The organism is Vibrio parahaemolyticus, assembly GCF_900460535.1.
Taxonomy (GTDB): Bacteria; Pseudomonadota; Gammaproteobacteria; order Enterobacterales; family Vibrionaceae; genus Vibrio; species Vibrio parahaemolyticus.
Map to the genome: position 1 here is coordinate 1,727,735 of NZ_UHIL01000002.1, position 57,671 is coordinate 1,785,405.

At 46.1% G+C, this 57,671-nt stretch carries 49 protein-coding genes and 1 pseudogene (2 of these 50 running past the window's edge); 24 read left to right on the forward strand and 26 right to left on the reverse strand.

Annotated features, from left to right (window positions below; translation table 11 throughout):
- From modC to DYB02_RS24920, 4 genes are all read right to left on the reverse strand, one after another.
- On the reverse strand, positions 1–1,007 hold the 5' portion of the coding sequence (gene modC, locus DYB02_RS24905) for a molybdenum ABC transporter ATP-binding protein ModC (protein ID WP_029806095.1). Its footprint begins 100 nt before the window's first position; 1,007 of the gene's 1,107 nt are visible here — the first part of the coding sequence; its start codon is at positions 1,005–1,007; the stop codon falls past the left edge of the window.
- Positions 1,004–1,693, reverse strand: coding sequence for a molybdate ABC transporter permease subunit (gene modB, locus DYB02_RS24910; RefSeq protein ID WP_005460972.1), 690 nt, complete (start codon positions 1,691–1,693; stop codon positions 1,004–1,006). The genes modC and modB overlap by 4 nt, the downstream gene beginning before the upstream one ends.
- A 27-nt stretch (positions 1,694–1,720) precedes the next feature.
- Complete coding sequence (gene modA / locus DYB02_RS24915) at positions 1,721–2,476, reverse strand: molybdate ABC transporter substrate-binding protein (protein WP_029806097.1); 756 nt, start codon at positions 2,474–2,476, stop codon at positions 1,721–1,723.
- Between the two features lie 125 nt (positions 2,477–2,601).
- Positions 2,602–4,053, reverse strand: a complete 1,452-nt coding sequence (locus DYB02_RS24920; protein ID WP_029806098.1) for a cobyric acid synthase — start codon at positions 4,051–4,053, stop codon at positions 2,602–2,604.
- 161 nt (positions 4,054–4,214) lie between these two features.
- Here DYB02_RS24920 and DYB02_RS24925 point away from each other — a divergent pair, with 161 nt between their 5' ends.
- A complete protein-coding gene (locus tag DYB02_RS24925; protein ID WP_021450878.1) occupies positions 4,215–4,586 on the forward strand; it encodes a YgiW/YdeI family stress tolerance OB fold protein in 372 nt (123 codons plus the stop codon).
- Between the two features lie 155 nt (positions 4,587–4,741).
- A complete protein-coding gene (locus DYB02_RS24930; RefSeq protein WP_005460944.1) occupies positions 4,742–5,278 on the forward strand; it encodes a hypothetical protein in 537 nt (178 codons plus the stop codon).
- Between the two features lie 77 nt (positions 5,279–5,355).
- Here the strand turns inward: DYB02_RS24930 and DYB02_RS24935 are convergent, their stop codons facing one another.
- From DYB02_RS24935 to DYB02_RS24945, 3 genes are all read right to left on the reverse strand, one after another.
- Positions 5,356–6,039: a putative ATP-dependent zinc protease gene (locus DYB02_RS24935; RefSeq protein ID WP_005460890.1), complete on the reverse strand. Its 684-nt coding sequence runs from the start codon at positions 6,037–6,039 to the stop codon at positions 5,356–5,358.
- An 11-nt stretch (positions 6,040–6,050) separates the two neighbouring features.
- Positions 6,051–7,238 (reverse strand): amino acid aminotransferase, encoded by a 1,188-nt coding sequence (locus tag DYB02_RS24940; protein WP_029804787.1) that lies wholly within the window; start codon positions 7,236–7,238, stop codon positions 6,051–6,053.
- 155 nt (positions 7,239–7,393) lie between these two features.
- On the reverse strand, positions 7,394–8,251 hold the full coding sequence (locus DYB02_RS24945) for an AraC family transcriptional regulator (RefSeq protein ID WP_005479361.1): 858 nt from the start codon (positions 8,249–8,251) through the stop codon (positions 7,394–7,396).
- Positions 8,252–8,409: 158 nt separating this feature from the next.
- Between DYB02_RS24945 and DYB02_RS24955 the strand changes: the two genes are divergently transcribed.
- On the forward strand, positions 8,410–9,795 hold the full coding sequence (locus DYB02_RS24955; protein WP_005460916.1) for an MATE family efflux transporter: 1,386 nt from the start codon (positions 8,410–8,412) through the stop codon (positions 9,793–9,795).
- Between the two features lie 84 nt (positions 9,796–9,879).
- On the opposite strand, the gene nrdG is transcribed toward DYB02_RS24955, so the two are convergent.
- Both nrdG and nrdD read right to left on the reverse strand, forming a co-directional pair.
- Positions 9,880–10,350: an anaerobic ribonucleoside-triphosphate reductase-activating protein gene (gene nrdG, locus DYB02_RS24960; RefSeq protein WP_005394529.1), complete on the reverse strand. Its 471-nt coding sequence runs from the start codon at positions 10,348–10,350 to the stop codon at positions 9,880–9,882.
- A gap of 84 nt (positions 10,351–10,434) precedes the next feature.
- Entirely contained in the window at positions 10,435–12,555 is a 2,121-nt protein-coding gene (gene nrdD, locus DYB02_RS24965) for an anaerobic ribonucleoside-triphosphate reductase (protein ID WP_020842161.1), read from the reverse strand.
- A gap of 309 nt (positions 12,556–12,864) precedes the next feature.
- Between nrdD and DYB02_RS24970 the strand changes: the two genes are divergently transcribed.
- On the forward strand, positions 12,865–13,731 hold the full coding sequence (locus DYB02_RS24970) for an endonuclease/exonuclease/phosphatase family protein (protein ID WP_005460945.1): 867 nt from the start codon (positions 12,865–12,867) through the stop codon (positions 13,729–13,731).
- An 88-nt stretch (positions 13,732–13,819) separates the two neighbouring features.
- Here DYB02_RS24970 and DYB02_RS24975 read toward each other — a convergent pair whose 3' ends face one another.
- From DYB02_RS24975 to DYB02_RS24995, 5 genes are read right to left on the reverse strand one after another with little or no spacing between them, the layout of a single operon-like run.
- Positions 13,820–14,875 carry an efflux RND transporter periplasmic adaptor subunit gene (locus DYB02_RS24975; protein ID WP_029804788.1) on the reverse strand — a complete coding sequence of 352 codons (1,056 nt, stop codon included), beginning with the start codon at positions 14,873–14,875 and terminating at the stop codon, positions 13,820–13,822.
- Positions 14,872–18,180 (reverse strand): efflux RND transporter permease subunit, encoded by a 3,309-nt coding sequence (locus DYB02_RS24980; RefSeq protein ID WP_029804789.1) that lies wholly within the window; start codon positions 18,178–18,180, stop codon positions 14,872–14,874. Before DYB02_RS24980 ends, DYB02_RS24975 begins: the two co-directional genes overlap by 4 nt.
- Before the next feature lie 28 nt (positions 18,181–18,208).
- Positions 18,209–18,667, reverse strand: coding sequence for a YeeE/YedE family protein (locus DYB02_RS24985; RefSeq protein ID WP_005460965.1), 459 nt, complete (start codon positions 18,665–18,667; stop codon positions 18,209–18,211).
- A 10-nt stretch (positions 18,668–18,677) separates the two neighbouring features.
- The gene (locus DYB02_RS24990) at positions 18,678–19,097 is read right to left on the reverse strand and encodes a YeeE/YedE family protein (RefSeq protein WP_005394547.1); all 420 of its coding nucleotides are present in this window, start codon (positions 19,095–19,097) and stop codon (positions 18,678–18,680) included.
- Positions 19,098–19,125: 28 nt separating this feature from the next.
- Positions 19,126–19,434 carry an ArsR/SmtB family transcription factor gene (locus DYB02_RS24995; protein WP_005460911.1) on the reverse strand — a complete coding sequence of 103 codons (309 nt, stop codon included), beginning with the start codon at positions 19,432–19,434 and terminating at the stop codon, positions 19,126–19,128.
- Between the two features lie 178 nt (positions 19,435–19,612).
- On the opposite strand from DYB02_RS24995, the gene DYB02_RS25000 reads away from it, so the two are divergent.
- On the forward strand, positions 19,613–19,798 hold the full coding sequence (locus tag DYB02_RS25000; protein WP_005460908.1) for a YgaP family membrane protein: 186 nt from the start codon (positions 19,613–19,615) through the stop codon (positions 19,796–19,798).
- 71 nt (positions 19,799–19,869) lie between these two features.
- The gene (locus tag DYB02_RS25005; RefSeq protein WP_025535331.1) at positions 19,870–21,573 is read left to right on the forward strand and encodes an FAD-dependent oxidoreductase; all 1,704 of its coding nucleotides are present in this window, start codon (positions 19,870–19,872) and stop codon (positions 21,571–21,573) included.
- A 107-nt stretch (positions 21,574–21,680) separates the two neighbouring features.
- Here DYB02_RS25005 and DYB02_RS25010 read toward each other — a convergent pair whose 3' ends face one another.
- Positions 21,681–24,005, reverse strand: a complete 2,325-nt coding sequence (locus DYB02_RS25010) for an FdhF/YdeP family oxidoreductase (RefSeq protein WP_029862553.1) — start codon at positions 24,003–24,005, stop codon at positions 21,681–21,683.
- A 667-nt stretch (positions 24,006–24,672) separates the two neighbouring features.
- On the opposite strand from DYB02_RS25010, the gene DYB02_RS25020 reads away from it, so the two are divergent.
- The 10 genes and pseudogenes from DYB02_RS25020 to DYB02_RS25065 all read left to right on the forward strand — a co-directional run bounded on the left by DYB02_RS25020 (position 24,673) and on the right by DYB02_RS25065 (position 38,143).
- Entirely contained in the window at positions 24,673–25,557 is an 885-nt protein-coding gene (locus DYB02_RS25020) for a LysR family global transcriptional regulator AcsS (RefSeq protein WP_005460961.1), read from the forward strand.
- A 53-nt stretch (positions 25,558–25,610) separates the two neighbouring features.
- Positions 25,611–26,441: a formate dehydrogenase accessory sulfurtransferase FdhD gene (gene fdhD, locus DYB02_RS25025; protein WP_017447522.1), complete on the forward strand. Its 831-nt coding sequence runs from the start codon at positions 25,611–25,613 to the stop codon at positions 26,439–26,441.
- A 406-nt stretch (positions 26,442–26,847) separates the two neighbouring features.
- Complete coding sequence (gene uhpT / locus DYB02_RS25030) at positions 26,848–28,242, forward strand: hexose-6-phosphate:phosphate antiporter UhpT (protein ID WP_005479317.1); 1,395 nt, start codon at positions 26,848–26,850, stop codon at positions 28,240–28,242.
- Between the two features lie 139 nt (positions 28,243–28,381).
- Positions 28,382–28,990, forward strand: coding sequence for a response regulator transcription factor UhpA (gene uhpA, locus DYB02_RS25035; protein WP_005394558.1), 609 nt, complete (start codon positions 28,382–28,384; stop codon positions 28,988–28,990).
- Positions 28,990–30,492 (forward strand): signal transduction histidine-protein kinase/phosphatase UhpB, encoded by a 1,503-nt coding sequence (gene uhpB / locus DYB02_RS25040; RefSeq protein ID WP_021487059.1) that lies wholly within the window; start codon positions 28,990–28,992, stop codon positions 30,490–30,492. Before uhpA ends, uhpB begins: the two co-directional genes overlap by 1 nt.
- A 6-nt stretch (positions 30,493–30,498) precedes the next feature.
- The gene (locus tag DYB02_RS25045) at positions 30,499–31,839 is read left to right on the forward strand and encodes an MFS transporter (protein ID WP_005394568.1); all 1,341 of its coding nucleotides are present in this window, start codon (positions 30,499–30,501) and stop codon (positions 31,837–31,839) included.
- A gap of 124 nt (positions 31,840–31,963) precedes the next feature.
- Positions 31,964–33,182, forward strand: a pseudogene (gene manA / locus DYB02_RS25050) (mannose-6-phosphate isomerase, class I).
- Positions 33,183–33,536: 354 nt separating this feature from the next.
- Complete coding sequence (locus DYB02_RS25055) at positions 33,537–34,799, forward strand: hydroxymethylglutaryl-CoA reductase (RefSeq protein ID WP_025541189.1); 1,263 nt, start codon at positions 33,537–33,539, stop codon at positions 34,797–34,799.
- A gap of 446 nt (positions 34,800–35,245) precedes the next feature.
- On the forward strand, positions 35,246–36,808 hold the full coding sequence (locus tag DYB02_RS25060) for a DUF1800 domain-containing protein (protein ID WP_029805405.1): 1,563 nt from the start codon (positions 35,246–35,248) through the stop codon (positions 36,806–36,808).
- A gap of 9 nt (positions 36,809–36,817) precedes the next feature.
- On the forward strand, positions 36,818–38,143 hold the full coding sequence (locus tag DYB02_RS25065; RefSeq protein ID WP_029805408.1) for a DUF1501 domain-containing protein: 1,326 nt from the start codon (positions 36,818–36,820) through the stop codon (positions 38,141–38,143).
- Positions 38,144–38,231: 88 nt separating this feature from the next.
- On the opposite strand, the gene DYB02_RS25070 is transcribed toward DYB02_RS25065, so the two are convergent.
- Positions 38,232–39,326, reverse strand: a complete 1,095-nt coding sequence (locus DYB02_RS25070; protein ID WP_005498926.1) for a ketoacyl-ACP synthase III — start codon at positions 39,324–39,326, stop codon at positions 38,232–38,234.
- A gap of 166 nt (positions 39,327–39,492) precedes the next feature.
- Here DYB02_RS25070 and trxC point away from each other — a divergent pair, with 166 nt between their 5' ends.
- Both trxC and DYB02_RS25080 read left to right on the forward strand, forming a co-directional pair.
- Complete coding sequence (gene trxC / locus DYB02_RS25075) at positions 39,493–39,927, forward strand: thioredoxin TrxC (protein WP_005486290.1); 435 nt, start codon at positions 39,493–39,495, stop codon at positions 39,925–39,927.
- A gap of 176 nt (positions 39,928–40,103) precedes the next feature.
- Positions 40,104–41,264 carry an MFS transporter gene (locus DYB02_RS25080; protein WP_025501570.1) on the forward strand — a complete coding sequence of 387 codons (1,161 nt, stop codon included), beginning with the start codon at positions 40,104–40,106 and terminating at the stop codon, positions 41,262–41,264.
- Between the two features lie 53 nt (positions 41,265–41,317).
- On the opposite strand, the gene DYB02_RS25085 is transcribed toward DYB02_RS25080, so the two are convergent.
- On the reverse strand, positions 41,318–42,211 hold the full coding sequence (locus DYB02_RS25085; RefSeq protein ID WP_025505802.1) for a helix-turn-helix transcriptional regulator: 894 nt from the start codon (positions 42,209–42,211) through the stop codon (positions 41,318–41,320).
- Positions 42,212–42,301: 90 nt separating this feature from the next.
- Between DYB02_RS25085 and DYB02_RS25090 the strand changes: the two genes are divergently transcribed.
- Positions 42,302–43,648: an MATE family efflux transporter gene (locus DYB02_RS25090; RefSeq protein WP_021454656.1), complete on the forward strand. Its 1,347-nt coding sequence runs from the start codon at positions 42,302–42,304 to the stop codon at positions 43,646–43,648.
- Here DYB02_RS25090 and DYB02_RS25095 read toward each other — a convergent pair.
- Both DYB02_RS25095 and DYB02_RS25100 read right to left on the reverse strand, forming a co-directional pair.
- Positions 43,635–44,030, reverse strand: a complete 396-nt coding sequence (locus DYB02_RS25095) for a nitrous oxide-stimulated promoter family protein (RefSeq protein WP_021486960.1) — start codon at positions 44,028–44,030, stop codon at positions 43,635–43,637. The genes DYB02_RS25090 and DYB02_RS25095 overlap by 14 nt on opposite strands.
- Positions 44,031–44,044: 14 nt before the next feature.
- The gene (locus DYB02_RS25100) at positions 44,045–44,554 is read right to left on the reverse strand and encodes a GNAT family N-acetyltransferase (RefSeq protein ID WP_020837905.1); all 510 of its coding nucleotides are present in this window, start codon (positions 44,552–44,554) and stop codon (positions 44,045–44,047) included.
- 72 nt (positions 44,555–44,626) lie between these two features.
- Between DYB02_RS25100 and DYB02_RS25105 the strand changes: the two genes are divergently transcribed.
- Complete coding sequence (locus DYB02_RS25105; protein ID WP_005480281.1) at positions 44,627–44,809, forward strand: DUF2986 domain-containing protein; 183 nt, start codon at positions 44,627–44,629, stop codon at positions 44,807–44,809.
- Positions 44,810–44,861: 52 nt separating this feature from the next.
- On the opposite strand, the gene DYB02_RS25110 is transcribed toward DYB02_RS25105, so the two are convergent.
- Both DYB02_RS25110 and DYB02_RS25115 read right to left on the reverse strand, forming a co-directional pair.
- Complete coding sequence (locus DYB02_RS25110; protein WP_025522174.1) at positions 44,862–47,039, reverse strand: TonB-dependent receptor; 2,178 nt, start codon at positions 47,037–47,039, stop codon at positions 44,862–44,864.
- Between the two features lie 90 nt (positions 47,040–47,129).
- Positions 47,130–47,867 carry a siderophore ferric iron reductase gene (locus DYB02_RS25115; RefSeq protein ID WP_029805828.1) on the reverse strand — a complete coding sequence of 246 codons (738 nt, stop codon included), beginning with the start codon at positions 47,865–47,867 and terminating at the stop codon, positions 47,130–47,132.
- Positions 47,868–48,285: 418 nt separating this feature from the next.
- Between DYB02_RS25115 and DYB02_RS25125 the strand changes: the two genes are divergently transcribed.
- A complete protein-coding gene (locus DYB02_RS25125; RefSeq protein ID WP_005460955.1) occupies positions 48,286–49,617 on the forward strand; it encodes an anaerobic C4-dicarboxylate transporter in 1,332 nt (443 codons plus the stop codon).
- Positions 49,618–49,705: 88 nt separating this feature from the next.
- On the opposite strand, the gene DYB02_RS25130 is transcribed toward DYB02_RS25125, so the two are convergent.
- Positions 49,706–50,194, reverse strand: a complete 489-nt coding sequence (locus tag DYB02_RS25130; protein WP_021487131.1) for a LabA-like NYN domain-containing protein — start codon at positions 50,192–50,194, stop codon at positions 49,706–49,708.
- A 117-nt stretch (positions 50,195–50,311) separates the two neighbouring features.
- Here DYB02_RS25130 and DYB02_RS25135 point away from each other — a divergent pair, with 117 nt between their 5' ends.
- The gene (locus DYB02_RS25135) at positions 50,312–50,752 is read left to right on the forward strand and encodes a DUF4174 domain-containing protein (RefSeq protein WP_005480278.1); all 441 of its coding nucleotides are present in this window, start codon (positions 50,312–50,314) and stop codon (positions 50,750–50,752) included.
- Between the two features lie 44 nt (positions 50,753–50,796).
- Here the strand turns inward: DYB02_RS25135 and cobA are convergent, their stop codons facing one another.
- The 4 genes from cobA to nirB all read right to left on the reverse strand — a co-directional run bounded on the left by cobA (position 50,797) and on the right by nirB (position 55,680).
- Positions 50,797–51,555: a uroporphyrinogen-III C-methyltransferase gene (gene cobA / locus DYB02_RS25140; protein ID WP_029806887.1), complete on the reverse strand. Its 759-nt coding sequence runs from the start codon at positions 51,553–51,555 to the stop codon at positions 50,797–50,799.
- A 172-nt stretch (positions 51,556–51,727) separates the two neighbouring features.
- On the reverse strand, positions 51,728–52,576 hold the full coding sequence (locus DYB02_RS25145) for a formate/nitrite transporter family protein (RefSeq protein ID WP_029806888.1): 849 nt from the start codon (positions 52,574–52,576) through the stop codon (positions 51,728–51,730).
- A 202-nt stretch (positions 52,577–52,778) separates the two neighbouring features.
- Positions 52,779–53,102, reverse strand: a complete 324-nt coding sequence (gene nirD / locus DYB02_RS25150) for a nitrite reductase small subunit NirD (RefSeq protein ID WP_025506259.1) — start codon at positions 53,100–53,102, stop codon at positions 52,779–52,781.
- A gap of 13 nt (positions 53,103–53,115) precedes the next feature.
- Complete coding sequence (nirB, locus tag DYB02_RS25155; RefSeq protein WP_025502003.1) at positions 53,116–55,680, reverse strand: nitrite reductase large subunit NirB; 2,565 nt, start codon at positions 55,678–55,680, stop codon at positions 53,116–53,118.
- Between the two features lie 439 nt (positions 55,681–56,119).
- Here nirB and rnk point away from each other — a divergent pair, with 439 nt between their 5' ends.
- Both rnk and DYB02_RS25175 read left to right on the forward strand, forming a co-directional pair.
- A complete protein-coding gene (rnk, locus tag DYB02_RS25160) occupies positions 56,120–56,527 on the forward strand; it encodes a nucleoside diphosphate kinase regulator (protein WP_029805895.1) in 408 nt (135 codons plus the stop codon).
- A gap of 434 nt (positions 56,528–56,961) precedes the next feature.
- Positions 56,962–57,671: the beginning of a hypothetical protein gene (locus DYB02_RS25175; RefSeq protein WP_029805893.1), read on the forward strand. 925 nt of this gene lie beyond the right edge of the window; only the first 710 of its 1,635 coding nucleotides appear in the window; the start codon lies at positions 56,962–56,964; the stop codon falls past the right edge of the window.

The following is a 57,671-nucleotide window of genomic DNA, read 5'->3' on the forward strand; positions in this document are numbered from 1 at the left end:
CATGGCGTAATAGTCGCCCACAAATAGCATCCATCATCTAACTGCAAAGAGACGTTAATACTTTGCTTATCATCTCCCGCGTTAAACGCTTCTATCAAATGAACTTCGGCAGGCAATACATTTCGGATTGACGTTGCTTTCGGCTGCTCTAAAGCAATCGAGACATCATTTGCACGCACCTGTAAACGAATTGGCGTGTCGGGCTCGCCATCAATCTTTTGAACCCAAAGTGACGCGCTTGGAGCGAGCTTCACACGAGTCAGCGCATATCGCGAATGGTGTGCATCGATCTTTCCTTCAAACAGACTGCTTTGATCGGAGAATGATTGCCATGGTCGCATTGCGTGAGAAGCCCAAACCTCTTCAAGTTTGCCAGATGTGGTTACTTGTCCTTTATCGATAATCGCAAGATGCTGAGCAAGCCTCAAAATCTCTTGTAGGCTATGCGTCACATAGATAATGGGAATGTTCACCTTGTCTGACAACTCTTCCAGAAATGGCATGACTTCACGCTTTCTGGGCATATCTAGTGATGCGAGAGGTTCATCCATCAACAACAAATCCGGCTTCGATAACAGTGCACGAGCAATAGCGACACGTTGCTTTTCACCGCCAGAGAGTGAGATTGGAAAACGCTTTAAAAGAGGTTTGATGGAGAGCAAGTCCGTAACGGCATCAAAATACGCATCATCTTTTTCCTTCACCCCATACAAAAGATTGCCCTGTACAGAGTAATGAGGAAATAAACGCGAGTCCTGAAATACATACCCGATTTTACGTTTATGCGTTGGTAAATTGATCCCTTGTTCACTGTCAAACAAGACGTGATCGCCAATTGCAATTCTGCCCTGTTTTGGCGTCACCAACCCACTAATCACATTGATTAATGTGGTTTTACCAGCTCCAGAACGTCCAAATAATGCACTTATCTCGTTACGTGGTAACGAAAGATCGATATCAAAGTTAGTTTCGCCAAGCGTTTGTTTGAATTGAATTTTAATTGTCATCGCTTCGCACCCAATCTACTCGCTGCTTTACGATTCAACCACTCAGAAATCATCAACGTCGATAAAGCGAGAGCAATAGAAATGATACACAAGCGTGCCGCTTCCATTTCCGCTCCTGGTGTTTCAATAAAATTGTACATAGCAAGGGGAATGGTTTGTGTCTCCCCGGGAATATTGGACACAAAACTGATGGTTGCGCCAAACTCACCCAGACTGCGGGCAAACGACAACATAGTGCCCGTGATGATTCCAGGAATCGTCAGAGGCAAAGTAATGGTTAAAAAGACTTTTAAAGGCGATGCGCCCAACGTGGATGCCGCGTGTTCCAGTTTAGGATCCACACTCTCCAAGCTCAACCGGACAGAGCGAACCATCAAAGGCAATGCGACAACAATACAAGCGACAACTGCCCCTTTCCAATTAAAGCTAAACACCAAACCTAAATGCTCATAGAGCCAACGCCCTAAAAAGCCTTGTCGCCCTAACGAGACCAACAACAAATAACCAATCACCACTGGTGGAAGCACCAGTGGTAAATGAATCAAGCTATCTAAAATAGATTTGCCGAAGAACTCTTTGCGAGAAAGTAACCAAGCAAGAAACACACCTAAAGGAATAAGCCAAAGTACCGCATAAGCGCCAACTTTTAAGCTCAACATTAGGGCTTGGTATTCAAGTTCTGTCACTCTTTGTCCCTATTATTGAAAACAGCATTATTGTTGGAAACCGTAATGAGCAAAAACTCGCTTCGCGTCTTCCGATTTCAAATACTGGAAGAATTGTCTCGATTCCGTTGAATCGTTCACTACCGCCGCTGGATAAACGATGGCCGCATGCGTATCACTCGCAAACTCGCCAACGATTTTCACTTTGCTAGTCAACTGCGCATCGGTCTTATAAACCACCCCTAAAGGAGCTTCTCCGCGCTCAACTAAAGCCAAAGCAAGACGTACATTTTTTGCTGGTGCAACTTTGGTTTGAATCTCTTTCCATACACCCAGTGTAGTCAGTGATTCTTTCGCGTACATCCCTGCCGGCACAGACGTAGGGTTGCCCAATGCGAGGCGACTGCCATTTAACACCGCTTCCCAAGCATTTGCATCCGCGAAGTTAAATACGGCTAAGCTTGACGATTGAGGTGCAATAAGAACGAGGCTATTGCGCACTAAATTAGTGACATTGTCACTATCTATGACACCTTCATCAACCAAGTAGTCCATCCATTTCGTGTTTGCAGAAATAAACACATCAGCTGGAGCACCATTGATAATTTGTCGTGCGATCGAAGACGAGCCGCCATACACAGGCGTAACTGTTACGTCATACTTTTCTTTAAAATCTTGAGCGATTTCATCAATCGCATTCGTCATCGAAGACGCAGCATAAACTTTCAGATCCGTTGCTGCATTTGTTGAGAATGAAATGCTTAATATTGCCGCTAGGCAAGCATGCGTTTTCCATGCTTTCATAAAGTGACTCCGTACAAGGCAAGCGAAAATTCTATCTAGCCAAATGAATGCGTTCCCAGCCCGATCCGTTTTTCTAATAAGGAGCCGAGAGAAAATTTGGTTAAAGATAGCGTTTGGTTAACGAGTTATTTAAACAGAAAGTCAAGGTTCATGTGTTGTTCTATCGCATCCGCAATACGGTTAATACCTTGTTCTTTCAATGCTTCAAAATCTTGCTGTTTGACCTGAGTGCCATTCACCCACTCAGTAATGAGGTTTAGCGCTTCCGCTTCGTCAAAAAATCCGTGCAAGTAGGTTCCCATAATTTGGCCACATTCACTAATGGCACCGTCACATTCTCCGTTGTCGAGTTCAAGCAGTTGTTCGTCAAGTACCTGGCTTCTACCAACATGAATCTCATAACCTTTCACCTTCGCTTTTTGGTTATTGAGATTGAGCACAGCTTCAGTCTTGGTGAGCTGTTTACTACCAGTCAGCACGGTATGAACATTCAATAGTCCCAAACCTTCGCTTGAACCCGGTTCACCTTCTACACCGTCTGGATCATCAATCGTTTTACCAAGCATCTGGTAGCCACCACAAATGCCCATTACTTTTCCACCTAAACGAATGTGGCGCAGAATGTCTTTATCCCAACCTTGGCTTTTTAGATATGCCAAATCGTCTCGTACTGATTTCGTTCCCGGTAAAATGATGAGATCGGCTTTATCTATCTTCTCACCTTTCCCAACATAGCGAAGATTAATGTCGGGATTTAAGCGTAAAACATCAAAGTCAGTATGATTGCTAATGCGCGTTAACACCGGAACAACCACATTTAACTTAACTTCAGAGTTCAACTCCTGCTGTCCAGCAATGGCGTCTTCGGCTTCTAGGTTCAAGCCGTGCAGATATGGCAACACGCCTAAAACAGGCTTACCCGTTTTTTCTTCTAGCCAATCCAGACCTGATTGCAGCAAACGAATATCGCCACGAAAGCGATTAATGACAAACCCTTTTACTCTCGCCTGTTCAGATTCAGAAAGTAACGCCAATGTTCCGTATAAATGCGCAAACACACCGCCACGATCAATATCCGCAACAATGATCACTGGCACATCGGCTGCTTCCGCAAACCCCATGTTTGCGATATCGCCTTCTCTCAAGTTGATTTCCGCTGGGCTACCAGCACCTTCGATCATGATCGAATCAAACTCTTTCGTCAGCTTAGAAAACGAATCCAACACCGTGTTCATGGCCACTTTTTTGTAGTCGTGGAAACTGGCGGCATCCATATTCGACAAAGCCTTGCCTTGAAGAATGATCTGAGCACCTGTGTCGCTATTTGGCTTAATCAAAACCGGATTCATGTGCACAGTTGGCTCAATGTTGCACGCCTGAGCTTGAACCGCTTGAGCTCGTCCAATTTCACCGCCATCTTTGGTTACAGCACTATTGAGCGCCATATTTTGTGGCTTAAATGGGGCAACATTTATCCCTTTTCTGGCTAATACACGGCATAAACCTGCCACAAGCACACTTTTTCCGGCATCTGAGGTGGTGCCTTGAACCATTAACGATGGAATTGCTGATTTCATGAACATTTGTAAGGAGTAAAAGAAGATGAACAATCATAACGTTATCGTCAGTCCTGACTCAAGCAAATGAATGGAATATGAATGTTGAAATCATCATTGGTTCAAACTCGGTTTGTTTTAATAGCACCATCGAAAACAAACACACATAGGAATCAAACATCATGAAAAAAACAATTATTGCAACAATTGCAGCATTGACTATTGCCCCTTCTATCGCACTTGCAAAAGAGCACAATCAAACCCCATCTAACGTGCAATTTGGCGGCCCAGTTACCGTCGAAAAGTTAGATACGCTATTGAAAGATTCCAATATGTTCACAGAGAAAGACGTAGTAGTAGAAGGTAATTTACTCCGCCAAGTTCGTGCTGATACATTCATTTTTAGCGATGGAACCGGTGAAGTTATGATCGAGTTAGACGATGACATTCGTCTAAATTCTCCGATTGACCAAACCACCAAAGTTCGCCTGTTTGGTGAGTTCGAAGGTGGCAACAAGCCAGAAATCGAGGTTGAGCAATTAGTCATTATGTAAGGTAGTCACAAATTTCGCTTTATATCAGCATGATGTAAGAAATTGTGTCTGTTAACAGATGACGGCAAGCACTTAAAATGATAGCTTTACGATTCTTGGTCTGCTTTTTGCAGACCATTTTTTTGTTCATTTTAATCATCTTGCCCGGAGACGCCATGCTAGGTAAAGCTCTAAAGGTTGCAGCCATTGGTTTGTGCGCTGTTTTGCCACTATCCGCACATGCAAATAATTTCAACTACAACATGATGGAATTTCGCATGGGCACTAGCCCTGGTACTTTTGGTGGCGAGTTCACTACGTACTTTACAGAAAACACCCACTTTGTTGCGCGCGCTGACAGTGAATTCAGTGGTGACTGGGATGTTGCTGGTGGTATTGGTTTCAATGGCCCTGCTGGTCAATTTGCTGATATTTACGGTCAGATGTTGGTACATAACATCAAAGAACACGGCAGCGATAAAGTTGGCGATGAGTGGCGCACAGAGGTCAACATCGGTACTCGCATTTGGTTTATGCAAAATTTAGAACTTCACGCGCGTCTTGGTCAAATCATGGATAACGACAACGCCAATACGATTTACAACGTTGGTGCTCGATTCCACTCGACACAACAGCTGTCTTTAGGCGCAGACTTCAAAAACAACGGTGTTTATGGTCAGCAGATCGTAATGTCTGCCCGTTTCGCGTTCTAGTGTTGATTCAGACTAATCTGATTTCTCTGTAAGATAAAAAGGCCTCCGTTGTGGAGGCCTTTGTCGTATTAAAACTCTTACTTTTTGGTCGACTTTGTTGGTTTGTCTTGAATGTACTTTTTAGACACATCCACAACGGCGATATCTCTGAAGAAGCTTCGGCCTAAGAGAATTGGAAACTTCATGTGATCGCGGTCAGCTAGAGTAAACTCCGTCTTCTCTTTGTAGTCGCCAACTTGGATATAAGCGACAACAACAGCTCGTTTATCTACTTCATCAGAAGATGACTGCTTCACCTTAGCCCAACGCTCAACAGGCACTTTGAACTCTTTGCTCGTCTTACCATTGATGTCGATTTTAAACTGAACCCAATCTTTACCATCACGCTCAAAAGGCACGATTTCCGTCGCACTGATTGAAGACGTTGTCGCACCGGTATCGACTCTCGCTTTAAACGTTTGGTCGATCGCGGGCACATAAACCCACTCTTCTGAACCCAAAATCAGCATACCATCAGGTGTTTTTTGCACCTTCACAGGTTTTTCTGGTTTTGGTTCTGGTTTCTTTTCAGGCTTTGTTTCCGGTTTAGGTTTCACCTCAGGCTTAGGTTCAACCTCTGGCTTCACTTCTGGTTCAACCGTCACCGGTTGTTCAACTTTTGGCGTTTCTGGCTCAACAGGCTCTGTGGTCGTTTGAGTTGACGTACAAGCAATTAAACTGCCGCTCATCATAAGCGGCAGAATCAGTTTCCAGTTATTCATCCACACTCCAATTAAGGTTGAGATATTTTCTTAATTGCGTCAGCTACGTATGGAATATGAGTTTCGGTTAAGCCAGCGATGTTAATTCGACCATCGCCAACACCATAAATGCCATAATCTTCACGCAGTTGCGCCATTTGGTTTTCACTAAAGCCTAGCACAGTAAACATGCCTTTGTGACTCTCAATGAAGTCAAATTGATCTGTATTATGGTTGTTTCTCAATTCGTTACACAAACTTTGACGAAGGCTGACCAAACGTTGTTGCATTTCGCTCAACTCTTGCTTCCAGACAGAAGTCAGGTTCGCATCTTGCAGAATGGTTTTCACTAAAGCAGCACCATGATCGGGTGGCATCGTATACGTAGAGCGCGCCAACGTTAACAATTTGCCTTTCGCGTTAGTGATGTCTTGCGTGTTCTTACCCACAACAATAGCAGCACCAGTACGTTCGCGGTACAAGCCAAAGTTTTTAGAACAAGAAGTTGTAATCAACATCTCTTCGACATTATCCGCCATGTAACGAAGACCTTTTGCGTCAGCTTCTAAGCCGTCACCAAAACCTTGATACGCGATATCAACAAATGGCGTAAAACCGTTCTTTTGAGAAAGTTCTGTAATAGCTTGCCATGCGGAAAAGTCGATGTCTGCGCCTGTTGGGTTGTGACAACAACCATGCAGTAGAACCACATCTGTCGGCCCTGCTTTAGCAAGATCATCCAGCATTTTTGCAGTGTCGACTTGTTTCGTTTCTGGCGAGAAATAATGGTAGAACTTAACTTTAAGCCCAGCAGCTTCCATTACTGGCTTGTGGTTCACATAGCTTGGATTCGAAATCCAAACCTTTGTATCTGGTTGTGCGACCTTCATTAGGTCACCCAGCATACGCAGTGCACCACTTGCTCCTGGCGTTTGAATTGCAGCAACACGATCCATCGCTGACGTTCCCGTCAGTAGAAGATCAATCATGCTTTGGTTGAACTCTTCACAACCAGCAAGGCCAACGTAAGATTTGGTTTTTTGAGTTTCAACAACGACATCTTGAGCCATTTGAATGGCTTTCATGATCGGCGTTTCGCCTGCGCTGTTTTTGTATACGCCAATACCAAGGTCAACCTTGTTTGGACGTTCATCGTTACGGTATGCAACGGATAAAGATAAAATTGGATCTAATACGGGAGTTGGTAGATTAGAAAACATGAAAGTCATAACCCTTTGAAATTCAAGTATCGAACGTCACGTTAACACTATCGTTAAAAATGGCGAAATGATTTTTCACTTATTTCATCAATTAGAGGAGAATATTCTGAGAGCCAAGAGGTTCTGTGCGCCCAATCGTTCACAAAAAGTACGAATCACTTCTCAGGATCTCGCTCTATTCTTCCATTTTGTCTGAACTCTCTTGGCGTCATGCTCGACCACGCTTTGAAGCGCGTACTAAAGTTTGCGCTGGTTGGGTATCCGACAATCTCACCAATATGTTGAATCGGCCACTCTGTTGAACGAAGTAAACGCGCGGCATACTCCATTCGCATGCGCATCAAGTGTGCCATCGGGCTTCGACCAAATTGTTGCTGCGTTAAACGATGTAAATGGGGCTCCGAACATGGATAGAGTGCCGCTAACTGCTCAACGCTCCAGTCTTTATGTAATTGACGCTGAACGAGGTCAAATACGCGGCGAAGTTTAAGCTGATTGCGAGAAACAGATTCCGAAGACGGCATATTCAGCATCAATTCCAGTTGCGCTACGCTGTGAGCACCGACCGCACTGCCGTAATCAATGGACAGATTTATGCTACGAAGCAATGTCTGAATACATGAATACATCACTTCCGGTGCAGGTGTTAGTTGATAGCTGATGTTTTCTCCCACCATCGACCACTCTTTATGTTGGGAAAGAAATACCCACGCGATTTGCCATGTTTCATCTTCCATTCCAAACCCATTTTCAATCCCCGCAGGCACGACCACCAGCGATCCGGGTTCAAGCTCATAACGGCACGCCCCACTTTCTAACCAACCTTTGCCACGCACAGTATAAAGCAGCATGTGTTTCTTCTGGTTCTTGCGATAAACGGAAAAGAAGTCACGGCAAGTCGCGATCCCACACTGCACAATGCCTCGTTCTTCCAGTGCAAGCACTCGCGTGTGATCAATGAACTCTTGATAGGTTTTCTCTGAGATGCTGTAGCGCTCTTGCTTTTCTTCCATGTCGGTGGCTCGTACTGTGAGTTATCGCTTTTTTACAATGACAAAATTTATTTGCGGGTGTTAGTTGAGAGTTTTGCAAAAGTTTTGGATGCCTTTGAAAAATACAACGCGAAATCATGGGGATAAACTACTCGCATCAATCTTTAAGGAGAAATGCGATGCTCTTAACACGCGAATACATCGATAAAGCATTTTGGCAAAAGCTGATTGCGATTGGCCTCCCTGTTTCACTGCAATCCATGCTTTTTGCGTTACTCGGCGTCGTGGATATTTTCATGGTGAGTCTACTTGGCGAATCCGCAACAGCTGCAGTCGGTGTCGGAAACCGCATCTTTTTCTTCAACCTTGCGGTCGTTTTTGGCCTGTGTGGTGCAGTAACGGTGCTGGCTTCTCAATATTACGGCTCAGGGAATATGGCGGGAATTCGCAGAACATTGGCGCAGTCTTGGTGTATTTCCATTTTAGTGACGCTGCCATTTATTGTTCTTTATGCGATTTTTGATGAAGAGATCGTCTCTTTCATGTCAGACGATCCTGAATACGTCACTTATGCACGTGACTATCTTGTGGTTACGGGCTTTAGTCTCATTGCAACGGCGATAGTGGTACCGATTGAAGCGGTATTGCGCTCCGTAGGACAAACCAAACTGGCAACCAACGTTAGTATCTCCGCCATTGTTGTAAATGTCGTGCTGAACTCCGTTTTGATTTTCGGTTTATTTGGATTTCCTCAATGGGGCGTATTTGGTGCAGCAGTCGGTACTTTTGTTTCTCGATTTTTCCAAACTGCGGTATTGATTTACTTTTTCTGCAAACGTTATGCGCACCTGATTCCGACCAAATTCGATTGGGCACAAGGCCGTTTAAAGCAGTATCGTCAAAAATACTTTAAGGTTTCTCTACCCATGTTGGTCCACGATGCACTCTGGACTGGTGGGCTGATCGTTTACAGCATCATCTATGGTCAATTGGGCGTTTCAGAACTTGCGATCATCTCATTCTTATCGCCAATTGAAGGTGTACTGATTTCAACCTTTATGGGATTTGCGGTCGCTGCATCCGTTCTTCTTGGGAATGATATTGGCGCAAAACATTATGATCGGGTCGAGAAAACAGCGTGGTGGTATGTGTTAACCAGCGCAATCTTAGCCACCTTACTATTTTTCCTAGTGTGGTTGAGCTCGCCTTTGATTCATCATCTATTGGTGCTGAGCCCATTAACCGATGCAGAAATGGCACTCAACGTATGCTTAGTCATGGCGCTGGGTATGATTTTGAGAGTGTTTAACATGGTAGGGATTGGCGGCGTACTAAAGAGTGGTGCGGATATTCGCTACAGCATTTTTATTGATACGTTCGGTCAGTGGGCTATTGGTATTCCTCTTACCTATTACACTGGTATGGTACTCGGGTTGCCTTTGCATTTTGTCTTGATGTCTCTGCTAGCTGAAGAATTTGTGAAAGGCGTACTGACGACTTATCGTATCCAATCTAAACGTTGGATAAACAATATGGTCGAAGATGACCAAACGGTGACAGCGTAACTGAAGATGCACTGACGAACTCACACCAAAAGGGCTCACCCGTTATGCACGCGTGAGCCCTTTTTATGTTTGGAGAATACTTGGTTAGATATCTGTAAAGCGATGAATGATTTGGTTTGAACTACCACGCCATTCGAGATTGAGGTCTTTCTTGTCTTGTTCAAACTTACCATCAATCAAAACGTCGATGTATTGCACCACTTCTCTTTGCGCGTCATCCAGTTCAGCCAGCGTATAGCCTGTCCAAACCCAGATGTCTTTACCGGGACACTCTTCTCTCACCCTTTTCACGATCTTTAAAATATGAGGCACATTAGCAGGATGAAGCGGATCTCCGCCCGACAACGACAAACCGCGACGTTTAATGCGCGTGTCATTCAAATCATTGATGATCTTGTCTTCCGCTTCTTGCGTGAACAACACACCCGAATCCAAGCGTTGCGTCGACTGGTTGTAACAGCCTCGACACTGATGCACACAGCCCGACACAAACAATGTGCAGCGCGTACCCGGTCCGTTAACAACGTCAATTGGATAATATTGGTGGTAGTTCATAATGCGTCTCTTTGTTATCGCGAAAAAGAAAATCAACCTAAAGCAGGTTGATTTTCAAAGTGTTGAATCGAGTGGTAATTAACCTTATAGGTGTTTCACTCGACGTTTAACTTCTTCTTGTTTGCCGAAGTTAAACGGACGTGCATCTGGGCTGCCCAAGTAGCCACATACGCGACGTGTCACCGATACTTTGGTTGAATCGTGGTTGCCACAACTTGGGCAAGTAAAGCCTTTGCTTGTACATTCAAACTCACCGGTGTAACCACATTCGTAACACTCATCAATCGGAGTGTTGGTTCCGTAGTAAGGAACGCGGGTGTAACTGTAGTCCCACACGTTTTCTAGCGCTTCTACGTTACGTTGCATGTTCGGGAACTCACCGTAACAGATGAAGCCACCGCTTGAGATTTCTGGGTAAGGCATCTCGAAGTCGATCTTGTCGTAAGGGTTAACCTTCTTCTCAACATCCAAGTGGAAGCTGTTGGTGTAGTAACCTTTGTCTGTTACGCCTTCAATCAAACCAAACTCTTTGGTGTCGATGCGGCAGAAACGACTACATAGGTTTTCACTTGGTGTTGCGTACAAGCTAAAGCCATAGCCAGTTTCGTCAGCCCATTGGTTCACCGCATCTTTTAAATGTTTGATGATCGCGACCGCTTTTTCACGCAATACGGCATCATCGTAAACGTGAGCTTCAGTACCAAACAACGCGTTGATAGTTTCATGCACGCCAATGTAGCCTAGAGAAATTGACGCACGGCCGTTTTTGAAGATTTCTGCAATCGAATCGTCCGCTTTCAAGCGCACACCACATGCACCTTCCATGTATAGAATTGGTGCAACGCGCGCTTTTACGTTCTCTAGACGAGAAATACGCGTTTCTAGTGCTTTACGAGCAAGACGTAGACGATCATCAAGCAGTTCATAGAACTTCGCTTCGCTGCCTTTTGCGCGAAGCGCAATACGTGGCAAGTTCAAGCTAACTACACCAAGGTTGTTACGACCTTCATGGATAAGTTCGCCATCCTCTTCGTAAGTGCCTAGGAAGCTACGACAACCCATAGGTGTTTTGAATGAACCCGTTACTTCCACGACTTTGTCGTAGTTAAGAATGTCTGGGTACATACGTTTTGAAGCACACTCAAGTGCAAGTTTCTTAATGTCGTAGTTTGGATCTTCTGCCTTGTGGTTTAGACCGTCTTTAATACCGAACACCAATTTAGGGAATACGGCGGTTTTACGGTTTTTGCCAAGACCAGCGATACGGTTTTTCAAAATCGATTGCTGAATAAGACGAGACGCCCAGCTTGTACCAAGACCAAAACCAAACGTAACGAATGGCGTTTGACCATTTGCCGTGTGCAGTGTGTTTACTTCGTACTCTAGCGATTGGAATGCGTCGTAACACTCTTTCTCAGTGCGCGCTTTAGCGAATTCTTCTGGCTCGGCAATGTTCCATTCTTTCGCGATCTCTAGGTGCTTCTCATAGCTTGTCATAACGTATGGAGCAAGCACTTCGTCGATACGGTTGATTGTCGTACCGCCATAAATATGGCTAGCTACTTGCGCAATAATTTGCGCCGTTACGGCAGTCGCAGTTGAAATCGATTTAGGCGTGTCGATTTCTGCATTACCCATTTTGAAGCCGTGCGTTAGCATGCCTTTCAAATCGATAAGCATACAGTTAAACATCGGGAAGAAAGGCGCGTAATCCAGATCGTGGTAGTGAATGTCACCCACTTCGTGTGCTTGAACCACATCACGAGGCAGGATGTGCGTTTTCGCGTAGTGCTTCGCCACGATACCCGCTAAAAGGTCACGCTGAGTTGGGATAACTTTGCCGTCTTTGTTCGCGTTTTCGTTGATCAAATCAAGGTTACTTTCTTCAATCAAGCCTTCGATTTCACGAGTTAGTGCACTTTGCTTTTCACGCGCGATGTCGCGGTCATGGCGATATTCAATGTAAGAACGTGCTAGGGCTTTGTAAGGACCTTGCATGAGTTCATTCTCGACTAAGTCTTGAATCTCATGGATGTGAACTTCATCGTGATCTTTTAGCTGTAACTCGACAGCAAGAGCGACATTAAGAGCATAAATGGCGACATCTTTATCTTTGTTTTCCGCTGCCGCTTCAACTGCTGCTTGGATACGATCCCTGTTGAACGGAGCTCTTGAGCCGTCACGCTTGATTACGATTGGTTTCACTTTCTTCTCCTTACCCCAGCATACTCACAGAGTTATCCACAAACACACTATATGGGGTTATTTTTTATTCTGCTAACACAATATATTGTGGCGTATTTAACGAAAAGCACCACTTGAAAACATTGATTTTGATCAATAAAGATCGGCTAGCGGACAAGAACAAATCGATCTTATTGGTACTGATCTCAGTTGCGAAGAAAACCGTGAAAATTGCAAAATTGGAACTAAATCTACTTGCTTTTTTGGGATGTCTTATAGAATAAAGGTTGGAAAGGAATACGCTAAAAACCAGGAGTGAAACAAGCCAATATGCGATCACTATTTGTTACTGCCTTATTAATTTTTAGTTCAACGTCACTTGCTCAAAACTCCATCAACTTAACCAGTTGGAATATAGAATGGCTGTCTATAAATGGAGGTAAGGTTTCGAGAACCAGTGACGATTTCGTTAAACTCAACCAATATGTGGATAAAACTCAAGCCGACATCATCGCCTTTCAGGAGGTCGACTCCAAAGCCGCGGTTCAAAAAGCCGTAGGCGATGGCTACGCGATTTATCTCTCTGATCGAGCTCAATCAAACAATAAGCACCTTCAGTTTTCTGATACCAATCAGTACACCGGTTTTGCTGTGCGCAAAGACATTGAAGTGTCTGACCCTGCAGACTTCTCAATCACGCGTGATAATAGCAAGTTGCGCTTTGCCAGCTACATCGTCGTTAACCCAAGCCAAAAGGACGAGCTTCACCTGCTCTCTGTGCATCTAAAAGCAGGATGCAGCGGAGCGTATAAAAATAGTCGTGATTGCCAGACACTGAGTCAACAAGGAGAAGCACTTGCGAAATGGATGAGCGAGAGAGAAAAGAAAAAAGAGCAGTATGCCGTAATGGGCGATTTCAATCACAACTTGTCGTATCAACGTGATTGGTTGTGGGCGATCATGACGCTCGGTAACGATGCGCAATTGGTAACGCGAGATACTCAAGCCGATTGCAAGGTTCGCTCAAATAAGAACCCAAGCAAAACACACCAATTCCGCTCTTTGATTGATCACATTATTGTTAGCCCGCAAATAAAAGCGAAAAACGCGCATCAAACGCTGTTCATCTCACAAGATGTTTTGGATTACAAACTGAGTGACCATTGCCCTGTAAACGCAACGGTAACGCTTAACTGAACGAACAAAATAGCCCAGCATGATGCTGGGCTATTTTATGTTGTAGTTTGTTAGATAGACGTTTGATTAGACGAGAGAAACCGTTCTATCAAAGCGATCTTGGATTCAGCAGCACTACGTCACCCTGCTTTAACCCAGTTCGCACTCTCCCCAACTCTCCAAGCTGAATAAGTCGAGTTTCTACCTCACCGCTGTCTTGCACCACTTTTACGTAGTCCAATTGGCCAACTTGGTAAACCGCCTCTTTTGGCACGCGAAGTACAACATCGTCGGTCAAGGTCAACGCGACTTTGGCGTATGTACCTGGATAGATAGCCGTTGGCGGCTCAAATTGAAGCTTTACGGTATAACTGCGCGAGTTGGCATCTGCCGACGGCGTCACTTCTTTTACAGCCGCTTGTGCGTTGAGGTTGTAAGACGGAAAAACAACGTCCACTTCTTTATCATAAGTCACATAAGGCATGACAGACTCAGCAAAATTCACCTCTATTTCCAACGAGTTTGGATTGTACATTGATAAAAGCAAAGCCCCCGGCGTCGCAGTATCACCCTTGTTGATGGGCTTTTGCGTGATCAAACCATCAAACGGTGCAGTAATGATGCTGTAGCCAAAGGTCGTTTCCGCCTCGGAGACCGCCGCTTGCGCTTTATTGAAGTTGGCTTGTGCGGTTTGCAGCGCACTTTCCGCTTGGTCAAATTGCGATTGAGGGATCAGTTTTTTGTTTAAAAGCGCTCTGACACGAGAAAACTCCTTTCTCGCCGCGTTAAGCTGCGCTTGTGCAGAGGATAAAGCCTGCTCACTTTGACGAACTCGCGCGTCGAGATCATCGCTTTCTAGCCGCGCCAACACGTCTCCTTGCTTCACTCTATCGCCAACCTTCACCAATACCTCCATCACCGATGCCGTTAACCGTGCAGCGATATCGGCGTGTTGTTCTGCAACGACGACGCCCGGAAACTCTCGAACAACTGGTTCGCTGGTTAACATCAGTTGATGTGTCTCTGCGTTATTTACATCAATCTGGTTGGTTTTCGCGTCATGTTCTGTCGGCAATTTTTCTGTAAAAAAACCAGCCATATAGAGAAAAAGAAGCGCGAGTATGGCAAACAGAATCACGCCTAGCCATTTGGTATCTAATTTCATTGCTCTTCCTCCATCTGAGGTAATCCATGTCCTTTGGTGTTTTGGTATGCAAGGTTATAAACCACCGGAACCACAAGCAGCGTAAAGATGGTCGAGGCGGTAATACCGAATATGATTGCCCAAGCCAAACCATTAAAAATTGGGTCTAACGTAATCACGACATTACCCAGCAACGTTGTACCCGCAGTCAGCAATATTGGCCGCATACGAACAACACCAGATTCAATCAACGCATCATGTAAGCTACGACCTTCAGCCAACGATTGCTGAACAAATTCAATCAAAACGAGTGAGTTACGCACCACAATCCCTGCTAGCGCAATCATGCCGATCATCGCGGTCGCCGTGAACAGAGCTGGGTTGGGGTAATTACCGATGTCACTGCTTAACACATTCAAAATCCAGAACCCCGGCATAATCCCAATCACAGTCAGAGGTATCGCCAGCATGATGATGCCCGATACCGCAGGTAAACCAGTTTGAATCAACATCACCACAAATACGCCAAGCAGCGCAGCGCCATAAGCAATGCCTAAATCGCGGAATACGTCCACTGTGATTTTCCATTCCCCCTCACCACTCCAAACCACTTCGATGTTGTCTGGCACGCTCCAAGAGACACCAGCGCCATTGCTCAAGTACGTGCGATCTTGCCAGTGACGATGCACATCTTCCGCGTGAGTTGTATCTTGGTCAGCCATCACATCGGCAATCACTTCACCCGGAACACGCCCAACTACCTCGGCGTAGACATACACAACAGGCTTGAGGTTTTTATGGAAAATCGGTTTGTCCGCTGCACGTTTCACAAAATGACCGACTTCAGACAACTGCACGATAGGCTGAGGAGCATCCACAACCGCCCCATTGGATTCTACTTTTGCAATGCCCGGACGGCCTCGCACATAAAGCTGCTCTAGTTGATTCAGGTTATCTCTGTCTTCGCGTCGGAGCTGCACTTCGATAGGTAGTGGGTCCACTTCTCTTGGATCGGCGATATAACCGAGCACTTTGGCGTTCGCGGCGGTAATAAGCGTGTTATTGATATCAGCAACAGAAACACCGGACAGCGCCGCTTTTTCTTGATCAACGATGAATTGCCACGTTTCTAAATCACCTTGGATGCTGGTATCCACCTCAGAAACCAACTGTTCTTTGCGAAGCCTATCCGCGACTTTCTCTGCTTGGCTCATCAGATCTTCATAAGATGTCGCTTCATCACCGTAAACTTCTGCTGTAATGGTGGCGATAACAGGCGGGCCTGGCGGCACTTCGACTAGCTGCACGTCAGCGTCAAACTTATCTGCAATCTGCTCTAAATCCGCCCTGAGTCGTGTCACCAACTCGTGTGATTGCATTGCGCGGCGATTCTTCTCTGCAAGAACGACTCGAAGCTCGCCTTGGTATGGTTCGCTACGCATAAAGTAGTGGCGCACCATGCCGTTGAAATCCATTGGGGAAGCGGTGCCTGCAAAGCCCGACACACTTGTCACTTCCGGCACCGTCATTAAATAGTCCGTAAAGTTCGACAGCGCGTTGGAGGTATCCACAAAGCTTGAAGACTCTGGCATGTTTAATACCAATTGGAACTCATTTTTATTGTCATAAGGCAGCAACTTGAGTGGAACTAAGCGAAGTGCTGGCAACAATGCTGCCAAGACGAACAACAAGGCAACCAAACCAAGGAAAAGCCACGCTTTCTTGCGACTTTCAAGTAGCGGAATCAACACACCACGATACAAACGATACATCGGCGAAGATTGGATGTCATAGTGGCCGTTTTCCTCAGCACCTTTGAGTAGCTTCTTGGCAAGCCAAGGTGTGATCATAAACGCGACAACGGTACTAAAGATAACGCTGATCGGAACGTTGAACGCCAGTGGCGCCATGTAAGGCCCCATCATCCCAGTGATAAAAAACATCGGCGTAAACACGATAACAATCGCGACCGTCGACATTAACAAGGCGCTACGAATTTCTGCCATGGCGAGAACAATCGCATTGGTTCGTGTTAGATTTTTTCGTTTGAGGTAGCGTTCAATGTTGTCGATACTCGCGATCGGATCGTCCACGATCAAACCTAGCGCCAAAATCAACGCAAAGAGTGTGACTCGATTGATGGAATAGCCAAATGCCAAGTCCATCCCGAGCGCGGCACCATAGCTAATCGGAATCGCGATACCAACCACCAATGCGCTTCGCCAGTTCAAGAACAAACCGACAAACACCACGACCGTTAGAATAGAGATGCCAAGGCTTGATACCAAGTTGTTTACTTTCGCATTCGCCGTTTCGCCATAGTCTCGAATGACTGCAACTTGCACTTGTGGAGGAAATTGCTCGGATTGAAGCGCCGCCAGTTTATCCCGAACAGACTGAGCGACGTTAACCGCGTTCGAGCCTTTTTGTTTAGCGACAGAAATGAATACCGCTGGGTATGCTTCATCGTAGTTTTTATCGCGATACCAAGTATCGGATGTTGCCTCACCTTCACCGTCGTAAATACGCGCGACATCTTTCAAATAAACGGGTTTACCATTGAGCACCGCGATAACAAGATCGCCAACCTCTTCGGCGTTAGTCAGAAACCGTCCCGACTCCAATGTGAAATTTTGCCCGTTTACGCGAACGTTCTTGCCTTGGGTTTTGCTATTACTGAGCTGGATGGCCTGTTCGAGGTCATCGATGGTTACTTTGAAGTTTGCCATCGCAACGGAATCAAGCTCTATCTGGATTTTTCTCGGCTCACCGCCAATCACTTCCACCTTGTTGGTGGCATCCAATGATTTAATGCCTAACGTGGCTTGGTCTGCAATACGTCTCAACTGATGGCGATCGAGAATGTCTGGATCGGTGGAATAAATTGCGGCAACAACAATGGGTACATCATCGATTTCAACAGGCTTTACAAGCCAGTTAGTGACAGAAGGAGGAACTTTGTCTTGGTTGGAATAGAGTTTGTTATACAGCTTGACCAGAGCATCTTCCCGGTTTTCGCCGACATAGAAACGAACGATGACTTGCGCAGCACCTTCCATGGACGAGGAATAAACGTATTCCACACCGTCAATTTGGCTAACAAGCTTTTCTAATGGTTCAGTGATTTGATTTTCGACTTGAGAAGCGCTGAGTCCGGGAGCCGAAACCAATACATCTGCCATTGGCACAACGATTTGGGGGTCTTCCTCTTTCGGGGTCAACCACAAGGCCGCAGCACCGACCACAAGCGCGAGTAAAATCATGATCGGAGGGAAAAAGCTGTTCATCACAGACTGAACAAAACTTCGCTTTAGTTTGTCGGGCATCCTTTCCCCTCCATATCAGATTGATTGTTTACGCGTTCGCGGTTTTCATCTTCTTCGCGTTACGGTTAGTAATGATCGCTTTCGCGAACAGAGATCCAACTAACATCGCAAGGAAGAACACTACAATGCTCACGTTGCCTAATGCCAGACTCGCAACCGCAGGGCCAGGGCAAATACCGGCCAAACCCCAACCTAAACCAAAGATCGCCGCACCAGATAACAAACGTCCGTCGATGTTCTTATTGGTTGGTGTGCAAAACGCTTCACCGCTAACTGATTGTTTTCTCGGCTTGATGATTAAAAAATAGCTTGGCATGAATACCGCGAGTGCGCCGCCCATCACAAAAGCCAAACTTGGATCCCAACTGCCAGAAATATCTAAAAATCCAATGACTTTAGCTGGGTCGATCATGCCGGACACCGCCATGCCCATACCGAATAACACACCGCTCAAAAGAGCAGAAAAACGAAAAATAGTCTTGTTCATGGAATCTCTCTTAAACTAGGTGAAGTCGAACGAATACCGTTAGGCCAGCGACAGCCATAAATACACAGGTCGCCACAATAGAGCGCTTAGACAAACGGCCCATGCCACAAATGCCGTGTCCGCTAGTACATCCGTTACCCAGTCTGGTCCCGATTCCTACCAATAAACCAGCGGCAATCACCATCCCTAAAGAAAGGTTCGCGGTACTAGGAACCGCAACGCCCAACATCAGAACGCTAATCAAGCCACCAGCTATCATTCCAACCGCAAAAAGCAATCGCCACGAATAATCACCTTTTTTCGGTGACATAATGCCATTCATAATTCCACTGATTCCGGCAATTTTACCGTTAACCAACAACAATATAGTGGCGGAGATCCCTAACAAAATGCCACCAAACAACGATTCCCATGGAATAACGTTTAACATTATTTACCTCTAAAATCTTAGCTACGAATTAGTTACAGAAAACGCCATGAAGCGCTTTGATTAATGACTCAACTCTCGGTTCTGACAACGAATAAAACACTTGCTGTGATGCCTTACGAGCCGTGATCAATTTGTGTTTGCGAAGCACCGTTAAGTGCTGTGAAAAGGCGGATTGGCTAAGGAACGAGTTCTTTTGCAGTTCCCCAACACCAACTTCACCTTGGGTCAGTTGGCACAACACCATTAGCCTTTCCGGATGTGCCATTACTTTTAGAAGATCAGCAGCTTCATTGGCATTGCCTTTCATTGCTGCTACATCCATATCTGTATAGCTCATGACTCACCTCTACATTAAAAACTAAATTAGATATTACTAAAACAATATCTTTAGTCAACACTAAATTAGTAATTGTGAATTTAGATAAATTAACATTAGACATTTCTAATTTAGTTAATTATAGTGATGAACATCAAAGGATGGCGTTCTCAGTTTGAGAGTACGAAGGAGAAGAGTTATGACGTTAGAAAATGCAGTACGAGTTTTTGCAGGCACGATGGTATTGGTCTCGGTCATACTAACCGTGTTCGTTCACAGTAACTTCATTTGGTTCACCGTGTTTATCGGCGTTAATCTTATTCAAAGTGCTTACACGGGAATCTGCCCTGCTGCTTATTTTTTAAAGAAATTTGGTTTTAGATAATCTAGAGCGCAGTGACCTTTCACACTGGCTATTCGTGAAAGGTCAGCTCGCCCTAAAACTTGGAGTTAAAAATGACTAAGATCTTAATCGTCGGTGGTGTTGCAGGTGGTGCATCTGCGGCGGCGCGTGCTCGTCGTCTAAGCGAAGATGCCGAAATCATCATGTTTGAACGTGGCCCGTTTGTTTCATTTGCCAACTGTGGCTTGCCTTATCACATCGGCGGCGATATCCAAGAACGCAGTAAGTTACTACTACAAACGCCAGAAAGCTTTTTAGCACGCTTTAACGTTGATGTTCGCGTGATGAATGAAGTAGTTTCTATTAACCGACAGGACAAAACCGTTACGATCAAAAACCTGTTGGATGAGTCTGAATACGTAGAATCATACGACTTCCTACTGCTTAGCCCAGGTGCTGGTCCTATTGTTCCACCAATCCCAGGCCTCGATAACCCGCTCACCCACTCGCTACGTAACATTCCAGATATGGATCGCATCATCGAAACGATCCAAATGAACAAACCAGAACATGCGACGGTTGTTGGCGGCGGTTTCATCGGTTTAGAAATGATGGAAGCCTTCCACCAACTTGGCATTAAAACCTCTCTGATCGAAATGGCAGACCAAGTCATGACGCCAGTAGACCGTGAAATGGCAGGTTTTGCTCATGCAGAAATTCGTGACAAAGGTGTCGACCTCAAACTTGGCGTCGCGCTTGAATCTGTGAAATTCGTACCTAACGAGCACGTTGCAAGTTTCGACTCTGGTGAGAGTGAGAAACACCAACACCTAGAAGGTGAATTGGAGTTAACACTGAACAACGGTGAAAAACTCACTACCGATATTCTGATCATGGCAATCGGTGTGCGTCCTGAGACAAAACTGGCGCAAGAAGCTGGCCTTCAAATTGGCGCGCTAGGCGGTATTTACACGAACGAATACATGCAAACCAGCGATCCTTCGATCTACGCTGTCGGCGATGCGATAGAAGAGAAAGACTTCGTGACAGGCGAGCAAACTCTAGTGCCACTTGCAGGCCCGGCAAACCGTCAAGGCCGTATGGCAGCGGACAATATGCTCGGCCGCAAAGAAACTTACCAAGGCACACAAGGGACAGCGATTTGTAAGATCTTTGACCTTGCAGTGGCTTCTACCGGTAAAAACGAGAAGCAACTAAAACGCGCTGGTATCGCATACGACAAAGTGTACGTGCATACAGCAAGCCACGCGAGTTACTACCCTGGCGCTGAAGTGGTGTCGTTCAAAATGTTGTTCGAACCAAAATCAGGCAAGATTTTAGGTGCTCAAGCAGTTGGTAAAGATGGCATCGATAAACGCATCGACGTTATGGCTGTTGCACAACGTGCTGGCATGACGGTTGAACAACTGCAGCATCTTGAACTGACTTACGCGCCACCTTACGGCAGTGCAAAAGATGTGATCAACCAAGCGGCATTTGTGGCAAATAACATCATCAAAGGTGACGCAACGGCGATTCATTACGATGAAATCGACAACCTGACTGAAGATCAAATTCTCCTCGACGTCCGCAACCCGGGTGAATTGGAGTCGGTTGGTTATCTTGAAGGGGCAATCAACATTCCGGTTGATCAACTGCGCCATCGTATGGGTGAACTACCAAAAGACAAAGAGATTGTGATTTACTGTCAAGTAGGCTTGCGCGGTAACGTGGCATACCGTCAACTCGTCAACAATGGTTACAAAGCTCGTAACTTGATTGGTGGTTACCGTACTTACAAGTTTGCAAAAGCGTAATGTAATCTTCGCAAACATTACATCGGTTTGATTTGAGAAATAAAAACGGCTGATACATATATCAGCCGTTTTTTCTTATCCCGAATATTGTAGCGCTAGTTTAGTAACTATTCCGTTTCCACCAAAGCGATTTTATCGGATGTCGATTTTTCCAATTTGATCGCAATAAACTTAGAGGTTGGCGTAAATGTTCTATCCCCATAACTATCTAAAGGAACCAATGGGTTCGTTTCTGGATAGTAAGCCGCCGCCTGACCTGCTGGCACATCATAGGCAACAAGCATAAATCCGCTTACGCGACGCTCTACGCCATCTTCCCATAATGACACCATGTCCACTTTGTCGCCCGGTTCAAATCCGAGTTTACGAATATCCGCTTCATTGATAAACAGCACTTCGCGCATGCCAAATACTCCACGATAACGGTCATTCAAGCCGTAAAGTGTCGTATTGTATTGGTCGTGTGAGCGCATGGTTTGCAAAATCAAATCTGGCTTTTGGCCTTTTTCGAGTATCGCTTCGCTGATCAACTGCTTCGGCAACTCGCTAGAGCTGAACTGCGCTTTGCCGCTTGGTGTATTCCATCGACGCTCGGCAGCTGGGTTTACCAAGTGGAATCCACCCGGGTGTTTAAGCTTATGGTTAAAATCGGTAAAGCCCGGAATGGTGTCGGCAATCAAATCGCGAATACGGTCGTAATCTTCAATCGCCCACAACCAATCAATTGGTTTTGCCCCGAGTGTAGCATTGGCAATACCGGCAATAATCGCTGGTTCTGAACGCAAATGCTCCGAACGCGGTTTTAGCTGACCAAATGAGATATGCACCATGCTGAAAGTATCTTCAACCGTCACACCTTGTGGGCCAGTCGCTTGCTGATCAATCTCAGTACGGCCTAAGCATGGAAGAATAAGCGCATCTTTACCTGTGACAAGGTGAGAACGATTTAACTTCGTCGAAATGTGTACGGTTAAATTACAGTTTCGCATCGCGTTGTGCGTACGTTCTGTGTCTGGCGTTGCTTGTGCAAAGTTACCGCCCAAACCGATAAATACTTTCGCTTGCCCTTCTTCCATCGCTTTAATGGCTTGCACAGTGTTGTGGCCTTCACCACGCGGGACGGCAAAGTTAAATCGACTTTCAATGCGATCCAACAACAGATCTGAAGGTTTTTCATCAATGCCCATCGTACGGTCGCCCTGAACGTTACTATGACCACGCACTGGTGAAAGACCCGCGCCCGGCTTACCAACGTTACCTCGTAACATTTGTACGTTTGCGACTTCTTTAATGGTTGGTACAGAGTGACGATGCTGAGTCAACCCCATCGCCCAACACATGATCACACGTTCTGCACGTCGATACATGCTCGCCACCATCTCGATTTCACTTAAATCAAGACCCGATTGTTCCGCGATGTGTTCCCAAGAGGTTGCGTCCACTTCAGCCAAATACTCCTCAATACCTATCGTGTGTTGCTTGATGAATTCACGGTCAAATACCGCTTTGCCACCGTTTTGCAATGCCTCGCGTTCCCATTGCAACAAGAATTTCGCGATGCCACGAAACACTGCCATGTCTCCACCTAAAGCAGGACGCAGGTACGCCGTGTTGGTAGGCTCTGAGCCGTTACTCAACATCTCAATCGGCATTTGTGGGTTTTGGAAACGCTCTAATCCGCGCTCTTTCAGCGGGTTTAGACAGATAACCTGTGCACCACGTTTTACCGCTTCGCGCAGAGGTTCAAGCATTCGTGGGTGATTCGTGCCCGGGTTTTGACCAATCACAAAAATCGCGTCGGCTTCTTCAAAATCATCAAAGATCACTGTGCCTTTACCAACGCCAATTGTGTCTTTCATCCCGATTGCACTGGCTTCGTGACACATGTTGGAACAATCTGGGAAGTTGTTGGTACCGAATGCGCGCACAAATAGCTGATACAAAAACGCCGCTTCGTTGCTTGCACGGCCAGAGGTATAAAACTCCGCTTGGTGTGGTGAATCCAATTGGTTGAGATGTTTAGCCACAAGAGAAAAAGCCTCATCCCAAGAGACAGGCACATAGTGGTCGGACTCGGCATCGTATCGCATTGGGTGCGTGATACGGCCTTGGTATTCCAACCAGTAATCGGTTTGCGTTGAGAGAGATGAAACGCTGTGATTGGCAAAAAACTCAGGATCAACCAGACGATTGGTCGCCTCCCAGTTTACCGCTTTCGCGCCATTCTCACAGAAATTGACTTTACCACTATCTGGCGACTCGCCCCATGCACATCCCGGGCAGTCGAAACCGCCATTTTGGTTGGTTTTGAGCATAGTGCGAATGTTTTTAACTGCATTTTCACTGCCCCACCAACTTCTGGTTACGGCTTTCAGTGCACCCCAACCACCAGCTGGACCTTTGTATGTTTTTATTTGTTCTTTTTGGCTCACGACTTTACTCCTCGCAGATATATCAGCAAGCAGGGTGCCCGTGAAAACAAGCGCGTTATTTATTGAGATAATGCGGAAGTATTGAAGGGCTTAGGTTTCTAATCCATGTATTTTTTAATCCAAATAAGTAACCACTCAACATGCTCTCGCTTGTCCGAGCGTTTACTTATCTAGATTCTTGATATCGGATACCCGCCTACTGTTTCTAAGACTGTTAGATTCAATTTGCATTGTTGCGTCTTGATCTAAATCAAAGATTAAGTCGATATTCAATATGCGTCCAATTGATAATCCTGACCGAGTGATAAACAAAATCTATGACGAATTTTTCCACTGACGGTCATCACATTTTTAATCAATACAATTTATGAGGTTAATCGTTTTTCTATTCGATTCTGCCTAGTTCGCTTAACGAACTCAATAAAATCGCTACTCTTGATAATAGATAATATCTATCACACTATAGATACTTTAAATTTGACCCTAATTAATATCAGGAATAGCCTTGATTCAGATCAATTTTGAGTGTGGTTTTATTCTTGACTTGGTTTTGGTTTTTCATTCCCCAGTTAAAACGCTCCAGCGCTTAAAAAGTACGGTAGTGCTGTGCCCTTTTTAGGGAGTTCCCCCGTACATGTGACTCACAACGCAAGGTTAACAAGCCATTATGGATATCAAACAACTTAAATATCTCATCGCACTTGAACAGACCAAACACTTTGGTCAAGCCGCCGCATTGTGCCACATTACGCAGCCTACCTTGTCCATGAGAATCCGGAGCTTAGAGGAAGAACTCGATCTCGAATTAATCCAAAGAAGTCAAAGATTTGAAGGATTTACTGAAGCCGGAGAACGCATTTTAGCTTGGGCAAAAACCGTCTTAGCAGCTCATGATGGATTGCAAGCCGAAGCCGCCAACTGCCGTGGTCAGTTGGTTGGCTCTCTTCGGCTTGGAATGGTACCACTCGCCAGCCAAAACCCTATGCAATTGCTCAAACCATTAGCTCAACAGTTCCCTGAGTTACGCTTTCAAATACTCTCCATGACGACCGAACAGATCATAGACCAACTCAATCGCAATCAACTGGATTTGGGGATGTGTTATGTCGATCAAGTCAACACCGCTTACTTCGATGTTATCGAGCTAGATTCAACCAAACTTGGCGTTTTATTCGATGAGCGTCATTTTGATTTTGCCGAATCTGAAGTGTTGTGGGAGTCACTCAATAACATTCCGCTAGGGCTGCTTTCAAAGGGTATGCACTATCGCCACTCCATTGATCTTAGCTTTGTGAGTAAAGGGCTGGTTCCGCAAACCGTCATTGAAAGTAACTCCACCTTTCACTTGATCCAAGCAGTAACCAGTGGCCTTTGTTGCGCCATTATGCCGCTGAATTGTGGATTGGAAGAGTTGAACGATACGCTTCGCATTATCCCTATCGAAGAAGCCGCCGTTCACGCCCCGCTAGGTTTGTTAAAGCGAAAACAAGAACCCTTCTCCGCGCTAACCGATCAGTGCTTCGCAGAAGCAAAAAACATATTCAATCGATAACAAGAATCCACACGTCAATGTTTGGCATACATAACGGCTTATGAGGTGATTTCATGAGATGTACTACTCAATCTTATTTTGAACTGTCCGATTTCAATCAAGCACCACCTCAACCAAGTGCGTTCAATTACCGAGAATTGATTGATGGCCGCCCAGTACAACAAATGTCGCTGGCGAGTGAATCCGCCTTAGCTATCAGCTACAACGGCATTAGCCAAGCGGTCATGATGGTGACGCCAGGCCATCTGGAAGACTTCGTGAAAGGATTTAGCCTAAGCACAGGCATCGTCCACGACTTCAAAGAGATCAAAGACATTGAAATTGGCGGCGATCACGAATCTCACTATGCGGAAGTGGAAATCAGCAACCGCGCTTTCTGGGCGTTAAAAACACAACGCCGAAATCTTGCTGGCACAACCGGATGCGGCATTTGTGGCGTCGAGGCTCTTGAACAAGCTTTGCCTGATTTGGCGCCGCTGACACCGTCTCTTCCTCCGCGCTCCGATGTATTTGAAGGGCTGCGAGACAAAGTCGCACTGCATCAAGAAGCCGCACGTGAATCTGGCGCGTTACACGCCGCCTTATTTGCGGATTTACAAGGCAACATCAAGTTGTGCCGAGAGGACATCGGCCGTCACAACGCGCTAGATAAGTTGATCGGCGCATTGGCCAACAATCACATCGAGCCTCAAAGTGGCTTCGCTATCATGACAAGCCGTTGTAGCTTGGAGTTGATCCACAAAGCCGTTCGCGCGCGTATCCCCACTCTGGTTTGCTTATCTGCGCCTACAGCGTTAACCGTCGAATGGGCAAGAAGAAACCATTTGAACCTAATTCACTTACCAAAACACGGCTCGCCGCGTCTATACAGCCCTGCGCCTTAACACGTCAACTTAGCCGAATTCCTAACATTTCTAACAGAGACCTCTGGGCCTCTGTTGTTTGCTTCTGATTCCCAATTGATACTTAGCGACCAGCCACTATTCTCTCCAACCAAACGTGCTCACCCCTTGTCAGCACTAAGCTTGCGTATATTAACCTGCTTGCATTTTAACGCTTTCCAATCCGATAAGAACCCTGTCAAAAAACCATAAATTAGTAAGGATTTTGTGTGACTCTTTTCACGCTTTTCCGCCTTCCTAGGCATTTCTAGGAATTTTTCCTAGCCGATCTAGGCAACCATCTCATGTGCCTCACAAAACCACTCTCTAGAATTCCGCTCAGTCAAAGGTAACAAGAGCACATAACGGTCTCCGTTGTGTTTCTAAAACAATTACAAGAGAGTTCATCATGTTAAAATTCCTCGAACAGGTGCGGAAGCCGACCCTCGATCTTCCTGTCGAAGTTAGAAGAAAGATGTGGTTTAAACCGTTCATCCAATCTTACTTGGTCGTATTCATCGGCTACCTAACCATGTACTTGATTCGTAAGAACTTCAATGTCGCGCAAAACGACATGATCTCAACTTACGGTTTGAGCATGACAGACCTAGGTCTTATTGGCCTTGGCTTCTCCATCACATACGGCATCGGTAAAACCGTTGTGTCTTACTACGCTGACGGTAAGAACACCAAGCAATTCCTCCCTTTTATGCTGATCCTTTCTGGTCTTGCAATGCTTGGTTTCAGCTTCAGCATGGGCGGCGGTAGCGCAAGCCTGTTCTTGATGGTGGCTTTCTACGCTCTAAGTGGTTTCTTCCAAAGTACTGGTGGCCCTTCTAGTTACTCAACCATTACAAAATGGACACCTCGTAACAAACGCGGCTCTTACCTAGGCTTGTGGAACATGTCACACAACGTTGGTGGTGCGGGCGCAGCGGGTGTTGCTCTTTTCGGTGCTAACTACCTATTCGACGGCCACGTAATCGGCATGTTCGTGTTCCCTTCTATCATCGCGATCATCGTTGGCTTTATCGGTATGCGCTTTGGTAGCGACTCTCCAGAAGCTTACGGTCTAGGTAAAGTAGAAGAACTTTTCGATGAAGCAGTGAGTGAAGAAGACACCGCCGCTGAAGAAAACCAGATGACCAAAAAAGAAATCTTTGTTGAATACGTTCTTAAAAACAAAGTTATCTGGCTACTTTGCTTTGCCAACATCTTCCTCTACATCGTGCGTATCGGTATCGACCAATGGTCAACGGTATATGCGTACCAAGAGCTTGGTCTGTCAAAAGAAACGGCAATCTCTGGCTTTACTCTGTTCGAAGTCGGTGCGCTTGTGGGTACTTTGATGTGGGGTTACTTATCTGACCTAGCAAACGGTCGCCGCGCATTGGTTGCTTGTGTGTCTCTTGGTTTGATCATCGTATCGCTTGAGTTCTACCAACACGCAACAAATGAATTCATGTACTTGTCGTCTCTATTCGTACTTGGTTTCTTGGTGTTTGGTCCGCAACTTCTTATCGGTGTTGCAGCGGTTGGTTTTGTTCCTAAAAAAGCAATCAGTGTGGCTGACGGTGTGAAAGGTACATTCGCTTACCTAATCGGTGACAGCTTCGCGAAACTTGGTCTCGGTATGATTGCAGACGGTACACCAATCTTCGGTCTAACAGGCTGGAAAGGTACCTTCGCAGCCCTAGATACCTCCGCCATGATTTGTATTGTTTTGCTTGCTTTCGTTGCTATCGCGGAAGAGAAGAAGATTCGACACGCGAAGAAGCTTCAACTTGCACAAAACCAAGCCTAACTTCTCTGCGCGCTTTACTTCGGTAAAGCGCGCAAGATCATTAAAATGAGTTGATCAATTCAGTATCATTAAAGGTTTTTCTATTAGCTCCGTTTTGGGGCTTATTGTTGTTTGTTGTCTGCTCTATTTGGTTGTAATGATGATTCATGTTGCTCTAGTTGATGATCACGTCATCGTGCGTTCTGGTTTCGCACAATTATTAAATTTAGAAAGTGATATTACCGTTGTTGGTGAATTTGGTTCTGTCGCCGAAGCACGCACAGGCTTGCCTGCGGTACACCCACACGTCGTCATCCTAGATATTTCCATGCCCGATGAGAGCGGATTAAACTTACTGAGCGAAATTCCAACTGGCATTGCCTGTGTCATGCTAAGCGTGCACGACTCCCCTGCAATGGTGGAAAAATCACTAAAACTTGGTGCAAAAGGCTATCTAAGCAAACGCTGTAGCCCAGACGAACTTATTCAAGCCGTGAGAACCAGTGCGTCTGGCGGCTGCTATCTTACCTCCGACATTGCCATCAAACTGGCAACACCAAGTGACAAAGCTGCATCGCTTTGCCAACTAACAAGACGCGAAAATGAAGTTTGCCAGCTTTTAGCCAAAGGGCTGGATGTAAAATCCGTCGCGGCAGAGCTTGGCTTGAGCCACAAGACCGTACACGTTCATCGAGCGAATGCCATCGACAAACTCGGTGTGAAAAACAACGTTGAGCTCGCCAAACTATTCTCTCAAGAGTCCTTTTAATGCGAGCCTATTCTGTCACAACGATTTGTGGTCTGTTTGTTATGGCCTGTGCTTGGTTCTGTTTGTGGGTGATCGCCTACTACTTTGTCAACGATCCAGAGCTCGCCATTCTGCTTTTCCCATTCGCCTTACGATTGGGGATTGCGCTGCACACTCGCACCGCGTACTGGCCAACAATCTACGTATCAGAATGGGCGCTGACGATTGCACTTGCGACCCTATTAGAGCAACCTCAATGGCTCACCGTGCTGATCGCCAGTGTTGCCAGCATCCCTGTCACACTGATTGCGAAAAAATACTACTACGGTGACCAAAACCGCCACTTAGCCGTCATGGGCGTTGTGATCATCATTACCGCCTTCATCAACGTAATGGCGGTCGGCTTTCACGTGCCTTCTGTTTACATGGTGTGGTTAGCCAGTATTTCTGGTGGGCTGATGCTGGTTCCTATGTGCTACCTACTGTGGAACTACCTATTTCAAAGCCGATGGTCGCCTCTGACGTCGCATCTTTTGAACAACACTGTGGTGTTCAGCATTCGCCACATTGTGTTTTACGCCGTACTTCTTATCGGCAGCATTCTAGTGCAAACGAGTTTGCCTGAAGAGTTAAAACGATTTGCGCCATTTTGTATGGCTATCCCAATCATCGTGCTGGCACTTCGTTACGGCTGGCAAGGAGCCCTGCTCGCCACCATGCTCAACAGTATCGCGCTGATTGCGGCTCGTAGCGGCGTATCGAATCTAGAAATCACCGATTTGTTGTTGTCTCTTTCAGCTCAAACTATCACTGGCATCATGCTGGGTTTGGCGGTGCAAAAGCAAAAAGATCTCAACCACAAACTGCGTGGCGAGCTATCCCGCAATCAAAACCTGTCTCGTCAACTTATCGAAGCGGAAGAATCGGTAAGACGCGACATTGCCCGCGAACTGCATGACGAAATCGGCCAGAACATTACCGCTATCCGTACTCAAGCCAACATCATCAAGCGCATCGATAACGCAGAAATGAGCGCACATTGCGCAGATACAATTGAGGGGCTTTCTCTCAACGTGTACGACACCACTAAGCGACTGTTGAGCAAACTAAGACCCAAAATGCTGGATGATTTGGACTTAAAAGAATCCGTCGAGCAACTGACGCGAGAGATGGAATTCGCCAATCACGGAACGACTGTTCAGCTGAACTGGCAAGGCGATTACACCAGCCTGAGTGACACACTCAAAGTCACCCTATTCCGTTTATGCCAAGAGTCATTAAATAACGCAGCCAAGTACGCAGAAGCGCAGTTGATCAATATTGAACTGACAATTGGAGAAGCTGCGGTGTCACTGATGATTCACGATGATGGTGTCGGATTCAAAGTTCAGGACAGCATGAAAGGCATGGGCGTTCGCGGCATGCAAGAGCGTGTGCACGCGTTAGGTGGAAAAATGGTTATCTACTCCACCAGCGATCAAGTGATCGGCACACAAATCAGCATTACTTTACCTAAGGTGTAACTCAAGATGTTTGGATTTTTACGTTCACCTAAATTTACTCAGCCGAGTCTGAGCAACGAGCAAATCGACCAGCGTTACCGCCATTGGCGTTTGCACATTATGTTGGGGATGTACATCGGCTACGCAGGTTTCTACTTTACTCGTAAGACCTTTAACTACGCCGCACCAGCGATGATTACCGATCTTGGCTTAGATAAAGGCGATTTGGGCCTTATCGGTACGCTTTTCTACATTACTTACGGCTGCTCGAAGTTTATTTCCGGTACGATTTCAGATCGCTCTAACCCTCGTTATTTCATGGGATTAGGATTGATTGCGACAGGTCTGGTCAATATCGCGTTCGGTTTTTCTAGCTCACTCGCGGCTTTCATTACTCTGTGGATCTTAAACGCCTGGTTCCAAGGCTGGGGCTGGCCTTCATGCTCCAAGCTGTTAACTACTTGGTATTCACGCTCCGAGCGTGGCTTCTTATGGGCGATTTGGAACACCGCACACAACGTTGGTGGCGCGCTGATCCCTATTTGGGTGGGCTATTTAACGTTGCACTACAGCTGGCGTGAAGGCTTTATTCTACCCGGCATCATCGGGGTATTACTCGGTCTATTCGTTTGTTGGCGATTGCGCGACAAACCCACAACAATGGGCTTACCAAGTGTCGGACAATGGCGCAACGACGCACTAGAACTTGCGCAAGAAAATTACGGACGTGGCCTCACCTACCGCGAAATTCTGAAATCATACGTATTTAACAACAAATACATCTGGCTGCTCGCGTTCAGTTATGTGTTGGTTTACATCGTCCGAACCGCAATCAATGACTGGGGAAACCTGTACTTGACCGAGCAGCATCACTATAGCCTGATTAACGCCAACGCTGCTCTGTCGATGTTTGAAATCGGCGGTTTTGTTGGTTCATTGGTTGCTGGTTGGGGCTCAGACAAACTCTTTGGCGGTAACCGTGGGCCAATGAACTTGCTGTTCGCTATTGGGATTTTCTTATCTGTCTCCGCGCTTTGGCTGATGCCTCTGACCAACTTTGCATTCCAAGCGGCGGGATTGTTCTCCATCGGCTTCTTTGTCTTTGGGCCACAAATGCTGATCGGTATGGCGGCGGCGGAGTGCTCTCACAAAGATTCTGCCGGCGCGGCAACAGGATTCGTGGGCTTGTTCGCCTACATGGGCGCAGCATTGTCTGGTTATCCACTGGCGTTAATTCTTGAAGAATATCATTGGACGGGTTTCTTCATCACCATTTCAGTTTGTGCAGCCGTCATTGGCCTTTTGTTGCTGCCATTTTTGCAAGCGCAACCATCACGAAAACCACTCGAACCAAAACCTCGGTTGTAAATCGACTTATCGCCCTTCGGGCAAATTGGCGAGCGACCTAACCGCGCTCGCCATCCTTATTTAACGTATCTCTGCTCAATTTTTCTTCCGATTCAGTTCGGAGGGTTAACTATGGGAAAAATTCATGAATTTGAACACTATTTCATCGCATAGCTTCTTTCAAATGAACAACAAAATCCAAAACTACGCTTGGGGAAGCACCTCTTCTATTCACGATTTGTTTGGCTTTTCTAACGAAACGAATGAGCCTCAAGCAGAAGTATGGATGGGTACTCACCCAAACGGCTGCTCTGAAGTTCAGATTGAGCAAAACACGCTGCCTTTGTCTGAACTGATCAAACAAAACCAACCCGCTTACTTATCAGCAGAAACCGCAGCGAAATTTGGCGACCTGCCCTTTCTGTTTAAGATCTTAGCGGCCGAACACGCACTGTCGATTCAAGTTCACCCAAGCAAACAAGATGCCGAAATAGGTTTCGAAAAAAGAGCAAAGTGCTGGCATCCCACTAAACGCGAGCCATCGTAACTACAAGGATCCAAACCATAAACCTGAGTTGGTGTACGCGCTGACAAGTTACCAAGCCATGAACGGTTTTCGTTCGTATGACGAGATTATTGAGGCATTTGGCCTTTGCGATATCGATGAGCTACGCGCACCGCTAGATGCCTTCAAACGCGAAATCAACTCACAAGGTTTACGCGATTTCTTTGTGCACATTCTGACCATGGAAGGAGAAACAAAAGAGCGAGCACTGAAACAGCTTCTTGCCCACGCTTCACGTCAATCGGAGCAAGGCACTGACAGCGACGTTTTCCAGCTCATCTTGGATCTATCCACTCAATACCCCGGCGATGTCGGCTTGTTTGCGCCACTACTGTTGAATGTCATCACGCTGCAACCTGGCGAAGCGATGTTCCTGAGCGCAAGAACGCCACACGCTTACATTAAAGGAACGGGATTAGAGATCATGGCGAACTCAGATAACGTTTTGCGTGCAGGACTCACGCCGAAACATATGGATGTTGAAGAACTGGTTAAATGCACAGACTTTGTGCCTAAGCCGTTTAACAGCCTTGTTCTAGAACCCAATGCCGATGGTTGCCAAAACCTTTACCCCGCTCCCGTGGCAGACTTTAGTTTCTGCATTCTAAACCAACCGAACAATGAAGTGGTTGAGGCAAACAGCGCAGAGATTTTGATGGCGATTGATGCCGACCTGACACTCATCAGTGATAACGGTGAGACATTAACCGCCGCGAAAGGACAATCTGTATTTGTTCCTGCTTACGTTGGCCATTACCGTATTCAAAGTGCGGGACGTGTGGCTCGCGCCTTTAACTAACTTCTGAATAACGGATTTAAGCTAGCGTCTGACCCAAGGGACTGGGTTAGACAATTTATTCCTCTCATAGATTGAGCCTGTCCGGTTTTAAGACACTCATTCTTACACCTTATCGACTCAAAGCCGCTGCGGTCTAAACCACCTAAGTTCTCTGAGAACCATAGATTCCTCTATTCACTGCAACATTCATTGTCAAAACCCATTTATTTCCGGTAAATTCGCCGCTCCAATATCAAATCACTTGGATAATAAAGGCGCTTGCACAGTGGTATTTGTTGCAAAACGTATAATCAACGTTGTAATCAAAGCCTCAATCACTACAATCTCTGGTTCGATTTTTCAGTTAACGTTTGTATGCCGAAGTTAAACCAAGATAACCCTGTTCAAAGCTCCGCCCTTTCCGATATCGAAACCAGCAGTAAGATTCAATCGGCATTAGAACCGAAGTTTCACAAGCCAGAGAAGCGTCTCTGCTTAAGCCCTGGCCTATCGGATAAGCATTTGGCGCGCCGTTGGCAAGTATTGGAACAAGTGACCAATAAAGATCATCTTCTTGATCCTTTCACGCAGTCACATTGCGACGCTTACTCCAACAACATCGAGCACTTCGTTGGTACTGTCAATGTGCCGGTCGGCATCGCAGGCCCTTTACGCGTCAACGGTTTGTATGCGAACGATGACTTTTTGGTTCCGTTAGCAACGACAGAAGCCGCGTTAGTCGCTTCCTACAACCGTGGCGCAAATCTTATTACCGCCGCTGGTGGTGCGAGCGCATTGTTACTGAGTGAAGGGGTGAGCCGAACACCAGTGTTCGCCTTTAATAACCTTGCCGACGCCGGCCAGTTCGTCAGTTGGGTTGTGACCCAATTTGAAGTATTTCGTCAAATAGCAGAATCCACCACCTCACATGGCAAACTCAAAGACATCAATGTAAATATCGAAGGAAACCACGTTTATTTGGTCTTTGAATACGTGACTGGTGACGCTTCCGGACAAAACATGGTGACCATCGCAACAAACGAAGTGTTCCATCATATTTTGGCGACCAGCCCAATCAAACCAACTCAAGCATTCTTGGATGGCAACTTATCAGGCGACAAAAAACCAAACGCGCACACGCTGCGATCGGTACGCGGTAAGAAAGTATCCGCCGAAGTGACCATTCCAGCAGAGTTGGTGGAAAAATATCTGCATACAACGCCGGAGTCTATGGTTCAATTTGGCAAAATGACAACGGTGGGCGGTTTACTCAGCGGGACAATTGGCGTCAACGCGCATTACGCAAACGCTCTTGCCGCGCTGTACATTGCTTGCGGTCAAGATGCAGCTTGCGTTGCAGAGTCTGCCATTGGTATCACTCGTATGGATGTGGACGCTCAAGGCAACTTGTACGCGTGCGTGACCTTGCCAAACATCATGGTGGGAACGGTTGGCGGGGGCACTGGCCTTCCTACGCAAAAAGCATGTTTGGATATTTTAGGTTTGCACGGCAACGGCAAAGCGAAAGCCTTAGCCGAAGTCGCAGCTGCGCTTTGTCTGGCTGGCGAACTCTCGATCGTTGGCGCATTTTGTGCCGATCACTTCTCCCGAGCTCATCATAAATTAGCGCGTAAATAACTGACTCGCCGCTCAGAGAAGACCTTTTGTTTTTCTCTGAGCGCTGAACTTCTGCGGGGCACTTATTCAGATCCTTCTCTTCGATAATTTTCTTTCATGGCTCATTCGTTTTAAACACCGAGTTCGCTCTCATCGATAAAGCCGCCTCTTTACATTGGGCAAAATTGACCGTCAGTTCCGTATCTGTTCACAATTATTCTCTTTCTTACGCGGTTTTTCTTTCTTTTTGTCTATACATAAAATTCAGTAAGTTATCTCAAATTACCAATTCCTGTCGTTACAAAATCGTACTATTTTCAGTAATTGTGTTTTTTATTAGTCACTTATAGCGACTATACTCACCTCTGCAGCTGCTTGATTTTTCTAAATTTATTTTAAAGCTCACACGAGCGTCACTACTCCCGTTAAATGGATTTAAGTCGTTCCTTTGGGTAAGCGAGTTAACTATGAGACGTCAGAAACAAAATGGAATTTCTTGTTGGGTGCTAGGATTCTTAGCCATGTTGCTCTGCTATGCAGGGTCCGTTTCCTCAGAAGAGGATTCCGCTAACTTCGTCAATGCGCGCTTTCTTTATCAAAGTACGTTTGGACCAACGCCAGCCTTGATTGATCAAGTCGAAGAAGTTGGCATTGAAAGTTGGATCAAACAACAACTTCTTCTTCCGGCGACCTATCATCGTCCTCTCTACGACACTCCTTTTAGCAAAGGAGCACAAGCAAATCGAGAAAATGCTTGGTATCAAATTGTTCTCACATCAGAAGACCAGCTTCGTCAGCGAATGGCATTTGCGTTAAGCCAAATACTCGTGGTCTCGCGCTATGGCGGAGCACTATCGAGCAAGCCAACAGCCCTAGTGGACTACTACGATGTGTTGGTGAAGCATGCTTTTGGCAACTATCGTGATCTTCTACACGAAGTGGCCATCCACCCAGCGATGGGTAACTACCTATCAATGATGGGCAGCACTAAGGAAAATACTTCAACAGGCGCGCTACCGGATGAAAACTTTGCCAGAGAACTGATGCAGCTTTTTACGTTAGGACTTTACGAGCTAAACCTCGATGGCAGTGTAAAACGTGATCCTAAAACCGGAAAACCGCTGCCGACCTACTCTCAAACTGATATCCAAGAACTGGCCCGTGCGCTAACTGGTTGGAAAAATTCAGACACGGCATTTGTTGAACCCATGCGCGTGATAAACAGCCGACATGACACCAACGAAAAAACCGTGTTGGGAACAACCATTCCTGCGGGTTTGACCGCCCAAGAAGAGCTCTCACAAGTGCTGGATATATTGATGTCTCATCCTAACATTGCGCCATTTGTGTCGAAGTTTCTGATTCAACGATTCGTCTCTTCTAACCCAAGCCCGGAGTACGTTGCGCGAGTTGCTCGCGTATTCAACAACAACGGAAAAGGGGTTAAAGGTGATTTAAGCGCAGTGATCCGCGCGGTTTTACTTGATAACGAAGCCATGGGGTTAACCAACACGCCGCCAATGAAAGTGAAAGAGCCCATTTTGGTGCTCACTAACTTCCACCGAGCCGCAGGCTTTACACTTACCGCTGCGCGCTATGACGGAGCAACAACAGTGATGAACACCGCAGAACAAGGCGCACTGCGTTCTCCTTCAGTATTTAATTTCTACTCGCCAGACTATCAACCTTCGAATGAGTTTGTGCAATCAGGCATGGTGTCACCCGAATACGAATTGCTCGATTGGTCAGTGTATACCGATCTGGTCAATTTCATGCTCAGTAGCACTCGCTCGGGTGGTGGCGATACTTATACGCTGGACTTTAGCGAACTGTATTCCCTACTCGATGATCACGAAGCTCTCGTTGAGCGTGTCGATGAACGATTCTTTGCGGGCACGGCTTCGCCTGAACTCAAAGCGCTTTTGCTAGAAGTGTCGGATGAGTATCGAACCGATTACGTACCAACAACAAAACTCGCACTCGTTATCTTTACTGCGATTTCTGGCGATGAATTTTACATTCAGGATTAGGGGTGAATTATGGACATTTCGAGACGCAACTTTTTAAAAAGCACCGCATCGTTTGGGGCGATCGCTTCACTCGGGTTGCCGGGTTATTCACTTGCCGCGCCTTCAAATGATTTCCGAGCGCTGATCTGTGTGTACTTAGCTGGCGGAAACGATGCGATTAATACCATATTGCCGTTATCTGATTTTCACTACAACCAGTACGCCAATGTGAGAGGATCTCTTTCTGTTGCCAAAAATACCATTATTCCCATTGGATTGAATGCGAACGACGCAAACAACAACGCCGTTCCGCTTGGGCTGCATCCTAAGTTGTCGGCACTTGCTCCACTATTCCAACAAAGCGATGCTAATTTGGTGCTCAATAGTGGCATTCTCAACCAACCTGTGACAAAGCAAGCCATCGAACAAGGTGATGTTCCACTGCCAGAGCAGCTGTTTTCTCACAACTCACAGACCGCATCTTGGCTGCGCGGTGGGATGGATGCTTCTACGAATTTAGGTTGGGCTGGACGCATGCTCGATGTGCTAACGTCAGACGCTCAAATCACACCGCTGTATAGTGTGCATGGCGATACGTTGTGGTTGAAGGCCATGGAGCACCGTCAGACCGTACTCAAAAAAGACAAAGCGGTTCAATTGACGGCGGTTGGAAATCCAGTTTACGAAGAGATTTATCAAAAACTGCTCTCACAAAGCGCAGATAACCCGTTCAGTGGGCATTTTAATTTGATGGTCGACGAATCCATGATGATGAGCAACATCCTCGCGGAGCAACTGAAACTGATCGACGACGCGCCTTTATTCTCCTCTTCTACGCTCGGCAAACAAATGCAGACCGTGTACAAATTGATCGCCAGCCAGAGTGCGCTTAGTCAGCAGCGACAAGTGTTCTTTGTAAAACATACAGGATACGACTTACATGACTCGCAACTCGCGCGACACCCTTTGTTACTCGAAGATCTCGCCACCAACCTAAATGCCATGTATCGCGCAGTTGATAAGCTCGGTATGAGTAAAAACGTGACCACGTTTACGATGTCTGACTTTGGTCGACGAATGACCAATAATGGTAACGGTACCGATCACGGCTGGGGCGGTCATCAGTTATTGATAGGTGGTGCGGTAAATGGCAGTGCGCCGATCGGTACGTGGCCAGAGTTAACACTTGGAGGGCAAGATGATTACTCAAAAGGTCGATTGATTCCGGCTATTGCCGCAGACCAAGTTGGCTCAACTCTCTCACAGTGGATGGGCGTGAGTGACAATGCCGCATTGGAATACGTATTCCCGAACATCCGTAATTTCACCACATCTAACCTTGGCTTTATGGCTTAAGCTAAGTGGCTTAGTTTCGTTTATTTAATTGTCAAAAAAGGGAGCACAATGCTCCCTTTGCAATATCATCTATGTTAACGAAGGTTCATTAAACTTCGTCACGACGACGTTCGTTACAAAGCTTGATAGCGCGCTCAAGTAATTCTAGCGCGGATTGCTCACACTCAGGCAGAGCTGCATCACTTTCACCAATTGGCGTTACGCGGTCACCCCACTTCAACACTGCAGCACCCCACGTCAAACCTGCACCAAACGCAGCCAAAAGCATGTTATCGCCAGGATTGACTCGGCCTTGCTCTACCGCCTCACACAATGCAATTGGCACCGTTGCCGCAGAGGTATTGCCGTAGTTTTGAATGTTCACAAACGCTTTGTCTTGAGGAATACCGGAAAGGTCGCACAGCGTTTGAATAATACGGATGTTCGCTTGATGCGGAATCACCACATCAATTTGTTCCGTCGTCAACTGAGATGCTTTCAGTACGGTTTTCGCCGCTAGGCCCATGCCTTTCACTGCGCGTTTGAAGATCTCTTGACCCACAAAGTTGAAATCCCAGTAACCGTTATCTTCCGCAAAGCGGTCCATACAAGTACCAAACTTCGGCACAGAAAGAATATCGCGACCTTTGGCATCACAACCAATTTGCGATTGCAGCAAGCCCGTTTCTTTCTCTGTGCGAGATAGAACCACCGCACCCGCGCCGTCACCAAATAGAACCGCGGTATCACGCATCGCCCAGTCAATGTAGAAAGACAAGCGTTCCGCACCGATGATGATGGCGTGTCGATAGTTACCGGACTGAATCAAACGCGTGCCCGTTTCTAGGCCGTATACAAAACCGGTACATGCAGCGTTTAAGTCGAAAGCCGCCGCTGAGCGAATGCCCAGATTTTGCTGCACTTTAGACGCAATGTTTGGAATAAGTGAATCAGGAGAGCACGTTGCAACAATGATTAGGTCGATTTCGCTTGCTTCAACGCCTGCTCTTGCCAACGCATGCTGAGCGGCTACTGTCGCCATATCTGAAGTATTTACATGGCTAATACGGCGATTTTCGATACCTGTTCGGGTGCGAATCCACTCATCTGAAGTATCAAGGAAAGTGCTAAGATCATCGTTAGAGAGCACGGTTGGCGGAACACATTTCCCCCAACCTGTAATTTCAGCGTAGTAATTTGTCATCGCAGACCTATTTATTGTTGTATTTTAATGAAATATCTAAGAACCTGATCCGGTTCTATTATAAAACTTGCTATTCCATAAAATTTGCAAGTAAAAAGAAAGTATACGCATTATGAAGCTGACTGGTAAGTCATGTTTTCATCAAGTTGTTATAAAGGAAGAAGTCATGTCATCGTTTAAAACTCGTTGCCCATCTTGTGGCGGTTTAAATCGTGTCCCTAACGAGCGTGTTGCAGAATCTGCAACGTGCGGTAAATGCAAGAGCCCACTTTTAGATGGCGCGCCTATTGAAGGTACACTCGATAACTTTTCTGCACTATTAGAAAGCTCAACGCCAGTTGTCGTTGATTTTTGGGCTCCATGGTGCAATCCGTGCGTCGGCTTTGCTCCTGTTTTCTCGGATGTCGCGCAAGAACAAGCCGGAACGGCTCGTTTTGTAAAGATTGATACTGAAGCCCAACAACAGCTTGCGGCGCAATTTGGTATTCGCAGCATTCCAACCATCATGGTATTTAAGAACGGTCAGCGCGTTGATATGCTGAATGGTGCGTTGCCTAAATCGCAGTTTGATCAATGGTTAAATCAAGCACTTACAAAATAATTCTAGCCTTGAGCCTGCCAATCTGGCAGGCTTTTTTATGCAGCAAATTGCCATATAATTTCGACAAATTTTATTTGTCGATACGACACAAATTTATCATTTTACATGCCTACTAATTAGCCTCATATTCGCGCCGAATAACCCCCAGATTTCTCTTAATTTATAGGCGCAAAACATTGGAAAACACAGTCGTTTCTGCAGCATCACCACGAGTTACAGTTCCAGTCGTCGCACTGTCTCTTTACGCGGTTGCTTCAGGCTATTTGATGAGCTTGATCCCACTCATGCTCGGCGAATACAACATCTCTGCTGATTACGCGAGTTGGTTGGCGAGCGTGTTTTATGGCGGCTTGTTGATTGGTGCCATGTTTATCGAACGCATTGTTCGCAATGTTGGCCACCGCAAAGCATTTATTGGCTGTTTGGCTGCCTTTTCGCTCACCATCGTTGCCCTACCAGCATTCCCGAATGGCCTAGTTTGGCTCGTTGCGCGCTTTATTGCTGGTGTCGCGGTTGCTGGTGTATTCGTGATCGTTGAATCCTGGTTGATGTCAGGCGACGAAGCATCACGCGCAAAACGCCTAAGCCTATACATGCTTTCTCTATACGGCGGCTCGGCTCTAGGTCAATTTGGTATTGGCGTTCTTGGCGTAAGTGGCGGCGTACCCTTTGTTGCGATTACAACATTGATCCTAATGGCGATGCTGGTACTGATGTTTATTGATTGCGAACAACCGAATAGCCATGAATCGACTTCATTGTCATTCAAACAGATTGCAAAACTCAATCATGCAGCGATCATCGGTTGCGTCGTATCTGGTTTAACCTTGGGTGCGATTTACGGTCTTATGCCTGTTGAATTGGCGAACCGTAAAATTACCCACCAAGACATTGGTACGCTTATGGCGTTGGTGATCCTTGGCGGCATGTTGGTTCAACCTATGGTGACCACATTAAACAAATACATGAGCCGAACAGTCTTAATGGCGTTTTTCTGTATTTTGGGTATTTTCTCTATCGGTTTGACGTTCATCTCTACGTCTACCGCAGTGTTGGCGGCGTCGCTTTTCCTATTGGGCATGGCCACGTTTGCTCTATATCCAGTGGCAATCAACCTCGGCTGTGAAGGACTTGATGAACGCTTTATTGTCTCTGCAACTCAAGTCATGCTGTTTAGCTACAGCGTAGGCTCAGTAGCAGGCCCAGTGGTCGCAGACAAATTTATGGGCCAAGTACACGGCTTGTTGGGTTACTTGTTTGCGGCTTTGGTAACGACATGCGTTTACATGTTGCTTGCAGCGAGCAAAACCAAACAGCAAATGGCTGCGGGCCTATAAAGCTAAAACAACCAAATGACCATTGAAAACGAGGGCTATCTGCCCTCGTTTTTTTATGCGTTTTCCATTAACTGCTTTCGATAACGTGTTGGTGAAATGCCGTAGAACTTCTTAAATCGATGCGTAAAGTTGTACGGGTCTCGGTATCCCAATCGATTGGCAATCATCGCAATTGACCACGCCCGGTATTGCAACAAGTCAGCTGCTTTGTGCATTCGCAGCTCGATCAACTTGCTCCTCGGACTCATATTGAAGAGCTGTTTCGACAAACGGTTTAGCTGTTCTTCACTAATAAAACATCGCTTCGCCATTTCACTGACAGTCCAAGGCAAATGCAGTTGCCCTTCTATCTCATTAAACAAGGTCTGAACACGCGAAAGCGACGTACTGATTGGCGTTTCCACACTTTGCACCAACCGTTGAACTTCACTGATCAATAACTGACGAAAACCAGAGCGTCCGCCGATTTCGTTGTAGAGTAAGGTCATCAACGACCAAATCTGTTCTGAGCCACGAAATGGAATCACGCACTGGCCAAGATCATTGAGATGATGCCATGTAGGTGCATTTTGCGGCAGCAACCAGACCATTTTCCAACTTCCCAAACGCGGGTTGATCTCGAAACGAAAGCAAGTGTCTACGGGCAAGATGGTCAGCGTATATGGTTCGATCTCCTTAACGCAGTTCGGCGTAATCAACACACCGCCGCCTTCTAACGTGAATAACAACGTATGCACGCCCACCTTGTCACGCTCAACGTGATAACCGTCGTGCAACTCAGCCAATCCCGCCATAAAAATATCGGCACGTTGCCATTCTGGAATTTCCGTTAGCGTAAGAAAACGTTCTTTGCACGCAGGCGCAAGGTAGACGTCATCGTGCCACTCATGTTGAGGAGAGAATTGACCGATGACGGATTTGCACAGGTTTTGTCGATTTTCGAACATGTATTTATGCTTCGGTTGGTTTTATATTCCCCCACAAACTGAGGAGTGACTATGACGAACAATACTGACATCAAAAACCAAACAAATCCTATGTCTGGCGACTTGTTACGTCAGATTATTCGCTTAGGTTTTCCGGTCGCAATCCAAAGCGCGCTTGTCGCGATATTGGCATTGGCTGATGTTCTCATGGTTAGTGACTTTGGTAAAGAAGCGACAGCGGCTGTGGGAATTGCGTCAAAATGGCATTTCGTGGCGATCATGATCATGGCCGGTCTAGCCTCTGCTAACGGCACGCTCGTTGCTCAATATTGGGGGCGAAATGATGCCGTCAGTGCCAAAACCGTCACTGGAATCGCCATCCGATTTGGCTTAAAAGTGCTTATCCCAGTGACGTTGATCATCACGCTTGGTAGCGAACTCATCATGCGTTTACAAACCAGCGATACACGAGTGATTGAGTTGGGTGCGACTTACTTGTGGTATGCGTTTCCGGTGCTGTTGCTTACGCATATCGTCATCGTGCTCGAAGCCAGTATGCGCTCTTCGGGTGACACCGTTACTCCGCTATTAATGGGTGCAATGACCATCGTCCTTAATATTGGTTTAAATTTCTGGTTAATCAAAGGCGGCTTTGGCATCCCAGCAATGGGGGTCGCTGGTGCGGCATTCGCTACGACCATTTCTCGCTTGTTCCAAGTACTCGCCATGATTGCCTACATGCGTTGGCGTAAGCACTGGTTGCTGGAAGTAAAAGAAGGCTCTGAACGCCCTTCGCTGTGGCTGTCTTATCGTCGTCTTGCGCTGCCAATGACGCTAGGTGCGCTACTTTGGGCAATCGGCACCATGGTTTATCAGATGATTTTTGGCCACATGGGGACAACCGAATTGGCAGTGTTTAGCATGCTCGGCCCATTTGAGTCACTCTGTTACTCGATTTTCTTTGGGATCTCTGTGGCGTGCTCTGTGATGATTGGTCAATCCTTGGGGCGTGATGCCTTTGAGCAAGCCGAACACATGGCAAAATTCTTTATCAAAGCAGTCTTTGTGTTTGGTATTTCCATCGGCGCACTGTTGCTTCTTAATCGTGAGTTGATCATTGCAGCATTGAATTTGGACAACCCTGAGCTTTACCCACTCGCAGCCCCTGCGGTGATGATTTTGTGCTGCGCGATTTGGTTGCGTATGTTGAACATGATCATCATTAACGGGATTATTCGAGCTGGTGGCGACAACGTATTCTGCTTACGCATGGACTTTATCGCCATGTGGATGACAGGCTTGCCACTTTGTGCAATCGCTGCGTTTGTTCTTGGTTGGGAGTTTAAGTACGTGTATGCACTGATGATTGCAGAGGAAGTCGTTAAGTTGGCGTTGTGTTATCGTCGATACACGCAAAAGTATTGGATAAAGAATCTAACCGTCGTTACGACTTCTTAGTATCGCGTTCTGCATTGATTCTTTTGTGGCGGTTCGATGCATTGGCAGCTGGTTTTTCAGGAACCTCGCGTTTCTCGTGCAGCAGGTGCCGAACTGCCAGAATCGGATGTTTTAGTAACATTCTCGGGCCTGAATAGCGCATCACTAAACGCATCTGTTCTTTAGGTTCGGGTTTATAGCAGTGGATTGGGCACTTGTTACACGTCGGTTTTTCTTCTCCGTATGGGCATCGGTCCAATCGCACTTCCGCGTAATCAAGCAGTTCACGGCATTCGCTACACAGCGCATCTCTGGTTCCATGATGATCATGGCAATACACCTCCACCATCGCTTTGACGGTTTTAAATTCGGTGGCGAGTTTGCCAAGTAAAATATCGCTCATGGTATTGCCCAAAATCACAGCTGGAGAGTGTAGAGTTCTAAAGTTCGGCCATTATCATATTGCTGCTCAACACGTTCAAATTCGAAACCGAGTTTTTTCAGCAAACTTATACTACGAATATTATCATTATTCGTAATCGCGAGCAGTTGACTAAGTTGCATCGCTTGTTTCGCGTACTCGATCACTGCCTTTGCTGCTTCTATAGCAAAACCTTGGCCGTAAGCTGAAGGAAGAAAACCATAGCCGATGTCGTAAGCGTTCAAGGTATCACGCTTCACTAACCCACAAATGCCTAGCGGCTGTTTTGTCTGCTTATCTTCAACCACCAGCAAGCTCACACCTTTCTTTTCTTCCATACGCAGCATGTTCTCTTTGATGTAACGAACCGCTTCGTAATCGGTTCGCATTTGCTTATCCCCAACAAAGCGATAAAAGTCAGGGTGGTTGTAGAGCTCCAATATAAATGGCGCATCATCTACACTCACTAGACGCAGTATCAATCGTTCGGTGGTCAAAGTTTTCATACGAACTCCATTATGGTTGTAACTTGGATGAAAAATCACTATCCTGCCCCGCTAAATTAAAGGACCAACACCATGAACCGCAAGAAGAAAATCAATCAGATCTTAAAAGCGAAGCAGAAGAAGCACAACGCGAAGCTGCATAAAAGCAACAAACCGCGCTACATCTCTAAAGCTGAGCGCGCGAAAATGGAAGCCGAAGAACAACAGCAATCTTCTGAAAACGTTGTAGAGACAGCAACTGCTGACCAAGCTTAAAAAGAAAAGCCGCATAATGCGGCTTTTTTACTTTTAGAAAAGAATATTGAACTTAGTATTCAAGGCTGTAGTTCAGTGTAAACGTGCGGCCTCGACCTTTGTAATCATACGCCGCCGCATCGTAGTGAGCTGCGTACAAGATCTGTGCACGTTGGCCCCAAGCCGTGGTGTAATCTTCATCAAGCAGGTTTTGAATACCAAAGCCAAGCTGACCAACTGGCAAATTCACATTGCCCAGTAGATCAAACGTGGTGTAACCATCAAGCTTGTTGTTAGCATCATCTTCGTAATCAAACATGGTTTGGCTTTGTAGACGCACTGAATAATCATCCTGATAGTAAGCCGCCCAAGCGTTCGCTTTTGATGTGCTTGCTTTACCTGCGCTTAAGTCTTCCCACTTCCCGTTGGTTTTCAGCTCAGACACGACATAATGACCAGAAGCACCCAATAGGATGTCGCTGCTTACCCAATAATTGATGTTTGCTTCTGCGCCGTACACACGTTGCTCATCATCGACGTTGGTGATTAGAAGCGTCTTTTTATCGTACTTGATGGAGTTGTCCGACACCGAGTAGTAACCCGCCGCTTGCAGTGCAACAGTATCGGTATCTAAGCGATAACCAATTTCGTAGCTGTCCGTTTTAATGCCCGACATTTTTGAATCGGCTACATTGATGCTGTCTTTGAGTGCGTAGTGCCCGTTGGCATCAACGGCCTCGTAGCTGCCTTGACCGTAGTATTTCGCTGGGTCTGCTAATTCAAAACCTTGTGAGAAGTTCGCCCACAATTGAGATTCTTCATTCAACTGATAAATTGTCCCAATATTAAACAAACTCACCGAGTAATCAGTACTGCCACCCGGCACTGCATCAGCAGACACACCTTTGCCCGAAGCAATGTTCTTCTGCACGCTGTATGCGACAAAATCATCAATCTTGTTGTCCATATATTGATAACGGTATCCCGCCTGCACAGACCAATCTTGATTGATTTGGTAATCCCCCTGCACAAACATCGCGTAAGATGTTACATCTACACCAGGATAACGCCCCACTTCCGCATACGTTCGGTTAATTAGGTTACCTGAGTTGTCTGCGATGGTTTTGTCGAACAAAGCTTGATTGCTATCGAATCGATCTAAGTATGCATCCACACCGTAAACGGCACTGAATGCACCCCAACTTTTCGCCAGCGCTAAACGCCCCGCAAACACTTCGGTTTCTTGTTGTGAAGAGCTTTGGTAATACGGTGTAAAAGTTTGATCTTCGCTGCGATAAGACAACTCACCAATCAATTGATGACCGAATACGTTGTCGTGTGCGTAGTTTGCACTTAAAAGTACACGCTCTGTACCATGCTCACGATCGGAATCGAACCCTTTTCGCACATCAACAAATTTGCTATTAACAATGTACAAGCCGTATGGCGAATCTTGCTGGCTGTCATAGTATTGCGCGACAAGGTTTAACTTGCTGGCATCGGAGATTTGGATCTCTGCCGAACCCATAACATCAAGCGTTGAGTTATATTGCAGAGAACCTTGAGAAATGTCTGGCGTGACAATGTCACCATTTCCGTCAAATGCACCTTGTGTCTCAGAATACACCACTGAGCCACGTGCTTTTACGATGTCATTTCCACCAGCAACGGATTGTGCGACTTTGTAGTCAAAATCATCGCTGCTGTTGAAGCCTGACGTACCGCCGACAAAAGATTCAAACGCCAATTCATCTGAGTACGCTTTTTTAGTGATGATGTTAATGACACCACCCGTCGCACCAGCCCCATAAATGGAGGTCGCGCCTGAAAGCACTTCAATTCGTTCGATGTTGAACGGGTCAATCGCATCCAATTGACGACTGATAGGACGAGAAGATTGCAGAGAAACGCCATCAATCATGACCAGCATGGCTCTGCCACGCAGATTTTGGCCGTAGTTTGTCCGGCCGCCAGTGCCAACATCTAAAGAAGGGATCGTGGCAGAAAGAATATCACCCAGAGTTTTACCTGCTCGGTATTGTTGAGCAATTTCTTCTTGCCCTACAAACCAAACCGTACCGGGAATATCAGAGATGGATTTTGGCATGACGCTGCCAACCACGACTAATTGTTCATCTGCTGCGTTTTGAGACGCCAGTTGCTGAGCTTGTTCTGCAGCCAATGCGTGCGCTGCATATCCACTGCTCATCGCTAATACGATGAGGTTTAAAGAGAACTTCCTATTTGTCATTGTATTTATCTTTTTGTTGTAGCCAAAGAATCGACAATGATACTTATTATCAATAACAAATCGAGCACTGTTACATAGGTTAATAAGTTGTTAACCATTGCTCTTTTGCATGATTAACTGACGGTTTTTTGCTGCTCTAGGGCAGTCCTCGCAGAGCTTTCTTCCTTCACACTTGTACACCAAGCAGCAGCTTTTTCTGACCAGTTTGAGCGGTTGCTCATGAGGCACACCATGCAAAGCATCGATATGACACTCATCCAGCCCCAGAGCACTAAGCCACAAGCTAGCATGCTCTTTAATGATGGCATCGGTCAGTTGAGGGAAATGTTGCTGTAACCTTAACAAGCACGCCAAAATACCGTCTGACATCAACTGATGAGTAAACCCCGGACGAATGCGAATCCACTCGTTCATCTGTTCTTGATAAAAATCGAACAAAGCTCGAATTTGACGCCCTGCCTGCGCAATCAATATTGTGTGACTACCTTGAATATGTTCCTGATCCGCAAAGCGAAATCCTCTAACAAAGCAGGGCTGTAAGTACTGCGCCATATTGCGTAAATTCGGGAGCGAATGAAAACCGTAGATAGAGACAAGCGCAACGTAGATTGGCTGCCAACAGAGCAAATCCCATGTTCTTGTGAGCCAATACGCCCTTCCGGCCTCTGGATACGTTTCAGAAAGTTGACGATACAACTCTTGGACGATGGGATTGATATCATTATCGATATGAATGGCATCCGACTCAATGCGACCAATATCGCCATGTAAATAAGGAGTGATGGTTTGCGATGTTTGAAAGAGTTGCGGGAAAAATGACTCGGACATGATTGCGTGCGGTTACGGTTTGAGATCTGCCCCCTTTATACTTAACCATGAATCGCAATGCAAACTATTATCTTTTGTATTTGCGCATTTTATATACCGTTGACCGGCGCTCCAAGTCAGTATCCATTTCGTTGCTCAACCACTTGAGTAAAACGACACACTATAAAATTCAACAAATGATTAAATCATCAGCAGGTTTTGAGGTATTTCGATTTAAAAATGCCACAGCATAAAAACACCTTGGTAAAAGGTCTGTAACAGTTCGCTCTGATAGCGTGAGTTATTGCCAATAATTGAATATTGCTGTTTCTTATCCAACGGAATGTGAACAACATGAAGTATTTTCCATCTGAATATCGGGACAATATAACTAGGTAATTTGGCTATATAGCCCTCTGTTTTGAATAAGGAAATCCACATGTTGTATCTTGAGTTTCTATTTTTGCTCGTGATGCTGTATATCGGCTCACGCTATGGTGGTATCGGCCTCGGGGTCGTATCTGGTATTGGTTTGGTGATTGAAGTCTTTATCTTTAAGATGCCGCCAACCTCCCCTCCTGTCACCGTTATGTTGATCATCCTAGCGGTTGTAACATGTGCATCGATTCTTGAAGCCGCAGGCGGTTTGAAATACATGCTTCAAGTTGCCGAACGTGTGCTTCGTAAAAACCCAAAACGCGTCACCCTGATCGCTCCTTTTGTGACTTACTTTATGACTTTCTTGCTCGGTACAGGTCACGCGGTTTACTCCATTATGCCAATCATTGGCGACGTTGCATTGAAAAACGGCATTCGTCCTGAGCGTCCAATGGCGGCGGCGTCTGTCGCCTCTCAAATCGCAATCACAGCCTCACCAATTTCAGCGGCTGTGGTTTACTACTTAGCGCAACTCTCTGATATTCAGCACGAGATCACTCTGCTTTCTATTTTGCTCGTTACGGTTCCAGCAACACTATTCGGTACGTTGCTAATGTCACTTTACAGCATCAAACGAGGTAAAGAACTGGAAGACGACGAAGAATACCAAGAGCGTTTGAAAGATCCTGTGTGGCGTGAAAAGATCCTCAACACAACTGCAACGTCTCTTGACGAAGTGCTACCAACAAGTGCTCGCAACTCTGTGTTGCTGTTCATCGCTTCTATCTTGGTTATCGTCGTTATCGCGATGTGGCCAGACATTCGTACTATTGTGGATGGCGCGAAGCCAATTAGCATGGCCGTTGTCATTCAAATGATGATGCTCTGCTTCGGCGGTATCATTCTTCTTGCAACCAAAACTGATCCGCGAGACGTGCCAAACGGTGTGGTATTCAAATCGGGTATGGTGGCGGCAATTGCTATCTTCGGTATCGCATGGATGTCTGATACTTACTTCCAATACGCAATGCCTCAATTCAAATCTGGCATTGTAGAGATGGTAACGAACTACCCTTGGACGTTCGCACTGGCGTTGTTCATTGTATCGGTTGTGGTGAACTCTCAAGCAGCAACGGCTCGTATGATGCTGCCTGTTGGTCTTGGCTTGGGTCTGGATCCTGCACTGCTTATCGGTCTAATGCCAGCGGTGTACGGTTACTTCTTTATTCCGAACTACCCTTCTGATATCGCGACAGTGAACTTCGATACATCAGGTACAACTAAGATTGGTAAGTGGTACTTCAACCACTCATTTATGTCGGTAGGTTTGATTGGTGTGATCGGCGCGTGTTGCTTAGGTTACGTACTAGGACAAATCATCATTCCTTCATAAACAACCTGTAAAGTAAGATTGGAAGGCGAGTCATTGTACGCATAAGTACAGCCTGAATGACTCGCCTTTTCTTTGTCTAGTCTAATGATTACAGCAAGAAATCATCATCAATCGCGACGAAATTATCAGCACAATCAATCAAGGTTTGCGAGGTTAACCTTGGTACACCATAGACGGTGACCTTCTTGTTGTAGCGCTGCTGAATACGTTCCACCAGCAAACTGAAGTCGCCATCACCAGAAACCAAAATCACGCGGTCAACATCAGGCGCAATCTCAATCGCATCGAGAGTGATACCGACATCCCAATCCCCTTTGGCGCTGCCATCTCGACGCTGAATGTAAGGCTTCAACATCACCTCAAATCCCACACCTCTTAGAATGTGATGAAACTGGCGTTGCTTCGGATCGTTACTGGCAATGGCATAAGCTTTTGCGCTTACTACTTGCTTTTCTTGTGTCGCGACATACCAAAACTGGTTGTAGTCAAAGTTACTGCGATACGCTTCGCGACAAGTGTAATAAACGTTTTGAACGTCAACGAGAATGGCGATTTTTTCTTTGTGGTCTGATTGCATGGTGATCTCATACCGATAATTTGCCGCCTACCCTAAGCCAGATCGCCCAAAAGCACAATGAGCCAATTCCACTAAACTTAACGTATAAACGGAAAATCGCGTTTTTAGGAGTGAGTCATGGGTGGAAAGTTATTGGTGATACTGCTTTTGTGCGTCTTTGCCTCGACGGCACTCGGCTATCCTGCGCACACTCAATACTGGCCGCATCGCAGTGTTCTGTATTTCGCGCCTGAAAATGATGATTACGTAAAACAGTTCTTGCTTGAAGCATTGATGCACGAGTGCGAGTTAGTTGATAGAGATGTCGTCACACTGGTGATCACAGAAGATGGCTACACCGTGCCAAGCTGGCTTAAAGAAGAGTTTGATTTAAAGATACTCGCAGAGATCTACAGCGTGAAAAAAGGCGAGCACACTGCGATTTTGCTCGGTAAAGATGGCTTAGAAAAATACCGCTGGGGGGCAGAAACCGACTGGCAATACATTAACGATTTGATTGACCAAATGCCGATGCGAAAACAAGAGATGCAGAGGCAACGAAGCCCCTGCGAAATCTGAAGTACTTGAGGAAATGAAGACTCGTGAATAAACAGGATTCTTCGTTACTTTCCGAACCACGCCAACTTATTATGCAGCTGCGTAACGCTCCCCACCACAATCAATGCAGGGCTCACTGCTTGCTCTGCCATGCTAGACAGTTCATTTAGTTTACCTTGGAACACGCGTTGCTCTGGTCGCGTCCCATTTTCGATGATTGCGCATGACATTTCTGGGTCTAAGCCGTGCGTGATGAGCTTGTCCATAATGTGACTGCTTTGCTTCAACCCCATGTAGAACACAAGCGTGTTGTTTGATTGCGCTAACGAGCGCCATTCAATTTCGCGACCGTCTTTTTGCACGTGACCCGTGATGAATTGAACGCTTTGCGCATGATCACGGTGCGTTAGTGGAATACCTGCGTAAGCCGTCGCCCCCGCCGCAGCGGTGATCCCCGGCACCACTTCGTATTGAATACCGTATTCTGCAAGCTCTTCCAACTCTTCACCGCCACGTCCAAAGATAAATGAATCACCACCTTTTAGGCGCACAACGCGTTTCCCTTCTTGTGCTTTTTCCACCAAAATTTGGTTGATCTTATCTTGTGGTACGCAGTGAAAGTCGAGCTTTTTCCCGACATAAATCATCTCTGCGGATGCCTGTGCTAACTCTAGAATCTCTTTCGATACCAAACGGTCATACACCACAACTTCAGCCGCTTGAATCGCTTTCAAACCTTTGACCGTCAGTAAATCCGGATCGCCAGGCCCAGCACCAACAAGAGAAACAAAGCCGCTGTTTAAAGATGAGTTCGCAGTAGTCATATCAACGCCTATCGGAAAATTTGGATATAAAGAGTAACACTCACTTAAGTGGCTTAGGGTTCAAACTACCCCAAGGAGTTATTACTTTTTATAGCTAAATCAATACAATATCTATCGAAAGTTAAATGAGTTGAATAGCCCTACCACCAAAGGTAGGGCCAAATAAAGCGGTTTATTTTGCGATTGCAGGTTCTGCAATAACGTCCTCTTCTACACTTAGAGAAGGCGCTGTTTTCGCATGAGTTAGGTACAGTGGCAAACAAGTCATGACAAGACCACCGATGATGTTACCTAGAATGGTTGGGATTAAATTGAAGTTCAACCAAGTCGCGATACCAAAGTCCGCACCTAGAATCATACCTAGTGGGAATAGGAACATGTTTACCACCGTGTGCTCAAATACAAGTGCGAAGAAGATGAAGATTGGGAACCACATCATCGCCACGCGACCGGATACTGAACGCGCAGTCATGTTGCCAATCACGCCTAGACACACCATTAGATTACAGAAGATGCCGCGTACGAAACACGTGATCCATCCGTCCATACCCATGTTTTCAAAACCAAGGCTACGCGCTGTAGAAACAGCGACAAACTTCTTCGCTACCGCGTTGAGTTCTAGAGAAAAGTTACCGGTTAGAGAAATCGCCACAAGGTAAGCCACAATCAGAGAACCAATCAGGTTACCCAAACCTACCAGCCCCCAGCAACGGAAAATACGCCCCCAAGTGATGCTCGGACGGTTTGCGAACTTCGCCAAAGGTGCAAGACCAAATACACCTGTAACTAGGTCGTACCCCATCACACTAAGAATCACAAAACCAACAGGGAAAACAAGTGCACCCACAAGGCCAATTCCCGTTTGCACCATCGCCGTAATCGCGACAACTACCGCTAACGACAAAATAATGCCGGCCATCGTGCCACGAAGCAGAAGGTCGCGCGTGCTTGTATTGGTTTTTGCTTCACCCACGTTGATCATGGTTTGCACGAATTCAGCAGGTTTAAAGTCTGTAGACATGAATGTGTCCTTATTCAAAATTGAAAGTTAAAAGTTGAAGATTGAATAGAGAAAGGCTTCCCGCTGACATCCACTGCTGTCGACATCATCTCGCTTCCCTGTCCCCCGGAAATGATGCTTGGAAAGCCTTTGTCTATTGAATCTATGAAACGGATACCGAAAGGCGAAGAAACATCCCTCCTCCACAGAGGAGGGATTAAACTTACGCTTGAATCTCGACTTCGCCGTTTGTCACGCGCGCTTTGTACGCTTTCACGTTGAAACGCTCGTCTTCCATACAAGCACCTGTTGTCAGGTTAAAGCGTTGCTTCTTAAGCGGGCTCGCCACCCAAAGCTCTCCTTGATGCTCACAAATCAAACCGCGAGAAAGCACGTTCGATTGGAAGAACGGGTCGGTGTTGCTGATAGCTAACACTTCTTCCGCTTCTGTTGGGCGAAATACCGCAACTTGCTGACCATTAACCAAAGCACAAACGCCAGTGCCCGGTACGATGTCGTTGATTTGGCAAATCTTTTCAAATGACATGTTCAACCTTCCCTTATGCTTCAGTGATCGCTACGTGTAGGATGTCGCCTTTCGCTTCAGGATGTTTCTCCGTGAAGGTCGCTGGGCGGTGCTGTTCGCGCTCTTGAACAAACACAACGTTGTCATCGCGCTTGTCAGAGTTGATGAAGTGTGCGAAACGAGTCAGTTGTGATTCGTCGTTGATAGTCGCAGTCCACTCACACTCGTACTCGTCTACAAGCTTCGCTACGTCTGCTTCTAATTGAGCGTTGATGCCAAGTTTGTCTTCAACAATCACTGCGCGTAGGTAGTCAACACCTCCTTCCATGTTTTCCATCCAAACTGATGTGCGTTGTAGTGGCGCAGCAGTACGGATGTAGAACATCATGAAGCGGTCGATGTACTTAATTAGCGTTTCTTTATCTAGGTCGCTTGCTAGTAGGTCTGCGTGACGAGGTTTCATGCCGCCGTTACCACAAACGTACATATTCCAACCTGCGTCAGTCGCGATGATGCCAAGGTCTTTACCTTGTGCTTCCGCACACTCACGAGTACAGCCAGAAACACCGAACTTCATCTTATGAGGCGTACGAATGCCTTTGTAACGGTTCTCGATGTAAGAACCTAGGCCAACAGAATCTTGAACGCCGTAACGACACCAAGTTGAGCCAACACATGTCTTCGCCATACGAAGTGCTTTTGCGTACGCTTGACCTGTTTCGAAACCAGCGTCGATAAGCTTGCGCCAGATCTCTGGAAGATCGTCTTTTTGAGCACCAAACAGACCAATACGCTGAGCGCCGGTGACTTTGGTGTATAGGTTGTATTCTGCAGCAACGTTCGCTAGTGCACCCAGTGCTTGAGGTGTTACTTCACCACCCGCCATACGTGGAATAACAGAGTAAGTACCGTCTTTTTGGATGTTACCTAGGAAGTTATCATTCGTGTCGTGCAGCTTAACCAGTTGTGGCTTAAGAATGTGCTCACCCCAGCAAGAAGCCAAGATAGAACCAGCCAATGGTTTACAAACTTCACAACCGTAACCTTTACCGTATTTCTCTAGAAGCTCATCAAACGTTTTGATCTCTTCAATACGGATTAAGTGGAATAGCTCTTGACGTGAGTATGCAAAGTGTTCACACACGTCGTTCTTCACTTCGATGCCAGATTTAGCAAGCTCGGCGTTTAGAACAGAAGTGACTAGAGGAATACAACCACCACAGCCTGTACCTGCGCCAGTCACTGCTTTGATGTCACCCAATGTGTGGTGACCATCAGCAACCGCTTGAGCGATCTTGCCTTTTGTCACGTCGAAACATGAACAGATCACTGCGCTCTCTGGTAGAGCGTCTGCACCTAGTGCTGGTTTCTCAGCGCCTGCGTGTGCAGGAAGGATCAAGGCATCTGGGTGTTCTGGTAGGTCGATTTCGTTCAACATCAGTTGAAGCAGATCGCCGTAGTCAGACGTATCACCCACCAATACCGCACCGAGCAGTTTCTTGTTGTCTTCAGAAACGATAAGACGTTTGTAAACTTCTTGCTCTTCGTTTTGATAAACGTAGCTCTTACAACCTTCTGTACGGCCATTCGCATCACCGATAGAGCCCACTTTCACACCAAGCAGTTTTAGCTTCGCAGACATATCAGCGCCTTCGAATTTGCTTTCTGTGTTACCTAGTAGGTGATCAACCGCAACGGTCGCCATCTTGTAACCAGGAGCAACAAGGCCGTAGAACATTTCATTCCAAGACGCACACTCACCAATCGCGTAGATGTTCTCATCAGAAGTCTGGCAGTGGTCGTTGATGGCAACACCGCCACGAGGGCCAAGTTCTAGCTCCATTTGGCGAGCCAATTTGTCTTGTGGACGAATACCCGCAGAAAATACGATGAAGTCTGTCTCTAACTCAGTGCCGTCAGCAAAACGCATGACGTTACGAGCATTTTTACCTTCTGCTGCAATCTCTAGCGTGTTTTTGCTGGTATGAACGTTCACGCCCATACGCTCGATTTTTTGACGAAGTTGATTACCACCAGCAAGGTCAAGTTGCTCAGCCATTAGCTTTGGCGCGAACTCAACGACGTGTGTTTCTACACCGAGTGCCTTTAGTGCGCCTGCAGCTTCAAGACCTAGCAGACCACCACCGATAACCACGCCTGATTTGCTCTTCTTCGCACACGCTTCGATCGCTTTAAGATCTTCGATTGTGCGGTAAACAAAACAGTCTTTGCTTTCATGACCTTTGATAGGCGGAACAAATGGGAATGAGCCAGTAGCAAGAATCAGCTTATCGTATTGAACTTCACGACCAGTGCTTGAGTAAACGATTCGGTTTTCACGGTTGATGTTAATCGCGCGTTCACCGATCAACATATTGATGCCGTGTTTCTCGTAAAAGCCTTCTTTAACTAGAGACAGTTCGTCAGCTGTGTGGTGAGAAAAGTAAGAGGAAAGGTGCACACGGTCGTATGCGACACGAGGTTCTTCACAGAAAACGGTGATATCCATTTGCGAGACATCCGTTTTCTCGACTAAGTCTTCGATGTAACGGTGCCCTACCATACCGTTACCGATAACTACTAGCTTCAACTTGCTCATTGTACTTCCTAAGGGTTAGGTTCTTATCACTGAGCGCATTGTTAATTGTGAAAGAAAATTAATACATGATGTAAATCAATTACAAATTCAAACTACCCTAAAGGGGTAGTCGGCTCTATTTGCTCTGTTTACCTATAAATTAAGGTAATTTATTAACGAATATTGGTAGTTTTTACAAAGAACGCTTATAAGCAATCAGCTGCCCATGATAAGTTATGGTTATAAGGAAAAATTTTGTACCGAACAGCGTTCGAAGTGTTTGATAGTTTTAGAAAAAATCAAGCCCCACAATAAAAATCTTTTACTAGCTAACAGATTGCATAAAGACTAGAATCAAAAGCAGTTCATATGGAATGAAAACCATGTGATTTATACCGTAATTGACATATAGAGCGCCGTCCCATGTTTATGAGGCGGCATTTTATTTGGGAGTCATAAAATGTCAGAAAACAACTCTATCTATATCTCAAGCTTAGATATGAACAGAATTACCGCCCTGCTGGATAAGATGCCAAACATCGCTGCAGAGCTTGTTGAGCTAGAAGCAGAGCTTGACCGCGCAACGGTTTTAGAACCAGAAGAGATGCCGTCGAATGTGGTCACCATGAACTCAACCGTTGAGTTTAAATTTTCGGGCGAAGAAAGAACCATGACCAAAACATTGGTCTACCCATCAGAGCTAAAAAGCAGTGATGACATTTCGATTTTTGCTCCTGTTGGTAGCGCACTAATCGGTTTGTCTGTGGGTCAAAAGCTCGATTGGCCAATGCCAAACAAACAAGTGAAGACGATTGAAATTGTCGATATCGCATACCAACCTGAGCGTTGTGGTGCACTAAACCGCTAACCCTCAGGAGTCCCGGTGCAAAGGACATCGCAAGACTTTGCACCAGGAGAGCTTCTCGAACTTTCTCTTACATCGTCGCTTTTCACCTTCGTCTTCCCTCGCGCAGCCTTGCTACTCTCTTCGCCAGCCTCTCCAACCTGTTCACATGTGTTACACATTGTCCATCTGATACAGATTTCTGTCTTTTCAATCGAATTCATACGCTTATCGTCCCGTATCACTTAAACACCGCTATCTAAACTGTTCACCACGACAGTTGGAAATTATTTTTATTCATATTTTCAGCTAGTTAACTAACGGATTACTTCTTGCTTAACCCCTCCCGTACGTAACGAGCCCAGCGTCAATCGTGATGACGTGTTAATTGGAGACGCTCCTTGCCGTTATGAGCACCAATCGGCTCGTATCTTCTGTTTGGAAAAGGAGAAAGTAAGATGGACTTTAATAAACTGGTGATATTGGCTCGAGCATTTTGCTTGGGGCTGATATTGAGTGTGTTCGCCTCGCCGACTTGGGCGGTTCATGATCTGGGCACCTTCGAACTGGAAGGTAATGCAACAGACGACGCCGTTGCGGGGGACGATTGGGAAAATATTTACGATGGTAGCGACAGTGCCAACGTCGATACTGGGATTCTTCCCGATCCGTCACCTATCTCCATATTTACTGGTGGTCGAAAAGATATTCAAGACATATCAGAATGGTCTCACAAAGATGGTTCTGTACCAGATAAAGATGACTTAACCAATGCTTATGCTGCTGCCTACGGCGTCGATAACGGCGGTGGCGGTTCGGATTTGGTCATTTATTTTGGTGCCGACCGTTTTGCGAACGTAGGTGATGCCTTTATGGGTTTCTGGTTCTTCCAAGATGATGTCCAAGCCCTTGATGACGGTTCGTTCTCTGGTCAACACGTTGTGGGCGACGTTTTGGTATTGATTGATTATCCGCAAGGTGCGAATGATGAACCTTACGCCGCATTGGTAACTTGGGATCCAACCTGTTCAAAAGCGGACAGTAATGACCCTGCCCCTGGCGATTGTGCAGCCAAAAACTTACGTCTACAAGCGGAAACCAGTGGTGCAAACCCTGCTGACTGTTCTGCTGTCAATGATGGCGACTTTGGTTGTGCAACCACCAACAA

Coding starts and splice junctions, on each gene's coding strand:
- DYB02_RS25065 (WP_029805408.1), top strand. CDS start 36,818: ATGGACATTTCGAGACGCAACTTTTTAAAAAGCACCGCATCGTTTGGG.
- uhpA (WP_005394558.1), top strand. CDS start 28,382: ATGATTCATGTTGCTCTAGTTGATGATCACGTCATCGTGCGTTCTGGT.
- rnk (WP_029805895.1), top strand. CDS start 56,120: ATGTCAGAAAACAACTCTATCTATATCTCAAGCTTAGATATGAACAGA.
- nirD (WP_025506259.1), bottom strand. CDS start 53,102: ATGTCATTTGAAAAGATTTGCCAAATCAACGACATCGTACCGGGCACT.
- DYB02_RS24975 (WP_029804788.1), bottom strand. CDS start 14,875: ATGAAATTAGATACCAAATGGCTAGGCGTGATTCTGTTTGCCATACTC.
- DYB02_RS24955 (WP_005460916.1), top strand. CDS start 8,410: ATGCTCTTAACACGCGAATACATCGATAAAGCATTTTGGCAAAAGCTG.
- DYB02_RS24940 (WP_029804787.1), bottom strand. CDS start 7,238: ATGTTTTCTAATCTACCAACTCCCGTATTAGATCCAATTTTATCTTTA.
- uhpT (WP_005479317.1), top strand. CDS start 26,848: ATGTTAAAATTCCTCGAACAGGTGCGGAAGCCGACCCTCGATCTTCCT.
- DYB02_RS24920 (WP_029806098.1), bottom strand. CDS start 4,053: ATGAAATCAGCAATTCCATCGTTAATGGTTCAAGGCACCACCTCAGAT.
- DYB02_RS24970 (WP_005460945.1), top strand. CDS start 12,865: ATGCGATCACTATTTGTTACTGCCTTATTAATTTTTAGTTCAACGTCA.
- DYB02_RS25110 (WP_025522174.1), bottom strand. CDS start 47,039: ATGACAAATAGGAAGTTCTCTTTAAACCTCATCGTATTAGCGATGAGC.
- DYB02_RS25070 (WP_005498926.1), bottom strand. CDS start 39,326: ATGACAAATTACTACGCTGAAATTACAGGTTGGGGGAAATGTGTTCCG.
- DYB02_RS24930 (WP_005460944.1), top strand. CDS start 4,742: ATGCTAGGTAAAGCTCTAAAGGTTGCAGCCATTGGTTTGTGCGCTGTT.
- DYB02_RS24945 (WP_005479361.1), bottom strand. CDS start 8,251: ATGGAAGAAAAGCAAGAGCGCTACAGCATCTCAGAGAAAACCTATCAA.
- DYB02_RS24985 (WP_005460965.1), bottom strand. CDS start 18,667: ATGAACAAGACTATTTTTCGTTTTTCTGCTCTTTTGAGCGGTGTGTTA.
- uhpB (WP_021487059.1), top strand. CDS start 28,990: ATGCGAGCCTATTCTGTCACAACGATTTGTGGTCTGTTTGTTATGGCC.
- DYB02_RS25020 (WP_005460961.1), top strand. CDS start 24,673: ATGGATATCAAACAACTTAAATATCTCATCGCACTTGAACAGACCAAA.
- DYB02_RS25115 (WP_029805828.1), bottom strand. CDS start 47,867: ATGTCCGAGTCATTTTTCCCGCAACTCTTTCAAACATCGCAAACCATC.
- DYB02_RS24995 (WP_005460911.1), bottom strand. CDS start 19,434: ATGAGCTATACAGATATGGATGTAGCAGCAATGAAAGGCAATGCCAAT.
- DYB02_RS25090 (WP_021454656.1), top strand. CDS start 42,302: ATGTCTGGCGACTTGTTACGTCAGATTATTCGCTTAGGTTTTCCGGTC.
- DYB02_RS25095 (WP_021486960.1), bottom strand. CDS start 44,030: ATGAGCGATATTTTACTTGGCAAACTCGCCACCGAATTTAAAACCGTC.
- fdhD (WP_017447522.1), top strand. CDS start 25,611: ATGAGATGTACTACTCAATCTTATTTTGAACTGTCCGATTTCAATCAA.
- DYB02_RS25085 (WP_025505802.1), bottom strand. CDS start 42,211: ATGTTCGAAAATCGACAAAACCTGTGCAAATCCGTCATCGGTCAATTC.
- DYB02_RS24990 (WP_005394547.1), bottom strand. CDS start 19,097: ATGTTAAACGTTATTCCATGGGAATCGTTGTTTGGTGGCATTTTGTTA.
- nrdG (WP_005394529.1), bottom strand. CDS start 10,350: ATGAACTACCACCAATATTATCCAATTGACGTTGTTAACGGACCGGGT.
- DYB02_RS25005 (WP_025535331.1), top strand. CDS start 19,870: ATGACTAAGATCTTAATCGTCGGTGGTGTTGCAGGTGGTGCATCTGCG.
- DYB02_RS25135 (WP_005480278.1), top strand. CDS start 50,312: ATGGGTGGAAAGTTATTGGTGATACTGCTTTTGTGCGTCTTTGCCTCG.
- modA (WP_029806097.1), bottom strand. CDS start 2,476: ATGAAAGCATGGAAAACGCATGCTTGCCTAGCGGCAATATTAAGCATT.
- trxC (WP_005486290.1), top strand. CDS start 39,493: ATGTCATCGTTTAAAACTCGTTGCCCATCTTGTGGCGGTTTAAATCGT.
- DYB02_RS25145 (WP_029806888.1), bottom strand. CDS start 52,576: ATGTCTACAGACTTTAAACCTGCTGAATTCGTGCAAACCATGATCAAC.
- cobA (WP_029806887.1), bottom strand. CDS start 51,555: ATGACTACTGCGAACTCATCTTTAAACAGCGGCTTTGTTTCTCTTGTT.
- DYB02_RS25105 (WP_005480281.1), top strand. CDS start 44,627: ATGAACCGCAAGAAGAAAATCAATCAGATCTTAAAAGCGAAGCAGAAG.
- DYB02_RS25045 (WP_005394568.1), top strand. CDS start 30,499: ATGTTTGGATTTTTACGTTCACCTAAATTTACTCAGCCGAGTCTGAGC.
- DYB02_RS25000 (WP_005460908.1), top strand. CDS start 19,613: ATGACGTTAGAAAATGCAGTACGAGTTTTTGCAGGCACGATGGTATTG.
- nirB (WP_025502003.1), bottom strand. CDS start 55,680: ATGAGCAAGTTGAAGCTAGTAGTTATCGGTAACGGTATGGTAGGGCAC.
- DYB02_RS24925 (WP_021450878.1), top strand. CDS start 4,215: ATGAAAAAAACAATTATTGCAACAATTGCAGCATTGACTATTGCCCCT.
- DYB02_RS25100 (WP_020837905.1), bottom strand. CDS start 44,554: ATGAAAACTTTGACCACCGAACGATTGATACTGCGTCTAGTGAGTGTA.
- DYB02_RS25130 (WP_021487131.1), bottom strand. CDS start 50,194: ATGCAATCAGACCACAAAGAAAAAATCGCCATTCTCGTTGACGTTCAA.
- DYB02_RS25055 (WP_025541189.1), top strand. CDS start 33,537: ATGCCGAAGTTAAACCAAGATAACCCTGTTCAAAGCTCCGCCCTTTCC.
- DYB02_RS25125 (WP_005460955.1), top strand. CDS start 48,286: ATGTTGTATCTTGAGTTTCTATTTTTGCTCGTGATGCTGTATATCGGC.
- DYB02_RS24935 (WP_005460890.1), bottom strand. CDS start 6,039: ATGAATAACTGGAAACTGATTCTGCCGCTTATGATGAGCGGCAGTTTA.
- DYB02_RS24980 (WP_029804789.1), bottom strand. CDS start 18,180: ATGCCCGACAAACTAAAGCGAAGTTTTGTTCAGTCTGTGATGAACAGC.
- DYB02_RS25060 (WP_029805405.1), top strand. CDS start 35,246: ATGAGACGTCAGAAACAAAATGGAATTTCTTGTTGGGTGCTAGGATTC.